The following is a 57671-nucleotide window of genomic DNA, read 5'->3' on the forward strand; positions in this document are numbered from 1 at the left end:
CTTTTTAGAAATGGTTCCCAATCAACAGCCAGAATATTTTTTCAGAAATAAAAAAAATATTTTTTTACATGTTAATGCATATAATTTTAATTTGCTGGATAATCTAAAATTAATAGAGTTTGCAATTCTGAAAAAAGGAAAGATTCCTAATAAAGTAAACTTTAGTGAGATTTTGCATGGTTCAAATTCCAGGCAAATTGAACAAGTTTTACTATTGCCTGTTGAGCGTCCGAATTTTGTAAAAGAATTAAGTACTGAAAACGATTATTCTTACCGATATCAGTATGATAAATATTACATTTACAATACAAAAACTAAAGAAATCTTACTTAGCATTAATTCAATTTATTTATTTTCAACTATAGCTTATTCAAGACCTATAATCTTTATTAATAACCATCAGTTTTACTATAAAAATCTTATTGGAGATTTGAAGCTAGTATCTTTTAGTAAAGAGAATAAGTTGTCTGAAAATCTTCCGATAAAAGAATTTAATAATTTTGTTTTATTCAATATTGTAGAAAAAGGAAATGACAACATTGCTATTTTAAACTTGAAGGAAGATAAATTGCTAGATAATTTAAAATGGTAAACGTAAGTTAAATAACGTAAAATAAGAAAAAATTAGTCTCGTTAGACTGCAGCGGATTTTTTATATTTTATCCTATTTATTCACCATCTCTTTCTCCCAAAGATTCTTTCAGCTTGATTAATTCAGCTTTTACAAATTCCAGACGGTCAATGAGGGTAATGGTTTCGGAGATTTTACTGTTGGTGGTGAGGGCGATACGGGCTCCGTCAAGGGTATATCCTTTCTCTTTTACCAGATGGTAGATCATCTGAAGGTTTTTGATGTCTTCAGGAGTGAAATACCGGTTCCCTTTTCTGTTTTTTTTAGGCTTGATAATAGGGAATTCCTGTTCCCAGTAACGTATTAATGAAGTGTTTACATCGAATGCTTTAGCCACTTCTCCTATAGAATAATACAGTTTATCAGGTAAATTTATTTTCATTTTACGACTCCTAAAGTTCAAAGATAAAAATTTTTTAAAGTTTTATCCAAAATATATGATAAAAAGTGCTGTATGACTTTTGTTGCGTAAGATCAATGTATTTTATTCATAAATAAGTGACAAAAGGTTAAATGAGTCTGATTTTTTTTAATATCTTAGTGAGACTCAAATCATTAATGATATGAAATATTATTTCTTTATTTTCTCACTGATGCTTCCTTTTTTAGGATATTCACAGTGGACAAGAACTGAGCTCAGGTCTCAGAAAGTTAAAAAATCACAGGAAAAACTTGAATTTTCCGGGCTTTATGCTTTGAATACTGATCAGCTAAGACAGACATTGAAGAATGCCCCGGTCCGTTTTTCAAATGAAAAAGGAGTGGTTATTTCACTCCCTGCCGCCAGCGGAAAGCTGGAAAGATTCCAGGTCTGGGAATACTCCAATATGGCCCCTGAATTACAGGCGAAGTTTCCTGATATCAGGTCTTATGTAGGAACAGGACTGGAAGATCCTTCTGCATATGTAAGATTCAGTCTTTCTCCTGTTGGTTTTTCTTCTATGATCACCCGGTCGGGAATTTCTGAGTTTATTGAACCCTATACTGAAGACAGGACGGTATATGCTGTTTTTGATTCCAATGCAAGAAGAGGGCAGGACAAAGAACCTTTTGAGTGCGCTACCCCCAATAAACCAGAAATCAAAAATTCTGAAAAAAAAAGCGGTGCGGTCAATAAAAAGGTAGCAGGTTTTAATATTTTCAGACTTGCTATTACCTGTACAGCAGAATATGCAGAATATCACCTTACAGCAGCAGGAACACCCGCAACTGCAACCGAGGCACAGAAAAAGGCCGTTGTACTGGCAGCAATGAATGCTACTTTAACACGTCTGAACGGTGTTTTTGAAAAAGACCTTTCCCTTCATTTTAATCTGGTTGCCAATAATGATGCTGTCATTTTTGTAGACTCCGCTTCACCTTCTTATCCTTATACAGCATCGGATGAACAAAACCAGGCCGGTCAGACAACAATTACCAATCTCATTGGAGCAGCCAATTATGACATGGGGCATATTTTTGACCGTGAGGACGGTAACGGATATGCACCGGGAGATATCTGTGATGATGCGACTAAGGCAATGGGATGGACAGCCAGTAATTTTCCGGAAGGCGATAATTTTGATATCGATTATGTAGCTCACGAAATGGGACATCAGCTGGGAGCTAACCATACATTCAGCTACAGCACTGCATCGGGGAATCTTGCTTCACTGGTGGAGCCGGGAAGCGGTTCTACCATTATGGCATACACAGGAATTACCAGCAACTATGATGTGCAGTTTAATTCCAATGATTATTTTCATGGATTTAGCGTACAGGAAATTAAAGACAGAATAAACAGTGTCGCCTGTGGTACAAATACACCTTTTGCGGATCCTGCACCATCCATAAATGCAGGTGCGGATTATGTGATCCCAAAATCTACAGCATTTGTACTTAAAGGAACGTCAACAGATCCCAATACAGCATCTTATACCTATACCTGGGAACAGATGGATTCAGGGTCATCTCAGACAGGAAACAATTCTATCCCATATCTTAACAAACCAAGTGGTCCTACATTCAGATCTGTGGTTCCGGTAAGTACACCTGTAAGATATTTCCCTGACTTTAATAAAGTGTTAGCCGGTGTTCTTACCACGAAATGGGAAACAGTTTCAGGAGTGGGCAGGAGTCTTAATTTTGCCCTGACTGTAAGAAATAACAGCATTACGGCACCTCAAATCAGTAAGGATGCAATGATGATTACAGTAAACAATGCTTCCGGTCCTTTTAAAGTCACTGCACCTGCATTCGGACAGTCTGCTGCTTCAGGATCAGCAGTAAATGTAACATGGGATGTGGCCAATACAACACAGGCTCCTGTAAGTACAGCGAATGTAAATATTAAACTGTCTACAGACGGAGGACAGACATTTACTACGATTGCTGCCAATACGCCTAACGACGGAAGTGAGCAGGTTACCATTCCGGCCGGATCTATGGCTACCAATGCCTATATTATGGTGGAAGCTGTAGGAAATATCTACTATGCGGTAAGCCCCAGCTTTGTTATTGATTATACAGTACAGGGAGAAAGCTGTACGACCTATACATACGGAGGTCCTGCAGTTCCTATTACCGATGGTCCCGGAGGAGCAGCTGCTATTGCATCTCCAAAGGTGTCAGCTCCTTTAATGGTAAACAATCCTGGGATTATTACTAAAATTAAAGTGACTCCTTCTGTTACCCATACCTATGTGAGTGATGTTTCACTGGGAATAGAAGGCCCTATGGGAACATCTGCCCTGATCTGGAACAGACAGTGTGGTTCCCAGGATAATATAACGGCTACGTTCAGTGATACCGGAAATACTGTTGTTTGTGCCACTCCAATTCAGGGAGAAGCCAAATCTAATGAATCATTGGGAATTTTTGTAGGACACCCAGCGCAGGGACAGTGGAAATTATTTGCTTCGGATAATTATACGGGAGATACCGGAACAATTAACGGATGGACGCTTCAGGTATGTACCCGCCAGACACAGTCATTAGGAATTAAAGAAACCAATTCTCCACTGGCAGATGACATTAAAATTTACCCTAATCCAAGTGATGGCAATTTCTTTGTCAAATCTCAGAATATTAAAGGAGAGGTGAAAATAAATATGTTTGATTCAAGTGGCAGACTGATCTATACTTCAGCATATAAGAGTGAAGGAAATACAACAAAAGAATTCAATGTAAATGTACCCAAAGGAGTTTATGTGATCAGCATCAATTCTTCGAAAGGAACATATAACAGCAAACTTATTATAAAATAACATACAATAGTTATAACAGATAAAGAGGATCGGTCTTGACCGGTCCTTTTTTTATTTAAATTTGTCATTTGTTATTAAGGCATGATGAATCCAATCTCAGTTCTTCATATTGATCTTTTCCAGGCTGGTAAAAATACTTCAGATTTTTACTTTAATACAATGAAGAATCATCTGGTGGTAGGGCATCGTCACATAGAAAAACCTCACAGGCATGATTTCTATGCAGCGGTTCTTTTTACCAAAGGAACAGGAGTTCATGAAATCGACTTTCAGAGGTATGAGGTTTCTGAAGGAAGCCTTTTTTTTCTGTCCCCGGGGCAGATTCACAGCTGGGAGCTTTCAGAAGATATTGATGGTTATATTGTCTTCTGTTCTCAGGAATTCTATGAAATGCATTATGTGAATCAGAAACTCAGAAATTTTCCCTTTTTCGGCTCTGTATCTTTTCCAAGAAAACTTCAGCTGGATGCTCATGAGCTGAAGAAAAATATTAATCTGTTCCAGGAACTGGGAGAAGAGCATCAGGCTAAAAATGTCATGAAAGAAGGGCTGATTCTGTCTCTGATGTCTCAGATTTTTATCAATGCTACAAGGTTATTTTCAAAAAATTTTGATACACAGGCTTCTGCTGCCGGACTTTCTTACTTTAAACATTATCAGGAATTTGAAAATCTGATTGAGCAGGAATTTGCAAAACAAAAATCAATTACTTATTACGCTTCCTTATTGGGGTTATCCGCCAAACATCTGAACAGGATCGTACAGACGGTTGTTCAGAAAACAGCTACCGAGGTGATTACTGAAAGAGTAGTGCTGGAAGCCAAAAGAATGCTGATGTATCTGGATGAAAGCCTTGTGGAAATAGCCTTCAGGCTGGGATACGAAGAGTATTCTTACTTTGTAAGGGTATTCCGGAAAACTTCCGGAATGACTCCTACTCAGTTTATGAGGAAATATAAGGCTTAATGAGTTTAAAACAAAAGGTTTAAATTTGGGGGAAATTAGGGAAATCTCAACTCCTTTCCCTAATCTCTACAGCCTATTACCTATAAAGCTAACTTAAATGGCCCTTCAAAAGTGGTTTCAAACGAATCGATCAGCTTCCCATTTTCATCAAACACGCCAATCACCATATTTTGTTTGGAGAATTTAATTTCTTTTTCAGGAAAAGAGATGTTAATATTCCCTTTCAGGATCTGGTCTCCTTTTAATATAATTTTTTCAGAACCGAAATAAGTGATCTCTGCATTAGCTGGGGTAATAACTTTAATGGTAAGGATTTTCTTTTCATTAGATTTGTTCAGAAGGGTATAAATAAAGGTATTGGTGATTTTACCATTTTTAACGAAAAAAGTAGAACCTGCCGGTTTGATGAATTTGGCTTCCATAGAACCACGGTCATACATTAAAAAACCAAGGAATCCGATCAGTAAAGCCAGAATTACAGTGGTTGCCTTCATTCTAGGGGTAAATCTGAATTTTTCCTGGTTTTCTATTTCAGCCTCTGTAGCATAACGTACCAGCCCTTTAGGCAGACCTACTTTTTCCATTACTTCATCACAGGCATCGATACAGGCTGTACAGTTTACACATTCGAGCTGCTGTCCGTTTCTGATGTCAATTCCTGTAGGGCATACTACAACACACTGGTTGCAGTCAATACAATCTCCTTTTCCTGCTGCTTTTCTGTCTTCATTGTTTCTCCACTTTGCACGGCCTTCCCCTCTTTTAAAATCATAATATACATTGATGGTCTGTTTATCAATCAGTACACCCTGAAGTCTTCCGTAAGGACAGACCAGTGTACATACCTGCTCACGGAGCCATGCAAAAACAAAATAAAATGTCATTGTAAAGAATATCATGGCTGTAAACTTCAGTGAGTTTTCAGCAGGACCTTCACCCATAATACGGAAAACTTCTTCGTATCCTACAATATACATGAACATGAGGTGGGAAATAACCAGAGAAATCAAAAGGAAAACAGACCATTTCGTCACTCTTTTACGGATTTTTTCTGCATCCCATTCCTGTCTGTCGAGTTTCATCTGTTTATTTCTGTCTCCCTCGATCCAGTATTCAATCTTACGGAAAACCATTTCCATAAAAAGCGTTTGCGGACACAGCCAGCCACAGAATATTCTTCCGAAAACCACGGTAAAGAGCATGACAAAAATGACAGAAGTCACCGCTCCCAGCGCAAGGATAAAAAAGTCCTGCAGGTAGAAGGGCTGGCCGAGAATAAAGAATTTTCTGTCGATGACATTGATGAGCAGAAAAGGATTATTGTTGATCTTTACAAATGGCAACCCGAAGAACAAGGCAAGAAGAATATAACTGGTGTAATTCCTGTAGTTGGTATATTTTCCTTTAGGTTTTCTGGGAAAAATCCACTTTCTTTTTCCGGTTTCATCCATGGTTCCCACTGAATTTCTGAAATCTTCGTTGTCAATTTCCAAAGACTTGATATTGTTGGACTCTGCGCTCATTGTTGTATGCTCTAAAAGTATTTTGGTACAATTTTCATCTGAATTCATCCCTTTTTTCAAAGAACATTCCCATGAAAAAATGATTGATCCATTACTGCAAAGCTCCGTATTATATTCTTTGACTACTAATAGGATCTACTTCCAAAATAGGACAATTAGGACATTTTTCGGTTGCGATTTTTATTGTACCGAGATGAGAAAATATTTTGAAACCTCTGGGGCATATTGTAAATTGCAGATTTAAAAATGAAGAATGAAGAATATCTTTAAAACAGGCATGATTGGTTTGGTTTTGGTATTGATAAACTGTCAATCAGTAAATTATAGTAAAATGTTTTATGAAGGAGTACAGCCGGAAATGGTTTCCGACAAGTTCAGTTTCACAGAAGGACCATCAGCAGACCAGGAAGGAAATGTTTACTTTACCGATCAACCCAACGATAAAATCTACTATTGGGATTGGAAAACCAACCGGATCATCGAATTTTTAGATAAAACAGGAAGGGCAAACGGAACACACTTCGACAAAAACGGATATTTGATCACCTGTTCAGACGATCAGGGAGAAATCTGGAAAATTTCAAAGGATAAAAAAGTAGAAGTTCTGCTTAAAGGCTTTGAAGGAAAAAGACTGAACGGACCCAATGATGTCTGGAATGATGAATTTGGAGGCATGTACTTTACAGATCCCCTGTACGAAAGAGATTATTGGGTAAATTTTAAACAGGAACTGCCGCACAAAAGCCTTTACTACAGAAATAAGGAGGGAAAAGTAATCAAATTAGATACCTTCACGCAGCCCAATGGAATTGTAGGAAGCGAAAAACTGAAGAAATTATATATTTCTGATATTGATGCCGGAAAAACCTATGTGTATGATATTTTGGGTGAAGGAAAACTATCCGGAAAAAAATTGTTCTGTGAGATGGGGTCAGACGGAATGGAACTGGATAAGCATGGAAACCTTTATTTAACAGGCAATGGAGTACATGTTTTTAACCGTTCAGGAAAGAAGATTTACCATATTCCGATCCCTGAAAAATGGACATCCAATGTCACTTTCGGCGGAAAAAATAATGATATTCTTTTCATTACTGCTTCTAAGTCTGTTTATACTTTTCCAACCAGAGTAAGAGGAATAAAATAATAATTAAAATGTCATTGCGAGAAGCGAAGTGACGAAGCAATCCAGCCTTTCGCAATGACTTGTTTTTATCCGAACTGAAATCAGCTTTTTAATAGGCTACCTCCATTTTTACTTTCTTTCCTTTCAGTTTTTCGTTCTGAAGTTTTCTTAAAAGTGCATTGACTTTATTTCTGGAAACCGCAACGTAGGAAGTAGTATCTTTTACTTCAATAATCCCTACATCTTCTTTTTGAAGTTCTCCTTTTTTAAGCAAGTAGCCTACAATATCCACTTTGTTGACTTTATCCTTTTTTCCGGCACTGATGTAAACCGTCTGGAAAGGTGTTTTGTGCGGAACTTTGGTAAATCCGGCAACACTTTCTTCCGGAGTATTGTTTTTAATGAATGGGAAATTTTCCTCTTCAGTCATGATCAGATATACAAAGCCTTTGGCATTCATTCTTGCCGTACGTCCGTTTCGGTGGATAAAGGCATCTTCTTTAGGAGGCAGCTGATAATGAACAATAGATTCTACTTCGGGAATGTCAAGTCCGCGGGCAGCAAGGTCTGTTGTGATAAGGATCCTTGCAGAATCATTTCTGAATTTCAGAAGGGCCCGCTCTCTTTCATCCTGCTCCATCCCTCCATGAAAAGTTTCCCTGTCGATTCCCATCTGATGAAGAAGCTCAGAAATCCTGTCTACGGCATCACGGTGGTTACAGAAGATCAGTGTTCTTTTGTTTCCTATTTTACAAACGAGGTTGAATAAGGTATCCAGCTTTTCTTCCGGAATGGTCATTACTTTTCTCAGCTGAAGATCCGGTTTTACATCATTTTCTTTAAGGAAGCTGATGGTTTTCTCATCTTTTAACCCCGTAAATGCAGGAATCTCATCCATTGCTGTTGCAGAGGTTAAAACTCTTTGTGAAAGTCCTTTTAAAGAATGACAGATAAACTCCATATCATCATGGAATCCCAATTCCAAAGCCTTGTCAAATTCGTCAAGAACTAATGTCTTAACGGTCTTTGGATCAAAATTGTTATTTCTTACATGATAAGTAACCCTTCCCGGAGTTCCGATTAACACAGCCGGGGCTTCAATGAGGTTATTGACTTCAATCTTTTTATCATGTCCACCATAACAAACAGAAACCTTAAAATCAGTTCCCATTGATTTGAAAACCTGCTCAATCTGCAATGCCAGCTCTCTGGCAGGAACCAGTATCAATGCCTGAACGCCCTGAACATTTTTTTTCAGATTTCTGAGAACAGGAAATAAAAAAGCAAGGGTTTTACCTGATCCGGTAGGAGAGAGCAAAACAATATCTGTATTGTTTTCAGATGCCTTATAAGTGGATTTCTGCATCTGATTCATATCCTGAATCTGCAGTTTCTGATAGATTGATTGTAGTTCCATGCTGCAAAGGTAGTGATTTTTGGAGTTTGAGGTGGTTGAGAGTTTGGGGATGGGAGAGTTTTCAGGAATAGGTGGGTACCCATAGAAATTGTGATTTTTGTACCATAGCAACTGATGATTCACTTGCAGGAGCGAAATTCACTATTGACGTTTTACGGGAAACCATAATTTTAAACCAAAGACCGATCGTAGATTTGATCCAATAAAATGAATGCCATGAAACTCTATCAAACTCTTGAAAAACAGATTAAGAAAGAACCTAATTACGTTTCTGACAACGGGGAAATAAAAAAATGGGTGGTCCTGAATAAAGCTCAAAACTTTGATGAAGAACTGATCGGTTTACTGTTGGAAGACTCCGACTTGAAAGAAAAATTCTTTATAAAGGTAAAAGATGTCTGGGTATTTAAACAAAACCTTTTCATTCAGTTCCTTGAGCAGAAAAACTATCTGAATGACAGCTATACTCAATTTAAAAATAAAGTAGGATTAACTATTGACGGAAAACATTTGAAACAGCGCAATGAAGTCTCACTGGTATGGCCGTTTAAAGACTGTGTTCTCGAGGGCGGACAAAGCCGTGAAGAAGATAAAAGAGAAGAAATTTTCTTCAATGAAGTGCTGGCACAGGATGAAATTACTGAGTTATTGGACCCAAAAGTCCTGACGAATGCCAAACGGTTTGATAAAGATGGAGAACATCATTTTGACCAATTCAATAGAGATGAAAATGGTACTATTACCGATAATTTGATCATTAAAGGAAATAATCTACTTGCATTACATTCTCTGAAAAAAGAATTTGCCGGGAAAGTGAAGCTGATTTATATAGATCCGCCGTATAATACAGGAAATGATAGTTTTCAATACAATGATAGGTTTAATCATTCTTCTTGGTTAACTTTTATGAAGAATAGATTGGATATTGCAAAAAGTCTACTTACAGACGATGGGAGTATATTAGTTCAAGCCGATTGGAATGAAATACATTACTTAAAAGTCTTATTAGATTCTGTTTTTAATAGAGAAAATTTTAGGAATGAAATAATTTGGGCATATCACGGACCAGGGTCTCCTAAAATGAAACAATATAACAGAAAACATGATAATATTTTATGGTATTCAAAATCTACCTCTGACTGGATTTTTAATGGAGATGATGTTCGTATGTCATCCGAAGTACATGTTGGTGGTTTTAATAATGAAATGAATGCAAATGTAAGCAGTGAATATACAGATAGAGGAAAAATTCCTGAAGATTGGTGGGAAATGGGAAGAGATAAAGAGGAATTTGTAGAGGAGATGTCTAATCTCTATGATGAATATGAAAGAATTAAAAATAAAAACTGGTGGAAAATGGCTGTTGCAGCAAGGATTAGAATTGATGGTAAAAAACGTTCAGGTTATTTAACTGAAAAACCCTATAAACTTATAGAAAGATTTATTAAAGCTCACACAAATAAAAACGATATCATACTAGACTTTTTTGCAGGTAGTGGAACGACAGGTTTTGTTTCGAATTATTTGGAACGACAATTTATTCTGGTTGAGCAACTTGAAAATACACATGAAATTATTAAAGATAGATTTAAAGGAATAAATTATACTTACCTCGAACTCAAAAAATACAATCAAACCTTTATAGAAAAAATAGAAGGAGCAAAAGATGAAAAAATACTTCTTCAGATTTGGGAAGAGATGAAAGCGAAATCTTTTCTTAATTATAATGTAGATATTCAGAAACAGGAGCAGCATATTGAAGACTTCAAAACATTGAGCCTGCAGGAACAGAAGCAGCATCTTTGCGAGCTTCTCGACAAAAATCAGCTCTATGTTAACCTATCTTCTCTTAAGGATGAGAACTTTGCATGTACACCGGAAGAACAAAAAGTAACACAGGCATTTTATCAACTTAAACCCTAAACAGATGATATTTTTACACGAAATATTCAATAATCCGTTTGCCCGTAAGGCCCTGGCGGAAGTTCCCCTACCCAATGGAATCACTGACAATCTGAAATTTGGAATTCGTCCCTATCAGGAAGAAGCTTTCAGACGTTATTTGTATATGGAACAGGAAGATTTTGACGGTAAGCCCAGAAAACCTGTGCACCTCCTTTATAATATGGCAACAGGAAGCGGGAAGACGATGGTAATGGGAGGCCTGATGCTTCACCTTTATGAAAAAGGATACCGTAACTTTCTGTTTTTTGTCAACAGCAATAATATTATTCAGAAAACGAAGGATAACTTTCTTAATCCTCAGACTTCCAAATATTTATTTCGGGATAAAATAGTCATTGATGGCAGAGAAGTTTTTTTTAAACAAATCGGTAATTTTGATGAATCCGATCATGAAAACATCAATATTAAATTTACCACCATCCAGCAGCTCCATATCGATTTAAACAATACTAAAGAAAACAGTGTCACCTATGAAGATTTTCAGGATAAGAAGATCGTCCTTATGGCAGATGAAGCGCATCATCTGAACAGCGGCACAAAAAACGGGAATCTGTTTGGAAGCTGGGAAGAAACCGTTCTGGAGATTCTGCATCAGAATTTTGAAAATATTCTCCTTGAATTTACAGCAACCTTAGATTATGAAAGCCGGGAAATTGCAGAGAAATATAAAGATAAAGTCATTTATAAATATGATCTCGCCCAGTTCAGAACGGATAAATTTTCCAAAGAGATTAATCTTGTCCGTTCCATGTATGATGAAGAGGAAAGAATCATTCAGGCATTGATTCTTAATCTGTACCGTCAGGAACTCGCCATTATGCATCATATTAATCTGAAACCTGTTATTCTTTTCAAAGCCAAGAAAACGATTAAAGAATCAGAACAGAATAAAGAAAACTTTCATAAGCTGATCAGTGACTTCTCTGAAACAATGGTAGATAAGATCAGGAAGACATCTACAGTTACTATTATTCAAAAGGCTTTTGAATTTTTTGAAGCCAGAAATATTTCAATAACGGATATTGTAAAACGGATACAGACTCATTTCAGAGAAGAAAACTGCCTGAGTGCCAATAATGACCTGGAAGCAGAGAAAAACCAGATCTTACTCAATACACTGGAAGAGGAAAACAACCCGATTCGTGCTGTATTTGCGGTACAGAAGCTTAATGAAGGCTGGGATGTTCTCAACTTATTTGATATTGTGAGATTATATGAAGACCGGGATGGGAAGGATGGTAATCCGGGAAAAACAACACTTTCCGAAGCCCAGCTTATCGGTCGTGGAGCAAGATATTATCCTTTTGCAGTGGAAGAAGGAGAAGATAAGTTTGTGCGGAAATATGATGATGACATTTCAAACGATCTGAAAATTTTAGAAGAGCTGTATTACCACACCAAAGAAGACAGCCGTTACATTTCAGAACTTAAAAAAGCCCTTGTCGACTCCGGAATATACGAAGATGAGGCCAATCTTGAAATCAAACAGTTAAAATTAAAGCCTGTATTTAAAACCACAGAATTATACAAAAATGGAGTTGTGTTTTCCAACAGTAAAATACCCAAAAGTTTTACTCATATAAAGTCTTTTAAAGATCTGGGAATTAGTAAACCTAAGTTCAGTCATCAGCTTTCTTCCGGCGTTGGGAAAACTTCCAATGTATTTTTTGAATTGGAAAAACCGGTTTCTTCTGATGAAGGTATAAAATCTGAAGGCATCAGAATTAAGGATATTCAGAAACATGTAGTAAGATACGCTTTAAGCCGCAATCCTTTTTTTTACTTTGATAATCTTTCGCGTTATTTCCCCAATATAACGTCCATCCGGGAGTTTATAGAAGATGAGAAGTATCTGGGTGGAATGGAAATCATATTCTACGGAATCCAAAGCCGTCTTCAGGAGATTTCACATTTCGATTATCTTCAGGCATTGAACAGGCTGCTGCAAAATATAGAAATGGATATTAAACACAACATTCCGGACTATGAAGGGTCATCATTCCAGGCGCAACCTATCCGACAGGTATTCAGGGATAAAGAAATCAGGGTTAAAAAAGGCAGTATAAAAGCAGATGGGCAGGAGAATGTGGTTTCGGAAGAATCCTGGTATGCTTATAATGCCAATTATGGGACCAATGAGGAAAAAAGGTTTGTTGAATTATTTTCCAGACGCTTCCGGGGATTAAATCAAAAATTTCAGAACATTCATCTGATCCGTAATGAAAGAGAAATTAAGATATTTGATAAGGCAGGACGTGCTTTTGAGCCTGATTTTATCCTGTTTTGCAGCAAAAAAAATGATAAACAGCTGAGTTATCAGGTTTTTATAGAGCCAAAAGGAGCTCATTTAATTGATTATGACAGATGGAAAGATGACTTTTTGAGAGAAATGGGAGATGAAAAGAAAACCATTACCATTCATACAAATGAATATTTAATAACTGCTGTCCCGTTTTATAACCATGAAAATGAAAGAGACTTCGAAATAGCTTTAGAAAAAACGCTTACAGGCTAATCTCCTTATAACCTCCTCTTTCTCTTTAAATTTTTAAATCCTTCCGTCTTTTAATCAATCTTTCTGATATCCAGTTGTTTATAAGGAAAGTCTGAAACGGAAAAACTGTTGTTTATCTTAAATAAAATCCTTATCTTTGCACCCACTTTTTGTGGTAAAGGTCTGAGAAAGTAAAATATTAAATATTAATAACTTCCGTATTTTTCAATCACATTGATTAAGACCGTTGAAAGAGAAGGAATACAAATTTTTTTAGAATTATGTCAAAAGAGACAAATTCAGCTGAATTATTATTAAACCAAAACGTAGCACCTGAACAATTTGACTGGGATTCTTTCGAATCTGGTCTTGATGCTGATGCTAGAAAAGAGAAAAGCGATTTAGAAGAAATCTACAACGGATCATTAAACAATCTGGACGATAATGACGTTCTGGTTGGTAAAGTTGTAAGATTAACAGATAAAGAAGCTATCGTAGACATCAACTTCAAGTCTGAAGGTGTTATTTCTCTTAACGAATTCCGTTACAACCAAGGCCTTAAAGTAGGTGATGAGGTAGAAGTAATGGTTGACAAGAGAGAAGACAAAACTGGTCAGTTACAATTATCTCACAGAAAAGCTAGAACACTTAAAGCTTGGGATAAAGTAAACGAACTTCACGAAACTGGTGAAATCGTTAACGGTTTTGTTAAGTCTAGAACTAAAGGTGGTATGATCGTTGACGTTCACGGAATCGAAGCATTCTTACCTGGTTCTCAAATTGACGTTAAGCCAATTAAAGATTACGATCAGTTCGTAGGAAAAACTATGGAGTTCAAAGTTGTGAAAATCAACCCTGAGTTCAAAAACGTAGTAGTTTCTCACAAAGCATTGATCGAAGCAGATATCGAAGGTCAGAAAAAAGAAATCATCGCTCAGCTTGAAAAAGGTCAGGTTCTTGAAGGTACTGTTAAGAACATCACTTCTTACGGTGTATTCATCGACTTAGGTGGTGTAGATGGATTGATCCACATTACAGACCTTTCTTGGTCTAGAGTGAACCACCCATCTGAAATCCTTGAGGACGGACAGACTGTGAAAGTGGTTATCCTTGATTTCGATGATGAGAAAACAAGAATCCAGTTAGGTATGAAGCAATTAGAAGCTCATCCTTGGGATGCTCTTTCTGCTGACTTGAAAGTTGGAGACAAAGTAAAAGGAAAAGTAGTAGTTCTTGCTGACTATGGTGCATTCGTAGAAATCGCTCCAGGTGTTGAAGGATTAATCCACGTTTCTGAAATGTCTTGGTCTACTCACTTAAGATCTGCCGGAGATTTTGTAAAAGTAGGTGATGAAGTGGAAGCTGAAGTATTAACTTTAGATAGAGAAGAAAGAAAAATTTCTCTTGGTATCAAGCAATTGTCTAAAGATCCATGGGAAAATATCGAAGCTAAGTATCCTGTAGGATCTCAGCATGTAGGAACTGTAAGAAACTTCACTAACTTTGGTGTATTCGTAGAGTTAGAAGAAGGTATCGACGGGTTGATCTACATCTCTGATCTTTCTTGGACTAAGAAAATCAAGCACCCATCTGAGTTCTGCGCAGTAGGTGATAAATTAGACGTTGTAGTTCTTGAATTAGATATTCAGGCTAGAAGATTATCTCTAGGTCACAAGCAATTGACTGAAAACCCATGGGATAAGTTCGAAACTAAATATGCTGAAGGAACGATCCACGCTGGTAAAGCAGTAGAAGTTCATGATAAAGGAGCTTCTGTTCAATTCGAAGATGCTGAGGTTGAAGCTTTCTGTCCTTCAAGATTATTAGAGAAAGAAGATGGATCTAAAATCAAAAAAGGTGAAGAAGCTGAATTCAAAGTAATCGAATTCAACAAAGAATTCAAGAGAGTAGTAGTATCTCACACAGGTATCTTCAGAGATGAAGAGAAGAAAAACGTAAAAGAAGCTTCTTCTAGAAACGTAACTTCTTCTTCTAACAACGAAGAAAGATCTACTCTTGGAGACATCGATGCATTAGCAGAGTTGAAAAGAAAAATGGAAGAAGGTAAATAATCTTTGAACCATTGATCAATATACAGCCGCTCATTTGAGCGGCTTTTTTTATGAGTATTATAATAAAAGAGAAGCAGCGTTTTTAAACATTAAAAATGCATTATTTTTTTTACTGTCATATTCTATAAGACACTTTTTGGAGTCAATTCATTCGATTTAAGAATTATAAATGTTTATTAAATAAGGTTTTATAGATGATTATAATTTTAAAAATCTTCATTATGTGAATTATAAAATTCTCTTTGAAAGATATGTAGTAATAAAAATGTTTTATTGTTAAATTTTGCGTAAAAAAAATAATATTTATTTGTTAAATATTTGTAGATTAGCGCCTTTAATAATGGATATGAAAAACAAAGCTCTACCTCTTTTGTTTGCGGTATTTTCTGCATTTCCTGCAATACTGTTCGGACAAGATAATGAAAAATTGATTAAAGATTATATTTCTCAAAATAAAATAAGGGAATATAAAAAGTCCGGCCTTAATAATATTATTGTCGATAATGTGGATCCTTCAAAATCTCTGAATGGTAATGTTGTGAAATTTTTACAGACCTATAATGGTTTACCGGTATACAGCGCTGTAGGAACAGCATTGATTAAGGACAGTAAAATTGTCTACTATACAGATAACTTTATTAAAGATTATACTGCATCTACATCAGGTACAGCGGCTATTAACAAATCAATGGCTCTTCAAAAAATTGCAGAAGAACTGAAGAATCCTGATATTGCGAATTTTACCATTCTTGCCTATCTTGAGAAAACTCAGAAGAAAGCAACAGCAGCCAATCAAAGACTTGTGTATACGAACGACGATAATGGAAATTTACGTCTGGCGTATGAATTTACTTTAATGGAACCAAAATCTCCTAATTACTGGAATATTTTGGTAGATGCCAATAATGGAAATATCCTGTTAAAAAATAACCTGACGCTGTCTTGTAATTTCCACCATGATGCATATGGATCAGATGCTGATTATAGTCATGCCAATCATTTTGAAAATACATTAATAGGACCTCAGAATAATGTAGCAGAGAATAACGCTCCGTTGCTTTTACCGGATAATGCATCATATAATGTATTTCCATTACCTATTGAAGCGCCTACTTTTGGTTCAAGATCAATCATAAATAATCCTTGGATTCTGAGTGCTTCCCCTGAAGGATGGCATTCTGACGGAATTAATCATTATACCATAACGAGAGGAAATAACGTTTTTGCCTATGAAGATGTAGCAGGAACAGCTTTAACAGCTCCTAACTATCTTACAGGGACTCCCGCAGATGGAGGAGCAACAAGAAACTTTGATTTCCCTTTTAATATCAATGAATCTCCTGTAAACAACAGAAATGCTGCTATTACCAACTTATTTTATCTGAATAACAGAATTCATGATGTTTTCTACAAGTTTGGATTTACAGAAACTGCCAGAAATTTCCAGCAGAACAATTTTGGTAATGGACCTGTAGGGGGAGATGATGATTCTGTATATGCAGAAGCTCAGGATGGAAGCGGATTAAATAATGCAAATTTCTCTTCGCCAATGGACGGTTACAATGGGAAAATGCAGATGTACCTTTGGTCTCCGGTAGGAAGAGTGTTTTATTATAATGCTCCTACTGCTGCTGTTTCCCGTACACCAGGAGCCGGAACTGCACAGTTTGGAAATCCGCTACCTATGAACGGAATAACTGGGGACATAACACTTTCATCAGTGTTGGATGGCTGTACAGCGTTGCCGGCAAGTTCATTGGTTAATAAAATAGGACTGGTTGAGAGAGGAACATGTGCTTTTGCTGTTAAAGTAAAAAATCTTCAGGATGCCGGAGCTAAAGCAGCTATTGTATATAACAATGTAGCGAATGGCTCTACTATAGGAAATATGGCGGGTAACGATCCGACAATTACAATTCCTTCCGTATTGATAACCAATACAGAGGGAGAATATATTAAAACTCAGCTTGCAGCAAGTACAACCGTAAATGTTACCCTAAAAGGAAATATGACTCCGGATGGCAGCTTTGATAACGGAATCGTGACCCATGAATATGGTCACGGAATATCAAACAGGATGACAGGTACCGGATACAACTGTCTGAATTCAAGCGTGAGTAAAGAACAAATGGGAGAAGGCTGGTCTGATTTCTTTGCTCTGATGTTGACCAATAAAGCCGGTGACAATGCTACTGTAGCAAGAGGTACAGGTACTTATGCTTTGGGACAGGCGATAACAGGTGCTGGTATCAGACCAGCAAAATATTCTACAAACCTTTCTGTTAATGGATTTACTTACGGAAATACCAATGGAATGGAATACAATAACGGATCAGCAATAGTGCCGGATGTACACTCTATTGGTTTCGTTTGGGCAACCATGTTATGGGACCTTCACTGGAAATATGTTGAAAAATATGGGTATGCTTCAGATGTATTATCAACAACTCCTAATGGAAGTACAAAAGTTTTACAGCTGGTGACAGATGCATTGAAATTACAGGGATGTAATCCAAGCTTTATTGATGGCAGAAATGCAATATTGGCTGCAGAATTAGCTACCACACAGGGGCAGGATAAATGTATGATCTGGGGCGTTTTTGCAAGAAGAGGTCTTGGAGTGAATGCATCTGCAGGAGTTAAAAATAATATCAATGATCAGGTTCAGGATTTTAATGTTCCGGAAGAATGTTTACTGGCTACCCATGAAGTAAATACCGATAAGAATAAAAATATCTCTATTTATCCAAATCCTGCTAAAGAAGAATTTTACATCAGCTTCCCGAGCAATACCCTGGGCAAAGTAAGTGTAGAGCTTTATGATATGTCTGGTAAGCTGGTTTCTTCAGAAGATAAGATTTCACCGGATGCCAAGAAAGCAATCTCTACAAGCAATCTTGTCAACGGAACTTATATGGTTAAAATAAAAGGACTTGGTTTCGAAGCAGCTTCGAAAGTAATGGTTAAAAAATAATTTACTTTTATATTCATTTCAGAATCGCCACAAGCAAGCTTGTGGCGATTTTATTTATCCGTTACCGCAGCACTTTACTATCATTTAATTTATATATCGTACCTTTGCAGGCTGTTAAAAAAATTATGAAGAAGAAAAATATACTAAAAGGTGTTTTATTTGTAGGGATTGGAGCTAGTATATACGGTATGTTGGCCACTTTTGTGAAAATGGCTTACCATGATGGTTTTACAACCTCAGAAGTAACTACTTCCCAATTCGTATTAGGTTTGACAGGACTTCTGATCCTTAATTTTATTCAGACCCTAACCTCGAAGCAGAAATTATCGGCGCCAAGTTCTAAAGAAATCAGAATGTTGCTGCTTGCGGGAACTTCCCTTGGAGGAACGAGTCTGTTCTATTATATTGCAGTTCAATACATCAATGTTTCCATTGCTATTGTATTGCTGATGCAGTCGGTTTGGTTCAGTGTGGTCGTGGAAAGTATCCTTACCCGGAAACTGCCCAATGCAAGAAAAGTAATTTCTGTGATTATTGTATTGTTGGGAACCGTTCTGGCAACCAATCTTATAAACATGGAGATAAAACTGGACTGGCATGGAGTCTTCTGGGGCTTGATGGCTGCTGCTTCTTATACATTAACGATGTTTACTTCCAATACGCTGGCAACCCATCTTCCGGTTTTCAGAAAGAGTATCATTATGCTGGCAGGAGGTTCTGTAGTGGTTTTTGCATTTTTATTCTTTGCCCAGATAGGACCAATGTATTTCGATGGGTTAAAATCATTATACCTGAATTTTACAGATAATACAGAACATATTCACCCGTTCAACTATTCAATTTTCCTGACATACGGCTTTGTTCTGGCTTTGTTTGGGACGATCATTCCACCGGTTTTATTCAATATCGGTTTCCCGAATGCAGGATTAGGGTTGGGAAGTATTGTTTCATCTCTTGAGCTTCCGGTTTCTGTAACGATGGCTTTTGTTTTATTGGGAGAAAAAGTATTTTTCATCCAATGGGTAGGGATTGCCCTGATTCTTTTTGCTATTGTTTTGATGAATTTACCTTCAAAAAAGGAAAAAGAAGTTTCAATGGCAGAAGTGTCTTAAAAATATTTAACTAAAAATAACAGCTGAAACCGTTCTCGTTGGAGCGGTTTTTTTTAATTTTAATCTTTAAAATAAAGCTTCATGAAATATTTCAGAAATATAATCGCCGTTTTCACAGTAACGATGTCCGGTTTTATGTTTTCGCAGGTAAGACCTCTGGATGCAATGTTATCTGATTATCAATATCCCTATGAAGTACATTTTCTCAATTTCAAGTCTCAGGGAGAAGACCTGAAAATGGCTTATATGGATGTACAGCCACAAAAACCAAATGGAAAAGTAATCATGCTTCTTCATGGAAAAAACTTTAATGGAGCTTATTGGGAAAGAACAGCTAAAGACCTTTCTGCTAAAGGATTCAGAGTAATTATTCCTGATCAGATAGGATTTGGAAAGTCTTCAAAGCCTCATGCATACCAGTTTTCTTTTTCACAATTGGCAGAAAATACGAAGGCTGTTCTGGATGAACTGAAAATTGATAAAACCATAGTACTGGGACATTCAATGGGAGGAATGGTGGCGACCAGATTTACATTGCTGTATCCGGAGAAAGTACAGAAACTGATTCTTGAAAATCCAATCGGGCTCGAAGATTATAAAACTTTCGCAGCGTATCAGACTATTGATCAGGCCTACCAGTCAGAGCTTAAAAACACAGCGGAAACCTATAAGAATTATCAGCTGAAATTCTATTATGATAATAAATGGAAAGAAGAATATCAACCCTGGCTTGACCTGATTGCGGGTTGGACTCTTCATAAAGATTATCCTCAGGTAGCATGGGATGCTGCACTTACTTCGGATATGATTTACAACCAGCCGGTATGCTATGAATTTAAAAATATCAAAGTTCCTACATTGCTTATTATCGGAACTAGGGACAGAACTGCAATAGGAAAGGACAGAGCTCCTAAAGAACTTCAACCTCAAATGGGGCTGTATCAGGAACTGGGAAAGAAAACCCAACGTGAAATTGCAGGCTCAAAACTCGTGGAGATCGATAATGTAGGACATCTTCCTCATATAGAAGTATATCCGAAATTTTTTGAAGTACTGTATAGTTTTATCCAATAAATATTTGAAACATTAAGTTTTTATAAATGATTAAAAACTTGATGTTTCAAAATTAATTTTATTTGTTCTTAAAGAATAATAAGGTACAAACAGCAATTCCTGAAAATAAGACACAGGAAATTCCCAGATTTTGTATAAAACCAATACCTATCAATCCTGCACCTATCATTATATAATAGATCAATCCCAGTAAAGCACCTGCACTTCCTGTTTCACTTTTATAATTCATCAGTGCTGTACTCAGAATATTCGGAATGACGATGCTGAAGGCCATCACAATGAAAAAATAAGGGATTAAAAAACAGATTCCTGTATCCATGAGAACCCATACAGATATTGAAGCTGTAAATGCCGCAAATGTACCCGCTTTCACTAAATATTCAGGCTGTATATTCTTTAATAATAGAAGCCTGTTGAGCTGTGCTCCGGCAAATGTACCTCCAGCCAGAATGATACTGCTGTATCCGAAAGCATAAGAAGAATAATGATATTCTTTAAATATAAACGGAGCGAGTGAATAGTATGAAAACAGCAGGACATTAAAACTCATGATCAGTAGGCAGCGCTTGAGAATTTCCGGATCGTGAAGCATACGTTTCAATAACCGGGTCAAATTCTTTATGTTAACAGCCTTTTTTGAGTGATGGGTTTCAGAAACTTTCTGTTTTGAAAGGATAAAAAAAAGGATGCCTAAAAGACATAATGTAATAAAAATTCCCTGATATCCGTTAGAAGAAGCTAATATTGAACCGGTAATCATTCCTATTACCGGACTGACAGATAAACCAATCCCGATCCAGGAAAATACTTTGCTGATATGATCTTTGTCAAAGGTATCCCTTAAAATGGTCTGGGTTACTATGGAACCCACGGCAATTCCGAATGCGGAAATAATCCTGGCGCTCAGAAAGAGCATAAAGTCAGGAGCAGAAATAGCTGCCAGAGTTCCGATTACATAGGTGATAAGACCGTATTCCAGAGATTTTTTCCTTCCGATTCTGTCGCATTGTACACCCCAAAACGCTACTCCCAAGGCAAATGCTATAAAATATAAACTGATGGTCAGGGTAGCCGATTCTTCACTGACTCCAAACTGTTCCTCTACTTCTGGCAAAACAGGACTGTAAATGGTTTCTACAAACTGTGGAAGCATAACAAGCAAAGTCAGCAGCCAGATAGGATTTGTTTTTTTCATTTTTTTCCTGCAAAGTTTCCAAAAAATCAATGTATATTTATAATGATATAAAAACAAAAAATATCAAAAATAGGACATGGCTGTACTGAAACAAAATGAAGACTTTGATGCAGACTCAATTCATGAACAAATCATCGGCATAGCTTCTGATATGGTAATGCATGATTCCGGATTTCATCTTCATACAACGAAAGCTCAGCTCTTGTATGCACCATCAGGCTGTATGACCGTGACTACTTCTGACAGGCAGCTAATTCTTCCCCCGTTCAGAATGCTTTGGATTCCTGCCAACGAACTTCACCGCGTGAATTTCCGGAATATTGTGGCTTACAGATCAATCTATTTTGATGACAGCTATTCTGGAAAATATATGAAATCCGGACTGAAAGTTCTTCATGTAAACCCCCTGTTAAAAGAAATCATAGAAAGAATCTGTTTTTGGGAATGGTCAGATTTAGGACAGGATCAGACGAATCTTTTAAAAGTATTCTGGGATGAATTGAGTAAAGCTCCGGAGGAAAAGCTGGAGCTTAAAATGCCTGTAGATAGACGTTTTATGAAAATATCTGAAGAATGGACGTTACGGAAATCAATACCGCCAATGCTGAAAGATCTTGCAGAAAGAACCGGAGCAGTAGAGAAAACAATCAGCCGTATTTTTAAAAAAGAAACCGGATTGTCTTATCAGGAATGGAGACAGCAATGGCGGCTTCAGCGGTCGATTGAGCTTTTGGTAGAAGGCAATTCAATAGGGGAGGTGTCACATATTCTGGACTTTTCATCAGACAGCGCTTTTATTGAATTTTTCAAAAAATATACAGGCTCAACACCTTTGCAATATCTGATGAGGCATGAATAGTCTTTTTGGACAGCTGATAATAGTACGATTGTGAACCCTGTCAAGGTTTTAAACCTTGACAGGGTTAGTGTCATACAATATTTCTTGTCCTATGAAAAGCTTGATTCATAGTAAATTTCATAAAATTGTATTACCTAATACAGTAATTTTATGAAAACAATGAATACAGATCACGTTGGTAGCTACATCCATATAATTGAGGCCAATACTACAACAGATAGAGTATATCAGGCTTTGACCCATGAAATTCCTCTTTGGTGGACTGAAGTGTTTGAAGGGGCATCTTCACAGATTGGCAGTGTCTTCACCATAAGATTTGGAGATCAGATTCACAAAACAATGCGGGTAAAGGAATTGATTGCCAATACAGAAGTTGTCTGGTTGGTTGAAGACTCATTGATTGCCCTTCCTGAATTAAAAAATCAGAGAGAATGGATCGGAACAACAATTGTCTGGGAAATTGAGCAAAATAATAATATGACCAAGCTAAAGCTTACCCACATCGGCCTGAATCCGGATATTGAATGCTATGAAATCTGTTCCGGCGGATGGCTTCAATTCCTTGGCAGTTTAAAAAAGTTTCTGGAAACAGGACACGGAACTCCATATAAAAAATAAGGAAATGCCTCAATAAAAAAGAGACTGTTTATAAGTAAACAGCCTCTTTTTGTATTTATTGTTGTCTGAATTATTTCTTCTTGTAAGCAGCGTCTTTGATTCTTGCTTTTTTACCTCTAAGGTCTCTGAAGTAGTAAATTCTAGCTCTTCTAACTCTACCTCTTCTGTCAACTTCGATCTTCTGAAGTGCAGGCATGTTGATAGGGAATACTCTTTCTACCCCTACATCACCACTCATTTTTCTGATAGTGAAAGTTTTTGTAGAACCAGTACCTCTTAATTGGATAACTGTTCCTTTGAAGAACTGAGTTCTTGTTTTTTGTCCTTCTTTAATTTCGTAATACACAGTAATGGTATCACCTGCTTTGAATTCAGGGAATTCTTTTTTCGCAATGTACTTGTCTTGTACGTACTTTAATAAATCCATTATTAATAAAATAAAATGTTAAAGCTAAGCAACTTACACGTTTTTCGTCAGAGGTTGAATAACAGGTTGCAAATGTACAAAATAGTTTTCAAATATGCCAAATAATTTATGTGCTAAAAACTATAATTTTTCCTTCCCGATTTTGTTCAAAATTTAACGGTTTCTTTAAAATACCATCGGTCAGAGTTTATATATGAACTCTACTTTTGCCCGAAATAAAAATCACAACAAAGATTTTTAAATGACTCATTTACCATTCGAAATTCTATATGTTATTTTAAAACGAAAACGATTATGAAACATTATTTCTTCTTTTTTTGTTTCGCGGTCCAGATGGCTTTCGGGCAGGTTTTGTTTCCTTATTTACAAAATCCCACTCCGAATTCTATGATCGTCAACTGGAAAACTTCTTCCAATAATGAAACAACAGTGATCTACGGGGATTCTCCTACAAATCTGAACGTGACGGTAACCGGAACCACCAATATCTTTTCAGATACGGGATACAACAATAACTACTATTATCATACGGCAAAGATTGCCAATCTTCAGCCGAATACGAAGTATTATTATAAGATAAAAACAGGAACCAGCGAGTCTGCTGTTTATAATTTCAGAACACTTCCCATGCCAGGACAGGCTGCAACGTCCAATGGAAAGATTCGTTTTCTTATCATGGGAGACAACCAGATCAAAGCAGAGCCAAGATATGATACGCTTACGCTGAATGCCTATAAAAAATTAAAAGAAAAGTTCGGAGCGACTTCAGATCCGTCAGATAATATTTCCCTTACTTTTATGGTGGGAGACCAGGTGGATGTGGGAACACTGGATCACTATGAGAATGTTCACTTTAAAAAGAATATCAAATTATCTCCTTACCTGCCCATTCAGACAACAGTAGGAAATCATGAAACCTATGGTTCTTTAGGAATGAACTCTTATTATGCCCACTTTTATATTGACGAAATTAAATATAAGAATATAAGTTCCGGAAATGAGAATTACTATGCTCAGCAGGCCGGGAACGTTTTATTTGTAAGTTTAAGTTCCGAGCATACAGGATCAGCACAGCAGACCTGGCTTCAGCAGATCTTAACCGCAGCTAATGATGATCCGACTGTAGACTGGATTATTTCTTTAAGCCACAGACCTTATCAGGCTGAGCAGTATGTAGGAGATATCTCTACATGGGTAAGAGAAAATGCGGTGCCGCTTCTGGTAACTTCTAACAAATATCTGATGCACGTTGGAGCTCACCATCATTTATATCATAGAGGGCAGCTTAAAAATACTCCAAACTATCAGATTATTTCCGGAGGAACAGCGTGGGATCAGTATTGGGGAATGTCCAATGAACAGGATTTTGACGATGTTCAGAAAACGTTGACAGACTGGACATACCAGATCGTGGAAGTAGATGTTCCAACCGGAAAGGTAGATGTTGAATGCTATTCTATCGGTGGGGTGTACAATAAGAAAAACAATGTACTGGTAGATTCTTTCCACAGGTATAAAAATCAGCCTAAGCCGGCGAAACCATCGATTACAAACAATTTTTCAGGTCCGATTACTTTACCTTTAACATTGAATGGAAGTGCGTTTTCTTCTTCCAACGGAGAGCTGTTGAATACAACTCAATTCCTGATCAGTAAAGCTTCAAATTTTTCTGTAATTGAAAAAGAATTTTACCGAGACTTTGAAAACTGGTTCGGAAAAGACGGAAACGGAACTCCGGATAAAACCAAAAATCTGAATGATGGTGTAGACATCACAAAAGCAACATTGGCAGCGAATTCTATTCCGAACGGGATTTATTATGTAAAAACACGTTACAGGGACAGAAACCTGGAGTGGAGTGACTGGAGTGATGTGAAACAGTTCGAAATTACAGGGAGCGTGGTGTCAAACCCAACTTTTACTTTAAATAAAACAGAATATGCCCAGAACGAACCGATTACAGCGACTTTCACAGGAGGGCCGGGAAATCAGCAGGATTGGGTAGGAATTTATAAGAAAGGACAAACTCCGGCAACAACAACTTCACAAGGATATATTTATGCGAACGGACAGACAGCAGGAACCGTAACTTTCAATAATGGTCTTCCGAATAAAGGCCAGTATTTTGCAGGATTCTTCGCCAATGGTGGTTATACAGAAATCACTCCAAGAAAAAACTTCTACGTAGGACCGAAGGTACAGCTGCAGACTACTGCTGATACTTATCCTGTAGGAGGAACTGTTACTATTAATTTTACAAACGGTCCCAACTTACAGAAAGACTGGATTGGAATTTATAAAATGGGACAAACTCCGGGAACTACAGCCTCTATCAAATGGAGTTATGTAACAACAGCATCCGGAACTCTTAATTTTACAGGACTTCCAAAAGGATATTATTATGCCCAGTATTTACTGGAAGACGGATATAACGGAATCGGGGAGAAGGTATTTTTTAAAGTAGGGGATATTGTTACAGATCTTTGGATCAACAAACCAGTTTATACTTTAGGCGAAAATATTACCGCTTCCTGGACGGATTCTCCGGGAATCATTAAAGACTGGTTAGGAATTTATCCTCAAAGTGTTCAGACTCCGGATGATAATTTTGTTTCGTACACCTATTTTGACGGAGTGACTCAGGGAACAAAAACCATCCAGGGAACAGCTGTACCTGCAACGCCAGGGAATTACTATATGGTAATGTTTACCAATGATTCCTATACCGAAGTTTCAAACAGGGTACAGTTCCAGGTAACTTCACCTACTTTGGGAACTGAAGAAACAAGAAGCACAGAGAAAAATGTAGTCTTGTATCCAAACCCAACCAAACCGGGACAGCCTACTTTTATTAAAAGTGATTACCCGATTGAGAAAATCGAATTGGTTTCAGCTTCGGGAGAACTGCTGTATGTATCAAAAAATATCAATAACCAGCGTTTTTCTCTTGTGAACGAAAATCTTCCTGCGGGCGTTTATTTTGTAAAAGTACACGGAAGAAAACTGTTTACTTTAAAGCTGATTATTCAATAAGGTAAACTAAAACACAATCATAGCGAAGAGACTGTCAGAAATGATGGTCTCTTTTTATATCAATAAAAAATATAATTTCCCATAATCATCTTTGAAAATCTGCGTCATCTGTGGGCAAAACAAACCGCAAAAGTCACAAAAGTTTTTAAACACTTAAAGTTAATGAAGAGGAGACTCTTGCATCGATAAGTTCACATAGATTTATAAAAATCTATGTCATTTGTGGACAAATAAAAAAAGCGATTTCAAAAATTGAAATCGCCTTTGATATTATAGTTGTGATAATTAGTCAAACTGATTGTACAGATCATCCTCACTTAACAGCGTCTGGTTTTCAGCAGAGGCATTTTCATCCTGAGCATCGGCCAGCGTCTTCGTTTCCTGAATAAGCTTTCCATCCGTATTATAAAGTCTTAAAAGAACCCATTTTCCGTTACGTTCAAGTTCTTTGGCGCCATCTACTGTTTTCAGTCTGATTTTTCCGGATTGAATAACACCTTCTTTTACAGAAGACTTATTGGCAGGCTTACCTTTTACATATTGTGTAATTTGTGCCGTAAAGGAATAATCTTCTCCGTCTTCACTCACAGGTTGTGAAAAAGTATACAGAACAGTGCCTTTTCTGTCATAAACAGTTGTTTCATAGCTTGTTTGCTTAGCATTCAGCTTTTTCTCATAATTCAGCGTATGATCTTCAAAAAAGTTTTTGATATTCGAAATAATACCGTTCTTATAAACTGTTTCATTAAAGCCTTCATAAGATGAACCACTATAAGGAATACCATCTTTATACGTTAATGTTGATTTCAATGTTCCATCAGGAGCATAATATTTAATTTCCTGGGTGATGTCATCTTTTAAGAACTTTTCATAGGATAATTTCCCGTTTTCATCAAAAAGCTTACTGGTCACAATCGAGCCTTTTTCATAAATATCTATCGACGAAATCTGTGAATAAGAAATCTGGTAATCTTCACCATCTGTTGGGTTGTAAATATCGCTTTCCTTATCATACTGATAGATAAGATGTCCTATTTTTTTACCTGATTCATCATAAGTGGTTTTATAGCCATCTTTCTTATTCATTTTCTGTTCCTGTAAAACCTTTCCGCTTTTGCTATAGGATACACCTTCCTTTACACTGCCGTCCTTTCTGTATTTCTCTATCCTGGAAATCCTCATCGGGTTGGAATAATAATCAACGACCATATTTTCACCCGGACTGGTGGTGCCGCTTCCCAGATATTTCCCCTTATCCCCATAATATTTTGTTTCAGTATTGTAGTCCTTACCGGTAATGGTTTCACTTCTGATACCCTTAATGTCATCATCATAAACCGTTGTTTTGACAGGTATCGAGTTTTCATAATCAACCAGGATATTAAAATCAACTCCTTCTTCAGCATCTTTATAAGTGAACATCTTTCCTGAAAAATTCCCGTCAGCTTTATATATCACATCTTCTGTCAGTCTGCCTGCTTCGTCATAAGACTGTGAAGCACCAATCTGTTTACCGTCAGAATAAGTTACCATACTCATAACTTTTCCTTCAGGGGTATACCATGTCACTTTGCCATCAAAAACTTCACTGCCGGGAGTGGTATCAGAAGCCAGGCCTTCCATCTGAAGTTTTCCGTTTTTATAAAAGTCCCGGATAAGGATAAGTTTTCCTTTAGCAATTGTTTCACGATAATATTCCATTTTATCCTGAGTGGTTTTTTCCCAGTTTTCATCGAAATAAGTTTTCTCCTGTGCGCATACATTGATGCTGAGTACCAGTGCAAGTAATGCTGAGGTAAATAATTTTTTCATGTTTTTATGTAAGCTTAATATTTAATATGATTAATGTAACGATTGATATAAGAAGATCTTTGTATAGATCACAAGAAGTGAAAAGGCAATAGCTGCCTGTCATAAAATAATTTCTACATTAAAATTGTGTTTAAAAATGATATTCCAGAACAACAAATATGCTGTATTTCTGATTTTAAAGCCCCAAAGATAAATCAAATGGATGAAAAATGCTATAAAAAATGAACAGATCTGTTCATTTTTACTGGTAAGAATTTGATTACTATTGTTTTATATGGTGGAAAAACAGTGTGGAACTTCAAAGGCTTTTCCATTCATCAGATATACAGGAAAATTTATTAAATTTAGCCAACAGAAAAATCTAATATTTCATGATAGATAAAAGAGTAAAAAACGCAAAGGAAGCCATCGAAGGAATTAAAGATGGAATGACACTGATGCTTGGCGGATTCGGACTTTGCGGTATCCCGGAAAACTCAATCAATGCTTTGGTAGAAAGCGATGTGAAAGATCTGACCTGTATTTCAAACAATGCGGGAGTAGATGATTTCGGATTAGGATTATTGCTTCACAAAAGACAGATTAAGAAAATGATCTCCTCTTATGTAGGAGAAAATGCTGAATTTGAAAGACAGATGCTTTCCGGGGAACTGGATGTAGAACTTACTCCACAGGGAACTTTAGCTGAGAAGTGCAGAGCTGCTCAGGCGGGGATTCCTGCTTTTTACACCCCTGCAGGTTACGGGACTGAAGTGGCAGAAGGAAAAGAAGTAAAAGAATTCAAAGGAAAACCTCATATCCTTGAGCATGCTTACGATGCAGACTTTTCTATCGTAAAAGCATGGAAAGGAGATCATGCAGGAAACCTTATTTTCAAAGGCTCTGCGAGAAACTTCAACCATCCGATGGCGGGTGCTGCAAAGATTACTATTGCTGAAGTAGAAGAACTGGTAGAACCGGGGCAATTAGACCCCAATGAAATTCATATTCCGGGAATCATGGTTCAGCGAATTTTCCAGGGAGAAAAATTTGAAAAAAGAATCGAGCAGAGAACAGTAAGACCTAAAGAATAAGCTTAAATAATAAAATAAAAAGCGCTGAAAACAGTTTCAGCGCTTTTTTTATGCCTGGGGAGTAAGCGTTTTTCTTTCTCCGATCTGTTGTCTCCACATGGCGTAGTAAAGTCCTTTTTCAGCAATCAGGTGATCATGGGAGCCTGTTTCTACGATCTGTCCGCGTTCCAGAACATAGATTTTGTCTGCATGCATGATGGTACTTAGACGGTGTGCAATAAGGACGGTAATTTGTTCTCTTTCTTTGGAAATGTCTTTTATGGTAGACGTAATTTCCTCTTCAGTGATACTGTCCAGTGCAGATGTGGCTTCGTCAAAGATCAAAAGATGAGGTTTTCTTAAAAGAGCCCTTGCGATAGCAATTCTTTGTTTTTCACCGCCACTCAGCTTCAGACCGCCTTCACCGATAACGGTTTCAATGCCTTTTTCTGCTCTTTCCAGCAACGCCGTACAGCTCGATTTCTGCAAAGCAATTGCCAGTTCTTCTTCAGAAGCTGAAGGATTAACAAAAAGAAGGTTTTCTTTAATGGTTCCTGCAAATAATTGGGTATCCTGGGTTACAAAACCAATCTGGTTTCTCAGTTCATCAAAATCAAATTCTTTTCCATTAATTCCATTATAAAAGATATTTCCTTCCTGAGGTCTGTACAGCCCAACCAGTAATTTGACGAGGGTACTTTTTCCGGAGCCGCTTGGTCCTACAAATGCAATAGTTTCTCCGTTTTTGACATCAAAGGATATATTATTCAGAGCTTTGTACTGGGCTGACTGATGTTTGAAAGAAACATGCTTGAATTCCAGTTCTTCAATGGCACCGATCTGTTTTGGGTGAAGTGGTTTTTCTTCCACTTCCTTTTTCATTAAACGGTCAAAATTCTGAAGAGAAGCCTCTGCCTCACGGTAAGAAATAATGATATTTCCAATCTCCTGCATAGGCCCAAAAATAAAGAAACCATAAAACATGAGAGACAGATACTGACCCGGAGTCACAATGTTTTTGAAAATTAAATACAATAAGGTCAGCGTAATCATCTGTTGAAGAAAATTGACCATTGTTCCCTGGATAAAACTCAAAGAACGGATGCTTTTCACCTTTCTCAGTTCAAGACCAAGGATTTTATAGGTATTGTTATTTAAACGGATTACTTCCTGGCTGGTTAATCCTAAACTTTTAACAATCTCGATGTTTCTTAAACTTTCTGTAGTACTTCCAGCTAAAGCTGTGGTTTCAGTCACAATATTTTTCTGGATGACTTTTATTCTTTTGCTCAGTAAATTCGTAACAATGGCAATAAAGAAAATTCCGCAGATATAAACCGGCATAATAGACCAGTGTAAGCGGATCGCATATACGGAAACAAAAATAATGCTCACCAGAATTCCGAAGAAGATATTGATGAAATTCGTAATGAATTTTACGGTATCTTCTCTTACTTTCGTTAAAATTGAAAGTGTTTCTCCACTTCTCTGATCCTCAAATTCCTGATAAGGCAGGGCCATAGAATGTTTTAAACCATCTGTAAATATTTTTGCTCCGAATTTTTGTGTAATAACGCTTACCACATAATCCTGAAAAGCCTTGGCAATTCTACTTACCATTGCTGTTCCGATCAGAAGCCCCAGGAAATAAAAAGCACCATGATATGCGGAGCTTCCATATAAATATTCATTCAGGTTTCTGGGTAGCAGTTTTTCCTTATCAAAAAAATTAGGGTGCGTAACCAGCTGATCCAGGATGTTTCCTGTAATAGCCGGTGCAAATAAAGAAAAAACCTGATTAATAGTAGCCAGAAACAAAGAAATGATAATCAGCCACTGATAAGGTTTAAGATATCTAAAAAGTATTTTCATTCTGTTAAAATAATGAAGCAAAATTACAGATATTATTTTAACTAACAGTGTTAATTATTGAATACAACAAAGGCCTTTTGTATTCAAGTGAAAATAATTAAATTGCAGTCTAAGTTTTTATTATGCTTACAAAAGAACAAATTGCCAAAAGAATTTCAAAAGAACTGAAAGATCGTTATTATGTAAACCTGGGAATTGGAATTCCTACTTTGGTTGCCAACTATGTTCCGGAAGGTATTTCCGTAGAATTCCAGAGTGAGAACGGAGTGTTGGGGATGGGGCCTTTCCCTTTCGAAGGAGAAGAAGATGCTGATATCATCAATGCCGGAAAACAGACTATCACTATATTAGAAGGAGGTTCTTTTTTTGATTCCGCATTCAGTTTCGGGATGATCCGTGGTCAGAAAGTAGACCTTACCATCCTTGGAGCTATGGAGGTTTCAGAGAACGGAGATATTGCCAACTGGAAAATTCCGGGAAAGATGGTGAAAGGAATGGGAGGTGCCATGGATCTTGTAGCTTCTGCTGAAAATATTATTGTTGCGATGATGCATGTAAATAAAGCAGGAGAAAGCAAAATCCTTAAGAAATGTACACTTCCTTTGACAGGAGTAAACTGTGTGAAAAAAGTGGTCACTGAGTTAGCTGTTCTGGATGTAACCCCGGCAGGGTTCAAACTGGTGGAAAGAGCACCGGGTGTCTCAGTAGAAGATATTGTTAAAGCGACAGAAGCAGATCTGATCATTGAAGGAGAAATTCCTGAAATGCAGTTTTAATCTGTTTAAAAATAAAAAAGTTTCGGCCTCACAAAGTGAGGCCGAAACTTTTTATAAATCTTGAGAAATAAACGACATAGGAGATCGGAGCATTAAAAAAATAAATGCTTTGAGCGTTAAGAAAATTCTTGTGTCCGAAGCGCGAGACCAATTCAGAACCGATAAAGAAATAATGAATTCGCGCAAGTTTAGAATTTTTAGAGAACAGCATTTATTTTTAGCGGAGAGGTCCAGGTCTTGAATTTTTGTTTCTTTTGTTTCAAGACAAAAGAAAGTAGATAACAAAAACATAGCTTTTGTTCATTTATACTCACACCAATAGTGCTATGATAACTTTAAAATGACATAGGAAATCGTAGCGTGAAAAAAATAAATCCTGTGAACGTCAAGAAAATTCTATTGTCCGAAGCGCGAGACCAATTCAGAACCGATAAAGAAATAATGAATTCGCGCAAGTTTAGAATTTTTAGAGAACAGGATTTATTTTTAGCGAAGAGGTCCAGGTCTTGAACTTTTGTTTCTTTTGTTTCAGGACAAAAGAAATTAGATAACAAAAACATTGCTTTTGTTCATTTATACTCAGACCAATAGTTCTATGATAACTTTAAAATGACATAGGAAATCGTAGCGTGAAGAAAATAACTCCTGTGAACGTTAAGAAAATTCTATTGTCCGAAGCGCGAGAGAAATTCAGAACCGATAAAGAAATGATGCTATCGCGCAAGTTTAGAATTTTTAGAGAACAGGATTTATTTTTAGCGGAGAGATCCAAGTCTTGAATTTTTGTTTCTTTTGTTTTAAGACAAAAGAAAGTAGATGACAAAAACATAGCTTTTGTTCATTTATACTCAGACCAATAGTGCTATGATAACTTTAAAATGACATAGGAAATCGTAGCGTGAAAAAAATAAATCCTGTGAACGTCAAGAAAATTCTTCTGTCTGAAGCGCGAGAGAAATTCAGAACCGATAAAGAAATAATGAATTCGCGCAAGTTTAGAATTTTTAGAGAACAGGATTTATTTTTAGCGGAGAGGTCCCAGGTCTTGAATTTTTGTTTCTTTTGTTTCAGGACAAAAGAAATTAAACCCAACAAAAAAGCTGCCTCATCATGCAGCTTCTATATTTAGTCTAATATTATCTTATTTATTTCCCATCCTGTGCCCCAAAAACTTTCTGCAGAATACTTGTCGTTCTCATAGCAGGTGTATTTCTGATTCCGCTTTCCTTATCTGCCACCATTTTGAACACTCCGTTAATGGTTTCTGTAGTAACATACTCGTTAAGATCTGTTGTTACAGACTGTCCTGTAAAGGTATTATATTTTGAAATCAGATTTTTCCAAAGCGTATCGGCCCCTACTTTTCCTAACGAAGCTTTTACTTTAGGCTGAAAAGCATTGAAAAGCTGAGTCTGGGTCTTTCCCTGAAGGTAATTTGTTGCTGCATTATTACTGCCTAACAGAATATTTTTGGCATCTGTAATGGTCATAGAAGTGATCGCATTGGTGAAAATGGGTGCAGCTTCCGTTACGGCATCTTCAGCGGCTCTGTTCAATAACTTTACCCCTTCATCAGCAAGACTTCCCATTCCAATGGAACGTAAGGTTGTATCAATTTTTCTTAACTTTTCAGGCATTAAGATTTTTACTGCTTCGTTTTTGAAAAAACCGTCAGTTACCGCCAGTTTTTTAACTCCATCAGTTACCCCCATGCTTAAAGCCTCTTTCAATCCCGAAGAGATTTGCGTGGAAGTAAGGTTACCAAGATTGGCAGATGAATGATTAGACTGCCCTGTAGTGGTGGGGGAAGTTGCTGTACCATTATTTTTTACAGGAACATTAAGGTCTACACCTGTTTTGTCTTTTACAGCTGATTTTATGATATCTAAAATCTGTGCCTGTGCTGACATTGAAAATAATAATCCGGCTGCCAGAAAAATGTTTTTTTTCATCGTATTTTTTTTACAAATTTAAACCTTTTAATTTTTTAAGTTGTCAAATTTGATCAAAAAACAAACCATAATACACAGAATATAATAGAACAATTTCTATGTACATGGCATAACAACTGTAAGTCGTCCATTTCACAGGGGTCCAAACAATGTAAGATGCTGAATTTTGTTTCTAAAAAGGCTCCGGAGTTTTGAAAAATAATTATCTTAGCTAAAACCTTAATCCCATCCAATGATACGGACGCTTTTAGTATTTTTCATTTTGATTTCGAACCTAATTTTGGCCCAAAATAGATTGAATTTAATTCCTTATCCTCAAAAACTTGAACTTCAGCAGGGAGAATTTGTAATTCCGGAAACACTGCTGTTAAGCAGTAATCTGCCAAAAGAAGAGACTGAATATTTTAAAAACCGTTTAAGCTCTCAGTTTAAATTCAAAGATATGCAGAAAGGGGAAGGGATTCATTTGGTATACGCTACGCTTTCATTGCCCTCAGCAGGAAATGAACAGAAAAAAGAATATTATTCCATAGAAATTTCTCCGAAGCAGATTCATATAAAATCTTACACCAGACAAGGCTATTTCCTTGCGCTGCAGACTTTGATTCAGATTTTCGAACAATACAAAGAAACTAAGAAAATTCCTGCTTTAAAAATTGAGGATCAGCCAAAATTCGCATGGAGAGGAATGCATCTGGATGTGTGCCGTCATTTTTTTACAGTGGATGAGGTGAAGCAGTATATCGACTATCTGGCGATGTATAAACTGAACACTTTCCACTGGCATTTAACGGATGATCAGGGATGGAGGATTGAAATCAAAAAATATCCGAAGCTTACTCAGATTGGTTCAAAACGTAAGGAATCCATGATCGGCGCTTACGTTGACAACATATTTGATGGTACGCCTTACGGGCCTTATTTTTATACTCAGGAACAGATAAAAGAGGTGGTAAAATATGCTCAGGACAGGCATATTACTGTTGTTCCGGAAATAGAAATGCCCGGACATGCCTTGGCAGCCCTGTCCGCATATCCTGAACTGGCATGTACAAAAGGCCCTTTTGAAGTGGCTACAAAATGGGGCGTCTTTGATGATGTTTTCTGCCCGAAAGATGAAACATTTACTTTTCTGGAAAATGTTTTGGACGAGGTCATCAAATTATTTCCATCACAATACATCCATATCGGTGGTGACGAGTGTCCGAAAACACGATGGAAAGAATGTGCACACTGCCAGGAATTGATTAAGAAGAACAATTTGAAAGATGAACATGGCTTACAGAGCTACTTTATTCATCGGATTGAAAAATATGTCAACAGCAAAGGCCGGAAAATCATCGGTTGGGACGAAATCTTAGAAGGCGGATTAGCCCCAAATGCTGCGGTAATGAGCTGGACTGGAGTAAACGGAGGTATTGAAGCTGCAAAATCAAAGCATTTTGCTGTAATGACACCGGGAGCTTACTGCTATTTTGACCACTATCAGGGAGATCCGCAGTCGGAGCCTAATGCGTTTGGAGGTTTTACACCTTTGGAAAAAGTATATTCTTACAATCCTGTTCCTTCCGAACTGAATGCAGAGCAGGCCAAATATATCTTGGGAGTTCAGGCTAACCTATGGACAGAATATATTTTGGATTTTAAACATGTGCAGTACATGATCTTTCCAAGATTAATGGCGCTTTCTGAAGTGGGATGGGGAACATCGGATTCTAAAAACTATAAAGAATTTGAAAACAGAGTGATCAGCCATTTCAAAATTCTGGATGAAATGAAAGTGAACTATGCAAGAAGCATCTATAACATTACCGGAAAAGTAATTCCTTCCAATAACGGAATTGCTTATGAGCTGTCAACTTCACAGAATGCGAATGGCATCAGATATACTTTGGATGGGACAATTCCCTCTATCAATTCTAAAACCTATCAGAATGCAGTTCAGATTCCTAATTCTTTAACCCTTAAGTCTGCTTATTTCGAAGAGGGGCAGCTGAAGAGTGCTGTATCTACGCAGGAATTTACTGTTTCAAAAACAACAGGAAAAAAAATAACTCTTGAGCAGCAACCAAGTGAAAATTATTCTTTTGGAGGCGCTTTTACTCTGGTAGACGGTATTATTGGAAACGTAAAACAGCTGGGGAAAACATGGCTGGGTTTCCAGGGGAAAGATGTAGTGGCAACAATAGATTTTGGTCAGAAAACCGCTTTTTCGGAAGTTTATTTTAATACTCTTGAAAATAAAGGAAGCTGGATTCATTTGGCCAGATCGGCAAAGATTTTTGTTTCTGATGATAACAGGAATTTTAAACTGATCAAAGAAATCGGGGCATCGGAAATTCAGGATGCCCATGGCAAAATCAAAGTAAATGTAGGATCACAGAATGCGAAATATCTGAAGGTTAATATTGAAAATGCAGGAATTATCCCGGCAGGAAATCCCGGAGCAGATTCCAAAGCATGGTTGTTTGTTGATGAAATTGGTGTAAATTAGAATAAAAAATGCAGAACAATACCATACTTTCTTCCGAATTTTCATCATCACCGGATCTGGTAGAAAAGCTGTATCAGTATGGTACAACAAAAAATTACCATGAAGGAGATATTATTTTAGATGAAAATGCCTCCATCCGTTCTATTCCTATTGTGATGAAAGGAATGCTGAAAGTCATCAGAACAGAAGAAGACGGACGTGAAATTTTACTGTATTACATCAAAGCGGGAGAGAGCTGTATTATGTCTTTCCTGGGCGGAATGCATAATGAGAAAAGTATTGTGAAAGCGGAAATTGAAGAAGATGCGGAAATCCTTTTTTTACCGATAGATAAAGTGTCTTTATTCATCAAAGAACATCCGGAATGGCTGGATTATATTTTCAGATTGTATCATAAAAGATTTGAAGAGCTGTTGGATATCATTAATGCCATCGCTTTCAAAAAAGTAGATGAAAGGCTTCTCAGTCTGTTGCAGAAAAAATGTGAACTTACCGGTTCTGAAATCATTCATACAACGCACGAACAGCTTGCCAATGAACTGGGAACCGCAAGAGTAGTAGTGTCAAGACTTCTGAAACAGTTAGAAGAAGACGGAAAACTTAAGCTGGGCAGAAATAAAATCGTTCTCCTGAAATCCCTCAATTTATAAACTCCACTTCAATCTAATCAAAGGGACTCACATTCCCCCGTCTGAAGGAGTGACGAAAATTAAAAGGATTTTTGACGGGTGGTAAAAGTCATTGCGAACCGTAGATGAAGCAATCGGAAGAGCAATTACTCTACTTCTAAAAAACTTCTTTGTGCGCCTATTAGTGCTCATTCGTGTTAAAAAATTTCCTTATGTAACAAAAGTAGCTGTAGCCCTCCTCCCGCTTTCCCATTTTTGCATCATAATTATTTGAATTGTAAAATGGAAATTATAGGATATACAGCAGCTGTTTTTATCGGCATTTCTCTCGGTTTAATAGGAGGTGGAGGAAGTATCCTCACCGTTCCTGTCCTCGTTTATCTTTTTGGTATCGACGCCTTTATAGCAACAGAATATTCTCTTTTTGTAGTAGGGATAAGCAGCCTTGTAGGTTCGGTGTCATATTTTAAAAAAGGATTGATCAACTTTAAAATTGCAATGGTCTTTGGAGTTCCTTCCATAGTTTCTATTTTTCTGACCAGAACATACCTTCTTCCCTTGATTCCTGAGGAAATATTCAGAATACAGAACTTTATCATGACCAGAAATATTTTTTTACTGCTGATTTTTGCTGGTTTAATGATTCTGGCTTCTTATAAAATGATAAGAAAAAATACTTCAGAACATAAAACCGATAAGAATAATGTTTTCCAGGCAGCAGGACAGGGTTCAATAGTAGGTGTTTTAACCGGGTTGGTGGGAGCTGGAGGAGGATTTATGATCATTCCTGCACTGGTCAATCTGCTGAAAATCCCTATGAAAATTGCGATAGGAACTTCTCTGGTCATTATCTCCCTGAATTCTTTGATTGGATTCTTTTCTTCTGTCAATCATATGAAAATAGATTGGAAACTGTTGATTTCGATTACAGTCATTGCCATAGCAGGAATAGTCATAGGTTCTCAATTATCAAAAAAGATTGACGGTAAAAAACTGAAACCGGCATTCGGTTGGTTTATCCTGATTATGGGTATTTATATTATTACGAAAGAAATTTTCCTTTAATGCTCTTATGTAACAAAAGTAGCTGTGGAGGCAAAAAGAAAGCAGGAAATTTGTACCAGATAACAAAATCAAAAAATAAATACAATGAAAATAGAACAGATTTATACAGGTTGCCTGGCACAGGGAGCTTATTACATCACCTCAGCCGGAGAAGCTGCTATTATTGACCCTTTAAGAGAAACTCAGCCTTATATCAACAGACTGAAAGAAGATGAAGTAGAATTGAAATATATTTTTGAAACCCATTTTCACGCAGATTTCGTCAGCGGACATCTTGATTTAAGCCATAAAACAGGTACCCCAATTGTCTATGGACCAACGGCCAATCCTGATTTTGAGGCCATTATTGCAGAGGATGAACAAATATTTGAAATTGGAAACATCAAAATTAAGGTTCTTCATACACCGGGACACACCCTTGAAAGTTCATGCTATCTGCTGATTGATGAAAATGGAGCTGAGAAAGTACTCTTCAGTGGTGATACGTTATTCCTTGGGGATGTAGGACGTCCGGACCTGGCACAGAAAGGAGCGGATATGACTCAGGAGGACTTAGCTGGCCTTTTATACGATAGTCTGTACAATAAGATTTTACCTTTAGATGACGAGATTATTGTCTACCCAGCTCACGGAGCCGGTTCGGCCTGTGGTAAAAATATGCAGAAAGAGACTGTGGATACATTAGGAAACCAAAAAAGAACCAATTATGCTTTAAATCAGAAAGACCGGGAGAGCTTTATTAAAGAAGTTACGGACGGACTTTTACCTCCACCGGCTTATTTCGGGATGAATGTCATGATGAACAAAAAAGGATACAGCAGTTTTGATAAAATTCTTTCACAAGGGTTACATGCCATGGATTCACAACAGTTTGAGGAAATTGCTGAAGCTTCAGGAGCTTTAATCTTAGATGTAAGAAATAACAGAACATTTGCCGGAGGTTTTATCCCGCAATCCATTAACATAGGATTGGATGGTGATTTTGCCCCATGGGTAGGCGCTTTAATTGCTGATGTGAACCAGCCTATTCTGCTGATAACTGAAAAAGGATCTGAAGAAGAGGCTGTAACCCGGTTGAGCAGAGTAGGGTTCGACAATATTTTAGGATTTTTGGAAGGAGGTTTTGAAGCATGGCAAAAGAGTGGAAAAGAAACAGACTTGGTCAATCGTATCTCTGCTGAGCAGTTTGAAGCTGAAATAAAAGAGGGAGAAGTAAAGATCATCGATATAAGAAGAGAAAGCGAGTACAATGCGGAACATATTCATGAAGCTTACAGCAAACCTTTGGCCTATATCAATGAATGGATTCGTAATTTAGATCCTGCGGAACATTTCTACATGCACTGTGGAAGCGGCTACAGAAGTACTATGGCAGCAAGCATCCTTCAGGCAAGAGGATACAGGAATTTTACAGAAATTGAAGGAGGCTTCAAAGCTATTGCAGCAACAGGTGTTCCCAAAAGTGACTTTGTCTGTCAGACTAAAATTTTAAATACATTAAATTAAAAAATAAAAAATGCTGGAAATGATAAAAGAACCGTGGCCGTGGTATATTGCCGGCCCGCTGATCGGACTTACCGTACCTGCCTTACTGATTATGGGTAATAAATCCTTTGGTATAAGCTCTTCACTGAGACATATCTGTGCAGCCTGCATACCTGCCAGTGTGAATTTCTTCAAATATGACTGGAAAAAGGAAGTATGGAATTTATTTTTTGTACTGGGAATCTTCTTCGGAGGGATGATTGCTGCCCATTTTTTGGTTAATCCCAATGAAATAACGGTAAACCCTGAACTGAAAGCAGAATTGGCCGGCTACGGAATTACAGATTACAGTAATATGGTTCCCGAACAGCTTATGAATTTTGAAAATCTGCTGACAATAAGAGGATTTATAACAATGGTTGCAGGAGGATTTTTGGTAGGTTTCGGAACAAGATATGCGGGAGGATGTACCAGCGGACATGCTATTATGGGGCTTTCCAATCTGCAGTGGCCTTCTTTGGTGGCAACAATATGTTTTATGATCGGAGGATTTTTAATGGCGAATATCATCCTGCCTTTCATCCTTTCACTGTAAGTATAATGTAATAAAGAAATTTATATCATGATAAAAGAAAAAGAACAGAACATAAGTCATCAGGAGGCTGTCTGTATAAACGAAAGCATTCCTACACATCCATGGTATCACAACCTGAAGTATCTTGCAGCAGGGATTATTTTTGGGATTATTTTCGTAAAAGCAGAAGTGATCAGCTGGTTCAGAATACAGGAAATGTTCCGTCTGCAGTCTTTCCATATGTACGGAATCATTGGAAGTGCTGTATTGGTAGGAATGATCTCAGTATGGCTGATCAAAAAATTGAATATAAAAACAGTATATGGAGAACCTATCAGAATTGCCCCTAAAAAGTTTAATAAAGGCCAGATTTATGGCGGGCTGATCTTTGGTTTCGGCTGGGCTATTACCGGAGCATGTCCAGGACCACTGTTCGCCCAAATCGGAACAGGAGCTTTAGCAGTATCCGTTACTTTGTTGAGTGCTATTGCCGGAACATGGGTATATGGATATTTCAGAGATAAATTACCTCATTGAAAGAAGAAACTCCAGGTATTCAGAATAAAATAATAGTATCTATCTTAGATTAAAAGAGGATTTAAATTAACAAAAGGCTGCAGATCTTTATTCTGCAGTCTTTTTACTTTTCTACCAGCTGGAAAATTGTTAATTTGTAGGCCTAATAAACCTATATGCAAAGTAGACGAAACTTTATAAAAAAAACCGCAGCTGCTTCCCTTGTGCTGGCTGTAAATCCTTTGGACCTTATTGCAAAAGAGCTCCCGGAAAATACGAAAGCCGTAAACAAACCGATTGTTCTTTCTACCTGGAATTTTGGACTGAAAGCCAACGAAGAAGCATGGACGATACTTGGGAAAGGTGGAAAAGCTTTGGATGCGGTTGAAAAAGGAGTTCGCATCGTAGAATTGGACCCCAAAGAAAGAAGTGTGGGGTATGGCGGCCGGCCGGACAGAGATGGAAGAGTTACCCTGGATGCCTGTATCATGGATGAAAATTATAATATAGGCTCTGTTGCATGTCTTGAACATGTTAAAAATCCTATTTCCGTTGCCAGAGCGGTAATGGAAAAAACACCCCATGTGATGCTGGTAGGTGACGGGGCATTACAGTTTGCCCTTTCGCAGGGTTTTAAAAAAGAAAATCTCCTTACTCCGGAATCTGAAAAAGAATGGAAAGAATGGTTAAAAACCAGTCAGTATAAACCTATTGCTAATATTGAAAACCATGATACTATAGGAATGATCGCTTTGGATGCACAGGGAAACCTTTCCGGAGCCTGTACAACCAGTGGAATGGCTTTTAAAATGCATGGCAGAGTAGGAGATTCTCCGATTATCGGAGCGGGTTTGTTTGTAGACAATGAAGTGGGAGCAGCAACCGCAACCGGTCATGGGGAAGAAGTCATAAGGACGGTAGGAACCCATCTTGTGGTTGAGCTGATGAGACAAGGCAGAAATCCACAGGAAGCCTGTAAAGAAGCAGTAGACAGAATCGTAAAAATCAATCAGAGAAGAAACAAAAATCTGAAAGATATTCAGGTGGGCTTTATTGCCATCAATAAACAGGGAGAATATGGTTCTTACTGTATTCAGGATGGATTCAATTTTGCGGTGTATGATCAGAAAGGCAACCGTCTTGAAAAACCTGAATTTGCTTTGAAATAAATTCATTAGGAATGAGCTTTAGCCCATTTAAACCAATAAAAATACCCATTGGCTTTAGCCAAAACATAAAATAAATATGAAAAGAACGATTATCGCTTCTCTACTTCTGATCATGTCATGCAAAGAAGAAAAGAAGGAGGTTAAAACAGATGCCAGACCCCAGCAAACAGAAGAGAAAGTAGTTTTAAATAATGAAGCCAATGAAGCGGAAGATGCTAAGAAATGGTTGGAAAAGAGTATTGTAGATTACTTTAAAGCTGATATCGGAAGTGAAGAAAAGAATATGCAGCAGATCACTACAAAAGACTATTTTGAGTATAAAACGGATGCCATGAATGTAGATCTCGATGTTGAGGGTAGTCTCACTGATAAAGAATTTCAGGATAAATGGAAATCCAAATTTGATATAAGTAAAGCAGGTGTTGGAGCAGGCTTCCTGATTACAGCACAGGATTGGGATAAAATTGAAGTTGAAAGCTGTGATTTAAAACGCTCCTCAAAAGATGAATATCTCTTCAATGTGGTACTGACGGATAAGAATTTTAAGGCAGAATACCCGTCAGTAATAAAAGTAGTAAAAGAAAACGGTTCCTTTCTGATTGCAGATGTATGGCAGGACGAACCGAAATAAAATTAAACCTATACAATAATGTCAAAAATAGAAATAGCGTGTTTTAATCCTGAATCAGCAATGATTGCTTTTGAGAACGGAGCAGACAGAATAGAATTTTGTGACGGACTCAGTGAAGGGGGAACCACTCCGGATTTCGAAACCATGAAAAAGCTTCGTGAAAGAATTACTATCCCGATTTTTGTGATGATCCGTCCCAGAGGAGGAGACTTTACTTATTCTGATTCAGAGTTTGAACAGATGAAAAATGATTTGGTTCATTTGAAATCTTTACAGGCAGACGGTTTTGTATTCGGTATTCTGGATGAAAATGATGAGGTGAATATTGAACAGAATAAAGCTTTAGTAGAATTAGCGGCACCGCTTCCATGTACTTTCCACCGTGCTTTTGACCGTGCTGCAAACCTGGAAGAGTCGTTAGAAAAAGTAATTGAATGTGGTTTTACAACCATTCTTACCTCCGGCCAGAAACCCAATGTGGGAGAAGGAAAAGAGAATCTCAAAAAACTGGTTGAGCTTTCCAACGGAAGAATAGAAATCCTTGTAGGAGGAGGACTTCGTTCGTCTAATATTGAAGAAATAAGAGCGATTACCAAAGCAGGTTATTTCCATTCTTCAGCGATTACTGATGGCGGTGCTTTTGCGAACCCGGCTGAAGTGGTTGCGTTGAAGAGTAAGTAATGCGGGTTATATACACTTATTTTGTCATTCCAGACGCAGCAGGAATCTAAATTCTTATGGTAGAGATTCCTTCGTACCTCGGAATGACAAAATCACTGGTATGGTAACAATACAAAACAAATTTATTGATGAATAGAACGATTCTTTTTGCTTTCCTTTTTATGCAGAATATCCTTTCAGCACAGTTTTTACAAAGAAATTTATCTTCTGAAGACTGGCAGTTCAAAAATGCAAAAGATCAAAACTGGCTTCCTGCGAAAGTTCCGGGAACAGTTCACCTGGATTTGATGGATAATAAGATTATTCCGGATCCTTATAAAGATGAAAACGAAAAGAAAGTACAGTGGATAGAAAATGAAAACTGGGATTATCAGACCGTATTTACTGTTTCTTCCCAGGAATTAAAACATGATAATATTGATCTGGTTTTTAATGGACTGGATACCTTTTCTGAAATCTATCTTAACGGTAACCTGTTAAAGAAAACAGACAATATGTTCAGGAAATGGAGTATTCCGGTGAAAGAGTATCTGAAATCAGATAAGAATATATTACAGGTCAGGTTTACATCTGCGGTAAATGCCGGAAAAGAACTGGCAAAGCAAGTTCCTTTTACCATGCCCGAATCACCAAGAAGTTTTGTAAGAAAAGCACAATATCAGTTTGGCTGGGATTGGGGACCAAGATTGGTTACGGCAGGAATCTGGAAGGATGTTCAGTTGGAATTCTGGAATAATGCTAAAATTATCACTGTTAAGGATATTCAGAACAGATCGGCTAAAACTGCTGATCATTTACATTTTGACGTAGAGATTTATGCTCAAAATGCTGGTGACTATACATTGGATCTTAATTCCATTCATCAGAAAATAACATTAAAAAAAGGAATCAATACAATTACAATTCCTTATGATACGAGTGGGATGAGGCTTTGGCAGCCTAATGGACGCGGTGATGCCAATCTTTATGATTTTGAAGTGAAGCTTTCAAAAGGTCAGAAAAATATTGATCGTAAAAATGTAAGAATAGGATTAAGAACTGTAGAATTAGTACAGGAAAAAGACGAAAAAGGAAAATCTTTCTATTTTAAAGTGAACGGACAGCCGTTGTATATCAAAGGAACGAACTGGATTCCGGGAGACAGTTTTTCACCCAGAATGACCAAAGAAAAATACCGGAAACTGATCAAAGATACCAAAGACGCGAATATGAATATGATCCGTGTCTGGGGAGGAGGTATTTATGAAGACGATGAATTTTACAAAGCCTGTGATGAAAATGGTATCCTGGTCTGGCAGGATTTTATGTTTGCAGGAAGTTTTTATCCGGCAGATGAAGCATTTTTAAACAATGTAAAGGAAGAAGTAAAAGATCAGGTCACCAGACTGCAAAATCACCCATCCATTGCTTTGTGGTGTGGAAATAACGAAATTGATGAAGCGATTGTCAATTGGGGATATCAGAAGCAGTTCAACTATTCAAAAAATGACTCTCTTCAGGTTTGGAAAGACTATAAAAAGTTGTTTCACGAAGTCATTCCCAAGGCACTGGCAGAAAACCTGAAGTCAGATAAGAATATATATTGGCCAAGTTCGCCATCTATCGGTTGGGGACATAAGGAAAGCCTTGCCGAAGGAGATTCTCACTATTGGGGCGTTTGGTGGGGAGAGCAGCCATTTGAAATTTATAACGAAAAAGTAGGACGTTTTATGTCTGAATATGGTTTTCAGGGGACTCCTACTATACAGACAACAAAAACAATGTTTTCAGGTACTCCGGATTTAAATCTGCAAAATTCAACCATCAAAGCACATGAAAAACACGCCAGAGGTTGGGATATCATTAATGAATATCTGAAACGAGATTATAAAATTCCAACAGATTTTGTACAGTATAATTATGTATCACAATTGCTGCAGGCAAGAGGAATGCAGATTGCCATTGAAGCTCACCGCCGTGCAAAACCTTACAATATGGGAACGTTATACTGGCAGCTCAACGACTGTTGGCCGGTTGTTTCATGGTCTTCCATTGATTATTCAGGAAACTGGAAAGCTTTCCATTATCAGGCAAAAAGAAGTTTTGAGCCAGTGTTGGTATCAGTAGCTGAAACAGAAAAAAATTATGACATCTATCTTATAAGTGATCTGCTGAAACAACTGAAAACAGATATACAATTTGAACTGATGGATTTCACAGGTAGAATACTTTGGAAAGCCAGTCAGTCAGGTCTTGTCAATGCTGATGTAAGTGAAAAAATTCGTAGCATCAGTAAGACAGAATGGGCTCAGTTTGATTTATCTAAAGCTGTTTTAAAGATCAGCTCTGAAAAAGATACAAAATTTGAAAAGCTGTTCTTTTTTAACAAACCTAAAGATATAAAACTTTCAAAGCCCGAGATCAAAATCAGAAAAATATCACCTGCTGAAATTGAAATTTCAACAGATGTCCTGGCAAAAGATATTTATCTGATAGGTGATGCTCATTTTAGTGATAATTTTTTTGACCTGCTTTCCGGAACTTCAAAAAGGATTACCCTTTCAAAGCCTTTGGAAAATGTTGAGGTAATGAGCCTTTGGGATGTGATGAAGAATTAAAATCTATATTGAAAAATTATTTCAAGCAGTTAAACCCATGTCAAGGTTCAAAACCTTGACACGGGTTATTAATTTCCGGCAGGTAGATCTCCAAACCTATAAGGTTTAAAGCAGCAAAGGTTCATTAGAAATTCTACTCAAAAAAATATAAATTTTACCTTTCCAACTCAAAAATCAGCCGTAAATTTGCCTCATATTTTATTACAGTTATGGTAAATTTTGTTCTGATTGCAGTGTGCATCATTGCAGGAATGGTATTCAAAGCAACAAAATCTATCCACCCCGATGCTCACAAGGGTATCAATACCTGGATTCTTTATCTTGCTCTTCCGGCAGTGTCGTTTAAATACCTGCCAAAAGTAAAATGGACAACAGAGATGCTGTTTCCAATTGCAGCCACATTTTTAATTGCAGTGTTCTGCTTTTTCTTTATGATGTTTTACAGTAAGAGCAGGGGGTATTCAAGGCGCTCCAGAAGCACTTTAGAATTGGCAAGCGGTTACAGCAATACATCATTTATAGGATTTCCGTTGATCAGTGCCTTTTATGGAGAAGGGCTTCTGAGTATTGCGATTATCTGTGACCAGACGATGTTCTTTGCCCTTTCTACATTGGGAATTATTGCAGCAGTAAAAGGAGGAAGTAAATCAGGAAAGGTAAGTGCTGTTTTTATTTTAAAGAGACTCATTACATTCCCACCGCTAATTGGCTGCATTTCTGCTTTGGTTCTGTCTCAATTTATTGATTTTACTTTTGCAGAACCGTTCTTTGATAAACTGGCAGCTACAGTAAGTCCATTAGCTTTGTTTTCAGTCGGGTTGCAGTTGAAATTCAACGGATGGAAAAAACTGGTCCCGCAGATGTCCATGTCTATGCTTTACAAGCTTATTGTGGCCCCTGCTATTGTTTTAGGAATGGCTTTATTACTGGGAATAAAAGGGAATGTGGCAAAAATTACCGTATTTGAAGCTGCCATGCCGACACTTGTAACCTCAAGCATTATCGCAGAACAGTTCAGGCTGAATACCAAACTCACCAACCTGATTATTGGATTCAGTATTATTGTAGGTTTTTTTACTTCTGCATTCTGGTATCAGATCACGGAGCTGCTTTTTTAGTCATTCATGAATCCTTTCTTCGATCCTTTCTGAATTTGTGTTGTTCTTTTATCAGCACACTTTGTCATTCCGTAGGAATACATTTGCTGAGTAAAACGCCCTTGCGAACGAATTGAAAACTATTCATAGTATCTTTGTGAGCATTGCGTTATAATATAAGTTTTGGCTAAAGCCAATTGAAATTTTAATTTTTATCAAACGGACTAAAGTCCGTTCCTATTGAATTATTATTGATTTTTTTTCGCAAATTTCTGTGGAATGACAGAATGATACCTGAGAATGAGGGTTTAAATGTCTATTAAACGAAGACGAAAGAATCTCCACAAACTTGCAGTTCTCTCAGGAAAAATCTAATTTTACATTTTAAATATTTCCCTTGCAGTACGCTCAAATTGTTTTACCACTGAATTTAAAAGGATCTTTTACCTACAAGGTTCCTGAAGAACTGATATCTGAAATCCAGCCTGGAATGCGTGTTCTGGTACCGTTTGGCGGGAAGAAAATCTATACGGGAATTGTATTTGAACTTCACGATAATGCACCGGAAAACTTTGTTGCGAAGGAGATGATCAGTATGCTGGACGATAAGCCAATTCTTCCTCAGGAGCAGATTGATTTCTGGAACTGGCTTTCAGAATACTATTTGTGCAATCTCGGAGAAATTTACAGGTTTTCATTTCCCTCTTCATTAAAGCTCGAAAGTGAAACGTATTTAAAATTGAAACCGGGAGCGGTCATTGATTTTGAAAATCTGGATGTCAATGAAATGTACCTGGTCCAGGCACTCGAAGTCCGACAGCTGATCAATCTGACAGATATTGAAGCTTTCATTCCTAAAAAGGATATCATCAGAACGATCAATTCACTTATTGATCTTCAGTATATTGAAATTGATGAGAAAATTGCTGAAAAATATAAAGCGAAAGAAGTTGCTTATGTAAGAATTAATGATGAGGTTCTGGTCAATCAGAATCTTACAGAAATCCTTTTAAAACTGAACAGAGCACAGAAGCAGAAAGATCTTTTTCTGCTTATTCTGGAAAAGCAGACTGAAAAGCCGGATGTTCCAATAAAAAAATCTGAACTCTTTGAAGACGGGTATTTTGGAAGTTCTCACTTTAAACCTTTAGCAGATAAAGGCCTGGTGGAGGAGTACTATATGCAGAAAGACAGAATTGAGAGTTATGAAGGGGAAATAGAAGAGCTTGAAGAACTTTCAGAACAGCAGAAAACAGCCAAATCTGAGATCGATGAAGCTTTCGAGGAAGGAAAGAATGTCCTGCTTCACGGTATTACTTCATCAGGAAAAACTCATATTTATTTAGAGAAAATTGAAGAATGTATCCGTGACGGAAAAAATGTTCTGTTTTTGCTTCCTGAAATTTCTCTGACCAAACAGATTACCCAGAGATTAGAGAAAAAGTATGGTAAACAGCTCGGTTTCTATCATCAGAAACTTACTGATTTTGAAAGAGTGGAAGTTTGGAGAAGAATCAGGCAGAATGATATCCGTATTTTGGTAGGAACCCGTAATGCTTTGTTTTTACCTTATCAGAATCTTGGACTTATTGTCGTAGATGAAGAACATGATTCGGCATACAGGCCAAGGGAAGTGTCTCCTTATTTTAATGCTAAAGACGCCTCTCTGGTGTTAGGCAGACTGTGTAAAGCGGGAGTTATTCTGGGATCTGCCACCCCTTCTGTTGAAAGCTACTACAGTGCCAGAAAAGATAAAATGAAATATGTTTTCCTGAATGAAAGATTCGGGAACGTGAATCTGCCGGAATATGAACTGATCAATTTCAAGGAAGCTCAGGAATCTAAAAAGGTTTCAGGAAATTTCTCTCTGAAGCTTATTGATGAGATTAAAAAAACAGTAGATGAAAAAAAACAGGCCATTGTTCTGCACAACCGGCGTGGTTATTCCAATGTAATAGAATGTGAGAGCTGTGGCTATGTAAATTACTGTTCCAACTGTGATGTGGTCATGACCTATCACAAAGCGGCTAATGAAATGAAGTGCCACTATTGTGGGCAAAGAGCTTCAAAACCCAAAAGCTGCCCGAAGTGCAATTCTGAAAAGCTGAATGAAAGGGGAGTTGGAGTAGAGCAGATTCATGAGGAAGTTTCCAAGCTGTTCCCTGAGAATGAGGTTGACAGAATGGATGTAGATTCTATGCGTAAGAAATTTGCCTACGAAAAGCTGTATGAAAAGATTGAAGAGGGAGAAACGGACATCATCGTAGGAACTCAGATGATTTCCAAAGGACTGGATTTTGATCATATTGAACTTGTTGCAATTCCCAAAGCGGACTCCCTGTTGTATGTTCAGGATTTCAGGGCAGAGGAAAGAGCTTATCAGCTGATCACACAGGTTTCGGGAAGAGCCGGAAGAGTTTCCGGTAGAGGGAAAATCTTTATTCAGACCTTTAACCCTGATCATTCTGTATTTCAGCTGATCAAAATGAATAACCCTGCGAAGATCTATAAATATATACTTACAGAGCGTCAGAAATTCCACTATCCGCCATTTACCAAACTGATTATGATTGAAATGAAACACAGAAGAGAGGATAAAGCAGACCGTGCTTCTCAGTTTCTGGGTTCTATTCTTAGAAAATATCTTCCGGAAGATTGTGTTTTAGGTCCTGAAAGAGCTCAGATTGCAAAGCTGAATAATTTGTATCAGTTCCAGATTATGCTTAAGCTTCCCAGAGGGAAAAACTATGAGAGATTCAAAAGTATGGTTTTGATAAGTTTGAAAGAATTTGATGAAATCACTGCATATCAAAGCATTAAAAAAGATGTTTTTGTAGATTTTTAACAATTTTTAACAAACTTTACACTCTTTTATAAGACACTGGTGGTCCGTTATATAACAATAATTTCTACTTTTGGACGTTGATTAAGTGTTTGGCTTTTTTATTGAATGATTTAACCTGTCATTTTTTATAGAGTCAAAACCTATAGAACAAAAAGAAGATAGATGGTAAATTTCAGAAAATATATTTCAAGTGCGGCGGTGTTGGCTTCTGGTCTTTTCCTGGCTCAATCTACCGTTTCTACCGTTCTTTATTCTCAGAATTATGACAACCAGAAAAGCAGCTTAAATCTGCCTTCACCCGTTAGTTCGGTAGTGGAGAAGACTGTTTTGTCAGCAAAAGAACTTGTAGACATTAACGTAAACACAATGATGGCGGATCCTGTGCTGAAAAATGCAACTTGGGGATTCGTTGTGTACGATCCGAAAACGAAGAAAATTATCTCTTCGTATAATGAAAATACTCCTTTAGTACCTGCTTCTACTACCAAATTACTGACAACGGAAACAGCTTTAAACCTGTTAGGTGAAAACTACCGTTGGATGACTCAGCTGGAATATTCAGGCACTATAGATGAAAACGGAGTTTTAAATGGAAATCTTTATGTCATAGGCAGTGGTGACCCTTCTTTAGGAACAAACAAAGCGGGTGCATCCTCTTACAGAGACATTATTTCCGATTTCGTAGCAGGAGTTTCAAGAGAGGGAATCAAAAAGGTAAATGGTGATATTATCATTCAGACAGCGCTTTTCAAAGGCAATATTTCAATGCTTCCGGAAAATGTTGTATGGCTTGAGAACAATAATTATTATCTGCCTGCAGGAACAACTCAGGGAATTAATCCGGCGAACGAAAAACTGATCGTTAAAAAAGGAGGTTTCTCTGCAGAAAAGAAATTTTTCTATGTTTCCCCTTACGCTCATCAGATGGTATATGCAGAAAAGTATGACGGAAACGGTGTGCTGACAACCAAACTTCCTGACGCTCCTGCTTATCTTGCCAATTCTTTCAGAACAACACTGGTAAAAAGCGGAATTCCTGTTACCGGAAAAGTAACTCCAAAAATGACAGATGCAGCACCGGAAAACAGAAAAATGCTTTCAGCTTATAAGTCCCCTACATTAAACGATATTATTTATTACACCAATCAGCACAGTGATAATTCATTAGCCGAGGCCCTGTTGAGAACAGTAGGATATCAGAAAATGGGTGATCAGACTTCGGAATCAGGAAGAATTGTTGTGACAAACCACTTAAGAGAGGCAGGTTTTGATATGAATGGTCTTAGTTATATTGATGGAAGCGGACTTTCAAGAAGCAATAATGTAACGCCAATTTCCCAGGTAAAATTTCTGACGTCTCTGATGGATCAGAAATATTATAGTGCTTATCTGACATCTTTACCAGTCGGCGGACAATCAGGAACCTTGAAAAGAATGTTTAATTTGGGAGGTAACGGACAGGTTTTTGCAAAAACCGGAACGTTGAATAAAGTAAAAACACTGGCTGGATATCTTAAGACAAATTCCGGAAGAACTCTGGTTTTCTCTTTAATGGTAAACAATTATGCCGGGTCAGTAGATATGGTGAAGAAAAGAATGGAAAAAATTCTTGAACCCGCATTAGATCTTTAAAAATATTTTATTTTATATATTATAACAGCCTTTTAATCATTGATTAAAAGGTTTTTTTTATATTTGATTAAATATTTCTAAGCATGACAAAATTGTACCTTTTGGTGTTGGGATTTTTATTTTCTCAGCAGTTCTATAGCCAGAAGCATGAGCAAAATACTGATATGAAAGGATTGATCGAAAAAGAGAAAAAATCTTTCACTCAGAAAATGAATATCGGGAACACCAATCCCAATACTCTGAATTACGATTTACAATACCAGAGAATGGATGTCAGCCTGGATCCTGCAGTGTATAATATTTCCGGTTCGGTAACTTCACATTTCAAACCTACGCAGAGTATGGGAAGTATTTATTTTGATCTTTCCAATTCATTAACGGTTTCTCAGGTGAAATACCATGGCACCAATATCACAAGTTTTCAACAGCTTCCTTCACAAGAACTGAAGATTGATTTTCCAGCGTCTATTCCTGCCAATACACTGGATTCCCTTACTATTTATTATGCAGGAGCTCCTTCTACAGGTAATGATGCTTTCAAAACAGCTTTTCAGAGCGGAACTCCTGTGCTTTCTACTTTAAATGAGCCTTACGGTGCGCAGGATTGGTTTCCTACCAAGCAGAGTTTGAATGATAAAATTGAAAGATTTGATTTTAAAATTACCACTCCATCCAATTACAGTGTAGCAGCCAATGGAAAGCTGATGTCTGAAACTTTTCCCACGGGAAATACCAAACTTACTTTCTGGAGAACAATGTATCCTACACCGGCCTACCTGATCGCCCTTTCGATCACCAATTTTGTGAAACTTACTGATACTATTGGAAATCCTCCTTTCCCTTTTATCAATTATATTTATCCGTCCACGAACTCAAATGCTACCAGTGTAGCCAATATTAACTGGACAAAGCAGGTGATGAATGCTTTTGAAACCTATTTTGGAACTTATCCTTTCCGTAATGAAAAGTATGGGCATATGGAATTTATGTATGGGGGAGGAATGGAGCATCAGACCATGTCTTCCATGGGAGGCTGGAGCAAGCAGCTTATTGCCCACGAGCTTACCCATCAGTGGTTTGGTGACAAAGTAACCTGTGGTGCATGGAATGATATCTGGCTGAATGAAGGCTTTGCAACATTTGGAGAACATGTTGCCAATGAAAAACTATTGATGAGCAATACAGAATTTCTAAATTACTTACAGGGGCAGTCCAATTATATAACATCAAGCACAACCGGAAGCGTTTATGTAACGGATAATGGGCTTTCCAGCATCAACAGAATATTTGACAGCAGATTGTCCTATTCAAAAGGAGGTTATGTGTTGAGAATGCTGAAATGGATTTTGGGAGATGCAACTTTTTATCAGGCACTCAAGGATTATCATGCCAGACCGAATCTTGCTTATAGCTATGCACGTACAGCAGATTTCAATACTTCTTTACAGCAGTCAACGGGAACAGACTTTACAGAGTTTTTCAATGACTGGATATATGGAGAGGGATATCCTACTTATACTATAAAATGGATGCAGAGCGGTAATCAGGCTTTATTTAAAGTTTCACAGACACAAAGCAGTCCTACAGTAAGCTTTTTCGAAATGCCTTTACCGGTTAAAGTGACAGGAACTTCAGGGCAGACAGCTTATCTGGTTCTTAATAATACCTCCAATAATCAATACTTTCTTCAATCGGTAACATTCCCGATCGCCAGTGTTCAGTTTAATTACGAATACCAGATTATTGAAAAAAACTCAACCGTCACTCAGGATAATACGCTAAGTGTTTCATCGGTTGAGAAGGAAAGCTTTGGTTTATATCCGAATCCTGCAAAAAATGAAATTTATCTGAAAGGAATTAACAGAACTGTAGATTTCACAATCCATGCTATAGACGGTAAACTGGTAGGAAAAGGAACGTATCAGCCAGGTAAATCGATTGGAATTGCAGAATTGGTTCCGGGAGCCTATTTCATTACGGTTGATGAAAAGAACATTAAATTTATCAAACATTAAATAACATACGATAAAGTATACACTATTATTTTTGATCAAATTATGATATAATAAAAGAAGCTTTCAGATTTGAAAGCTTCTTTGTTTTCTGGCAGCTCTGGCACCTCTCTGTCTGGCCAGCCTGACTTTATAGGAAAACCACCTTTCTTTGAATATTTTACGCATCAGATTGTCAAAATGTCTGGTGATCACAAGATTTTTAAAACCACGCCATTTTTCGAGAGAACTTGAAGGAAGTGCTCTCACTGATATTGAATATCCTTCTGTATCATATTGAATATAATGCCACCATCCGGAAGGAATATAAAGCGTTTCACCGGGATGAATAATAGCTTCATAGCCATTTAAGTAGAGCAGAGCCGGATACTTTCTGTAATCTGGATTTTTAATTTGAGCCAGACTATGGAAATTGTAGGGCAGTTTATACATGAAATCAGACTGCTCCCAAGGAAAGAGCCAAATTCTTTTGACTCCCTTGAATTGTGTGATAAAAACGTGCGACATGTCAATGTCAATATGATTTCTGGTTACAGAGCCCTCTCCTCCGAAAAACATAAAAGGAAGCCATTTCAGTATTTTACCATTTGTCACATCATTGTAGATAATATCGTTTTTAAGCTCAGGCTTTATTTTTAACAGATTAAATAAAAAAAGTCTGTGTTCGGTTGGAGCTGACTGGATCAGGTCAAGATACTCTGAAAATGTAGATTGTGCTATAGGATCACTTGCCACTCTGTCCAGGGAATCCAACTCGCTGCCATAAATATTGACCATATGATCACCGGCAATTTTTTTAAAATAGCTGTAATTCCATTTTTTAAAGGCTGGGCTTTCCGGATGTACAAAATCTTCAATAATAATTGGAATTCTCGGCTTCATGTGGTTATTAATAAAGGTCTCTGAACTTATTTTCTTTATTTTTTGTACCGGCTTTAATCTCATATATTCAAATTTTAAGCAAATATAAATATTATCCTACTAAATTAGTAGACTAATAATGTTAAAACTGAAAGTCAAATTGTTTTTTTAGAATTAAACGCATAAAAGGTTTTATTTTACTGCCTTTTTAGTAAATTAGCACATCTAAAAAATTACTAAAATGATCTCTGAAAAATACCTTCAACATTTACAGAATGAACTTCAGAATATTGAGAATGACGGACTTTACAAAAGGGAAAGAATCATCACTTCTCAACAAAGTGCAGAAATAGAGGCTAACGGAAAAAAGCTGTTAAACTTCTGTGCGAATAATTATCTGGGATTATCCAATCATCCGGAAGTGATGAAAGCTTCTCAGGATATGATTCAGTCTCATGGATATGGAATGTCATCTGTACGTTTTATTTGTGGAACACAGGATATTCACAAAGAACTGGAGAAGAAAATAGCAGATTTCTTGGGTCTCGAAGATACAATCCTTTATGCGGCAGCATTTGATGCCAACGGAGGTGTTTTTGAACCTTTATTTACAGAAGAGGATGCTATTATTTCAGATGAATTGAATCATGCATCAATCATTGATGGTGTTCGTCTTTGTAAGGCTGCGAGATACAGATATAAAAACAATAACATGGAGGATCTGGAAGCTCAGCTAATAGCTGCTTCTGAAAAGAACCACCGTTTTAAAATCATCGTAACAGATGGAGTATTCTCAATGGACGGAATTGTTGCAGATCTGAAAGGAGTTTGTGACCTTGCCGATAAATATGATGCATTGGTCATGGTAGATGATTCTCATGCAACAGGTTTCATTGGAAAAACCGGCCGCGGAACTCATGAAGCCAATGAAGTAATGGGTAGAGTAGATATCATCACTTCTACCTTAGGAAAAGCTCTGGGAGGAGCTTTGGGCGGATTTACATCTGGTAAGAAAGAGATCATCGATATGCTGAGACAACGCTCAAGACCATATTTGTTCTCAAACTCTTTAGCACCTGGAATCGTAGGAGCTGCTTTGAAAGTATTAGATATGATTACTGATGATACTTCCCTTCGCGATAAAGTAATGGAAAATGCAGAGTACTTCAGAACAGAAATGAAAGCAAAAGGCTTTGATATTCCTGAAGGAGATGCTGCTATTGTTCCGGTAATGCTTTATGATGCACCGCTTTCTCAGAAAATGGCTGAAAAGCTTATGGATGAGGGAATCTATGTGATCGGTTTCTTCTATCCTGTGGTACCGAAAGGAAAAGCGAGAATCAGAGTACAACTGTCTGCTGCCCATACCAAAGAACACCTGGATAAAGCGATTGCTGCTTTTGAAAAAGTGGGAAGAGAATTAGGAGTCATCTCTTAATCATTGAATGGGTCACAACAATGAAAATATAGTGTTCGGCTCGGGGCAGCTTTGCTGCCCGAGCCGAACTGTTTTTTTATATAAATCCGTTTTTGATTGGATTTTCCTGATCAAAAGAAATTTATTTTTAACAATTATATAATAAGCTTATCTTTGCTGTTAATTTTTTCTGAATGCTTTATACAATAATCAAAGCGCTGCACATTATCTTCATGGTAAGCTATTTTGCGGGGATTTTTTATCTCGTAAGGATTTTCGTTTACTACAAAGACACTGATGAATTTCCTGAAGAAAAAAAGAAAATTCTGAGAGAGCAGTATACCTTTATGGCCAGAAGACTGTGGAATATTATCACTGTTCCTGCAGGGGTAATCATGGCGGTATGTGGGCTGGTTATGATCTTTTTAAATCCGGGACTGATGAAAATGGGGTGGTTTCATTTGAAACTTACCTTCCTTATCGGACTGGCGGTCTACCATTACTGGTGCTGGAAAAAAGTCCTTCAGCTAAAGCTATTATACGGAAATACCCTGCCTATTGCCAATATCAAATTGAGACAGGCAAATGAAATTGCAACCTTCATTCTGTTTCTGGTGGTATTTACAGTTATTCTAAAATCTATGGTGATCGAATACTGGTGGCAATTAATTACAGGATTTTTCGTTCTTGTATTGCTGATCATGATGACGGTAAAACTGGTTAATAAAAATAAAAAAAACAAATAATTGTGGAGTAGGACGTATATCTGAATACATCATCCTTTCTATATCTTACAAAAAACTATGATTGCAATTTTAAAGAAAGAACTTTGGAGTTACTTTGGAAACTGGAGTGCATGGGTGATCATTGCTGCTTTCAGTTTGATCGCAACCCTTTTCCTGTTCTTTTTCGACAACGATTCTAATATTTTTGAGATCGGAATGGCCTCACTGCAGAGCTATTTTGTACTGGTTCCATGGCTGTTGATGTTTATCATCCCGGCTCTTTCCATGAAAACATTTGCAGAAGAACAGCAGACCGGAACATTAAACTGGCTTTTTTCACAGCCTTTAAAGGTTTCAGAACTGGTCACTGGAAAATTCCTTTCCGTATGGATTGTCGGAATTTTATGCCTTATCCCTTCATTAATTTACCTCTATACAGTATATGTGCTGGGAGTTCCTGCAGGAAACATTGACCTTGGAATGACCTTCGGAAGCTATCTTGGGCTTATCATGTTAATTGCAGCTTTTTCAGCAGTGGGAATCTTAGCTTCTTCATTATCTCAGAACCAGATTATGGCTTATTTATTGGGCGTTTTCATGTGCTTTATCATGTATTTTGGAATCGAACAGCTGGCAAGTTATAAACTATTGGGAGGAGCAGATTTTATCCTTCAGAATATTGGCTTTTATCAGCATTTTTTAGGTTTCACAAGAGGTCTTATTGATTGTAAAGATGTAGCTTATTTTATCCTTATCATTGGAGCTTCATTAGTATTGTCCAATCATTTTATTAACAAAAAGAAGTAGAATCATGAAGAAGATCAATGCTAAATCCCCCCTTGGAATTTTCTTAATTGCAATTGTTCCTTTGGTTATTATCCTGACCTATTCGGGAATAAGGTTAGACTTAACGAAAGAAAAAAGATATACACTTTCTGATAACACCATCAAAGTGCTGGAGTCTGTAAAAAAGCCCCTGACTGTTGAAGTGTATCTAGAAGGAGATTTTCCGGCAAGTTTCAAGCAGCTTCAGAGTGAAACGAAAT

The 57671-nt window shown here is 37.3% G+C and carries 42 protein-coding genes (1 of these 42 running past the window's edge); 33 read left to right on the plus strand and 9 right to left on the minus strand.

What is annotated here, in order from left to right:
* A partial coding sequence (locus tag CRS_RS24520) for a hypothetical protein (protein ID WP_172617111.1) occupies positions 1–592 on the plus strand: 592 nt, incomplete at its 5' end.
* A 76-nt stretch (positions 593–668) separates the two neighbouring features.
* On the opposite strand, the gene CRS_RS19040 is transcribed toward CRS_RS24520, so the two are convergent.
* Positions 669–1013 (minus strand): MerR family transcriptional regulator, encoded by a 345-nt coding sequence (locus CRS_RS19040; protein ID WP_105683719.1) that lies wholly within the window; start codon positions 1011–1013, stop codon positions 669–671.
* A gap of 181 nt (positions 1014–1194) precedes the next feature.
* Between CRS_RS19040 and CRS_RS19045 the strand changes: the two genes are divergently transcribed.
* Both CRS_RS19045 and CRS_RS19050 read left to right on the plus strand, forming a co-directional pair.
* Positions 1195–3876: a reprolysin-like metallopeptidase gene (locus CRS_RS19045; protein ID WP_142725546.1), complete on the plus strand. Its 2682-nt coding sequence runs from the start codon at positions 1195–1197 to the stop codon at positions 3874–3876.
* An 84-nt stretch (positions 3877–3960) separates the two neighbouring features.
* Positions 3961–4842 (plus strand): helix-turn-helix transcriptional regulator, encoded by an 882-nt coding sequence (locus CRS_RS19050; RefSeq protein WP_142725684.1) that lies wholly within the window; start codon positions 3961–3963, stop codon positions 4840–4842.
* An 80-nt stretch (positions 4843–4922) separates the two neighbouring features.
* Here CRS_RS19050 and ccoG read toward each other — a convergent pair whose 3' ends face one another.
* On the minus strand, positions 4923–6365 hold the full coding sequence (gene ccoG, locus CRS_RS19055) for a cytochrome c oxidase accessory protein CcoG (protein ID WP_142725685.1): 1443 nt from the start codon (positions 6363–6365) through the stop codon (positions 4923–4925).
* Between the two features lie 253 nt (positions 6366–6618).
* Here ccoG and CRS_RS19060 point away from each other — a divergent pair, with 253 nt between their 5' ends.
* Entirely contained in the window at positions 6619–7512 is an 894-nt protein-coding gene (locus tag CRS_RS19060) for an SMP-30/gluconolactonase/LRE family protein (protein WP_142725547.1), read from the plus strand.
* An 88-nt stretch (positions 7513–7600) separates the two neighbouring features.
* Here the strand turns inward: CRS_RS19060 and CRS_RS19065 are convergent, their stop codons facing one another.
* A complete protein-coding gene (locus tag CRS_RS19065; RefSeq protein WP_142725548.1) occupies positions 7601–8908 on the minus strand; it encodes a DEAD/DEAH box helicase in 1308 nt (435 codons plus the stop codon).
* Positions 8909–9124: 216 nt separating this feature from the next.
* On the opposite strand from CRS_RS19065, the gene CRS_RS19070 reads away from it, so the two are divergent.
* The 6 genes from CRS_RS19070 (at position 9125) to CRS_RS19095 (ending at position 20599) form a co-directional block, all read left to right on the plus strand.
* Positions 9125–10831: a DNA methyltransferase gene (locus CRS_RS19070; RefSeq protein ID WP_228451298.1), complete on the plus strand. Its 1707-nt coding sequence runs from the start codon at positions 9125–9127 to the stop codon at positions 10829–10831.
* A 4-nt stretch (positions 10832–10835) separates the two neighbouring features.
* Positions 10836–13388: a DEAD/DEAH box helicase family protein gene (locus tag CRS_RS19075; RefSeq protein WP_142725550.1), complete on the plus strand. Its 2553-nt coding sequence runs from the start codon at positions 10836–10838 to the stop codon at positions 13386–13388.
* 260 nt (positions 13389–13648) lie between these two features.
* Positions 13649–15439 carry a 30S ribosomal protein S1 gene (rpsA, locus tag CRS_RS19080; RefSeq protein ID WP_142725551.1) on the plus strand — a complete coding sequence of 597 codons (1791 nt, stop codon included), beginning with the start codon at positions 13649–13651 and terminating at the stop codon, positions 15437–15439.
* A 346-nt stretch (positions 15440–15785) separates the two neighbouring features.
* On the plus strand, positions 15786–18413 hold the full coding sequence (locus tag CRS_RS19085) for a T9SS-dependent M36 family metallopeptidase (protein ID WP_228451299.1): 2628 nt from the start codon (positions 15786–15788) through the stop codon (positions 18411–18413).
* 125 nt (positions 18414–18538) lie between these two features.
* On the plus strand, positions 18539–19525 hold the full coding sequence (locus CRS_RS19090) for a DMT family transporter (protein ID WP_142725553.1): 987 nt from the start codon (positions 18539–18541) through the stop codon (positions 19523–19525).
* Positions 19526–19606: 81 nt separating this feature from the next.
* The gene (locus CRS_RS19095; RefSeq protein ID WP_142725554.1) at positions 19607–20599 is read left to right on the plus strand and encodes an alpha/beta fold hydrolase; all 993 of its coding nucleotides are present in this window, start codon (positions 19607–19609) and stop codon (positions 20597–20599) included.
* A 58-nt stretch (positions 20600–20657) separates the two neighbouring features.
* Here the strand turns inward: CRS_RS19095 and CRS_RS19100 are convergent, their stop codons facing one another.
* A complete protein-coding gene (locus tag CRS_RS19100) occupies positions 20658–21794 on the minus strand; it encodes a multidrug effflux MFS transporter (protein WP_142725555.1) in 1137 nt (378 codons plus the stop codon).
* Positions 21795–21870: 76 nt separating this feature from the next.
* Here CRS_RS19100 and CRS_RS19105 point away from each other — a divergent pair, with 76 nt between their 5' ends.
* Entirely contained in the window at positions 21871–22653 is a 783-nt protein-coding gene (locus CRS_RS19105) for a helix-turn-helix domain-containing protein (RefSeq protein ID WP_142725556.1), read from the plus strand.
* A 150-nt stretch (positions 22654–22803) separates the two neighbouring features.
* The gene (locus CRS_RS19110; protein ID WP_142725557.1) at positions 22804–23271 is read left to right on the plus strand and encodes an SRPBCC domain-containing protein; all 468 of its coding nucleotides are present in this window, start codon (positions 22804–22806) and stop codon (positions 23269–23271) included.
* A gap of 70 nt (positions 23272–23341) precedes the next feature.
* On the opposite strand, the gene rplS is transcribed toward CRS_RS19110, so the two are convergent.
* A complete protein-coding gene (gene rplS / locus CRS_RS19115; RefSeq protein WP_002980648.1) occupies positions 23342–23698 on the minus strand; it encodes a 50S ribosomal protein L19 in 357 nt (118 codons plus the stop codon).
* A gap of 294 nt (positions 23699–23992) precedes the next feature.
* Between rplS and CRS_RS19120 the strand changes: the two genes are divergently transcribed.
* Complete coding sequence (locus tag CRS_RS19120) at positions 23993–26731, plus strand: fibronectin type III domain-containing protein (protein ID WP_142725558.1); 2739 nt, start codon at positions 23993–23995, stop codon at positions 26729–26731.
* A gap of 285 nt (positions 26732–27016) precedes the next feature.
* Here CRS_RS19120 and CRS_RS19125 read toward each other — a convergent pair whose 3' ends face one another.
* Positions 27017–28543, minus strand: a complete 1527-nt coding sequence (locus CRS_RS19125) for a membrane-binding protein (protein WP_142725559.1) — start codon at positions 28541–28543, stop codon at positions 27017–27019.
* 371 nt (positions 28544–28914) lie between these two features.
* Here CRS_RS19125 and CRS_RS19130 point away from each other — a divergent pair, with 371 nt between their 5' ends.
* Positions 28915–29616 (plus strand): CoA transferase subunit A, encoded by a 702-nt coding sequence (locus CRS_RS19130; protein ID WP_002980643.1) that lies wholly within the window; start codon positions 28915–28917, stop codon positions 29614–29616.
* Between the two features lie 48 nt (positions 29617–29664).
* Here CRS_RS19130 and CRS_RS19135 read toward each other — a convergent pair whose 3' ends face one another.
* A complete protein-coding gene (locus tag CRS_RS19135) occupies positions 29665–31467 on the minus strand; it encodes an ABC transporter ATP-binding protein (RefSeq protein ID WP_142725560.1) in 1803 nt (600 codons plus the stop codon).
* A 122-nt stretch (positions 31468–31589) separates the two neighbouring features.
* Between CRS_RS19135 and CRS_RS19140 the strand changes: the two genes are divergently transcribed.
* The gene (locus CRS_RS19140; protein ID WP_089696085.1) at positions 31590–32243 is read left to right on the plus strand and encodes a CoA transferase subunit B; all 654 of its coding nucleotides are present in this window, start codon (positions 31590–31592) and stop codon (positions 32241–32243) included.
* 1145 nt (positions 32244–33388) lie between these two features.
* On the opposite strand, the gene CRS_RS19145 is transcribed toward CRS_RS19140, so the two are convergent.
* Positions 33389–34195 carry a DUF4197 domain-containing protein gene (locus CRS_RS19145; protein ID WP_142725561.1) on the minus strand — a complete coding sequence of 269 codons (807 nt, stop codon included), beginning with the start codon at positions 34193–34195 and terminating at the stop codon, positions 33389–33391.
* A gap of 295 nt (positions 34196–34490) precedes the next feature.
* Between CRS_RS19145 and CRS_RS19150 the strand changes: the two genes are divergently transcribed.
* The 14 genes from CRS_RS19150 (at position 34491) to CRS_RS19215 (ending at position 53625) form a co-directional block, all read left to right on the plus strand.
* Complete coding sequence (locus tag CRS_RS19150) at positions 34491–36689, plus strand: family 20 glycosylhydrolase (protein ID WP_228451300.1); 2199 nt, start codon at positions 34491–34493, stop codon at positions 36687–36689.
* Between the two features lie 8 nt (positions 36690–36697).
* A complete protein-coding gene (locus CRS_RS19155; RefSeq protein WP_142725563.1) occupies positions 36698–37339 on the plus strand; it encodes a Crp/Fnr family transcriptional regulator in 642 nt (213 codons plus the stop codon).
* Between the two features lie 261 nt (positions 37340–37600).
* Complete coding sequence (locus tag CRS_RS19160) at positions 37601–38383, plus strand: sulfite exporter TauE/SafE family protein (RefSeq protein WP_142725564.1); 783 nt, start codon at positions 37601–37603, stop codon at positions 38381–38383.
* 84 nt (positions 38384–38467) lie between these two features.
* The gene (locus CRS_RS19165; protein WP_142725565.1) at positions 38468–39889 is read left to right on the plus strand and encodes a rhodanese-like domain-containing protein; all 1422 of its coding nucleotides are present in this window, start codon (positions 38468–38470) and stop codon (positions 39887–39889) included.
* 10 nt (positions 39890–39899) lie between these two features.
* Positions 39900–40463: a YeeE/YedE family protein gene (locus CRS_RS19170; protein WP_142725566.1), complete on the plus strand. Its 564-nt coding sequence runs from the start codon at positions 39900–39902 to the stop codon at positions 40461–40463.
* A 27-nt stretch (positions 40464–40490) separates the two neighbouring features.
* The gene (locus CRS_RS19175; RefSeq protein WP_142725567.1) at positions 40491–40979 is read left to right on the plus strand and encodes a DUF6691 family protein; all 489 of its coding nucleotides are present in this window, start codon (positions 40491–40493) and stop codon (positions 40977–40979) included.
* Positions 40980–41134: 155 nt separating this feature from the next.
* Positions 41135–42127 (plus strand): isoaspartyl peptidase/L-asparaginase family protein, encoded by a 993-nt coding sequence (locus tag CRS_RS19180; protein ID WP_142725568.1) that lies wholly within the window; start codon positions 41135–41137, stop codon positions 42125–42127.
* A gap of 76 nt (positions 42128–42203) precedes the next feature.
* Positions 42204–42758 carry a hypothetical protein gene (locus tag CRS_RS19185; RefSeq protein ID WP_142725569.1) on the plus strand — a complete coding sequence of 185 codons (555 nt, stop codon included), beginning with the start codon at positions 42204–42206 and terminating at the stop codon, positions 42756–42758.
* Between the two features lie 18 nt (positions 42759–42776).
* Positions 42777–43439 carry a copper homeostasis protein CutC gene (locus tag CRS_RS19190; protein ID WP_142725570.1) on the plus strand — a complete coding sequence of 221 codons (663 nt, stop codon included), beginning with the start codon at positions 42777–42779 and terminating at the stop codon, positions 43437–43439.
* 128 nt (positions 43440–43567) lie between these two features.
* A complete protein-coding gene (locus CRS_RS19195) occupies positions 43568–46036 on the plus strand; it encodes a glycoside hydrolase family 2 protein (protein WP_142725571.1) in 2469 nt (822 codons plus the stop codon).
* Between the two features lie 209 nt (positions 46037–46245).
* Positions 46246–47154, plus strand: coding sequence for an AEC family transporter (locus CRS_RS19200; protein WP_142725572.1), 909 nt, complete (start codon positions 46246–46248; stop codon positions 47152–47154).
* Between the two features lie 376 nt (positions 47155–47530).
* Positions 47531–49978: a primosomal protein N' gene (priA, locus tag CRS_RS19205; protein ID WP_142725573.1), complete on the plus strand. Its 2448-nt coding sequence runs from the start codon at positions 47531–47533 to the stop codon at positions 49976–49978.
* Positions 49979–50140: 162 nt separating this feature from the next.
* The gene (gene dacB / locus CRS_RS19210) at positions 50141–51610 is read left to right on the plus strand and encodes a D-alanyl-D-alanine carboxypeptidase/D-alanyl-D-alanine-endopeptidase (RefSeq protein ID WP_142725574.1); all 1470 of its coding nucleotides are present in this window, start codon (positions 50141–50143) and stop codon (positions 51608–51610) included.
* An 83-nt stretch (positions 51611–51693) separates the two neighbouring features.
* Positions 51694–53625 carry a M1 family aminopeptidase gene (locus tag CRS_RS19215; RefSeq protein WP_142725575.1) on the plus strand — a complete coding sequence of 644 codons (1932 nt, stop codon included), beginning with the start codon at positions 51694–51696 and terminating at the stop codon, positions 53623–53625.
* A 63-nt stretch (positions 53626–53688) separates the two neighbouring features.
* Here the strand turns inward: CRS_RS19215 and CRS_RS19220 are convergent, their stop codons facing one another.
* Positions 53689–54567: a cupin-like domain-containing protein gene (locus CRS_RS19220; protein WP_142725576.1), complete on the minus strand. Its 879-nt coding sequence runs from the start codon at positions 54565–54567 to the stop codon at positions 53689–53691.
* A gap of 157 nt (positions 54568–54724) precedes the next feature.
* On the opposite strand from CRS_RS19220, the gene kbl reads away from it, so the two are divergent.
* The 4 genes from kbl to gldG all read left to right on the plus strand — a co-directional run.
* Positions 54725–55921, plus strand: a complete 1197-nt coding sequence (gene kbl, locus CRS_RS19225; RefSeq protein ID WP_142725577.1) for a glycine C-acetyltransferase — start codon at positions 54725–54727, stop codon at positions 55919–55921.
* 173 nt (positions 55922–56094) lie between these two features.
* On the plus strand, positions 56095–56646 hold the full coding sequence (locus CRS_RS19230) for a CopD family protein (protein ID WP_142725578.1): 552 nt from the start codon (positions 56095–56097) through the stop codon (positions 56644–56646).
* Between the two features lie 57 nt (positions 56647–56703).
* The gene (locus tag CRS_RS19235; protein WP_142725579.1) at positions 56704–57432 is read left to right on the plus strand and encodes an ABC transporter permease; all 729 of its coding nucleotides are present in this window, start codon (positions 56704–56706) and stop codon (positions 57430–57432) included.
* A 4-nt stretch (positions 57433–57436) separates the two neighbouring features.
* A protein-coding gene (gene gldG, locus CRS_RS19240) for a gliding motility-associated ABC transporter substrate-binding protein GldG (RefSeq protein WP_142725580.1) crosses the window boundary here: on the plus strand, positions 57437–57671 show its beginning. 1436 nt of this gene lie beyond the right edge of the window; the window shows 235 of its 1671 coding nt (coding positions 1–235); its start codon is at positions 57437–57439; its stop codon lies beyond the right edge, outside the window.

The organism is Chryseobacterium sp. ON_d1 (assembly GCF_006829085.1).
Lineage (GTDB): Bacteria > Bacteroidota > Bacteroidia > Flavobacteriales > Weeksellaceae > Chryseobacterium.

Bases quoted from the DNA above. Each gene is read 5' to 3' on its own strand.
- CRS_RS19040 (WP_105683719.1), bottom strand. From the start codon at position 1,013: ATGAAAATAAATTTACCTGATAAACTGTATTATTCTATAGGAGAAGTG.
- CRS_RS19045 (WP_142725546.1), top strand. From the start codon at position 1,195: ATGAAATATTATTTCTTTATTTTCTCACTGATGCTTCCTTTTTTAGGA.
- CRS_RS19050 (WP_142725684.1), top strand. From the start codon at position 3,961: ATGAATCCAATCTCAGTTCTTCATATTGATCTTTTCCAGGCTGGTAAA.
- ccoG (WP_142725685.1), bottom strand. From the start codon at position 6,365: ATGAGCGCAGAGTCCAACAATATCAAGTCTTTGGAAATTGACAACGAA.
- CRS_RS19060 (WP_142725547.1), top strand. From the start codon at position 6,619: ATGAAGAATATCTTTAAAACAGGCATGATTGGTTTGGTTTTGGTATTG.
- CRS_RS19065 (WP_142725548.1), bottom strand. From the start codon at position 8,908: ATGGAACTACAATCAATCTATCAGAAACTGCAGATTCAGGATATGAAT.
- CRS_RS19070 (WP_228451298.1), top strand. From the start codon at position 9,125: ATGAAACTCTATCAAACTCTTGAAAAACAGATTAAGAAAGAACCTAAT.
- CRS_RS19075 (WP_142725550.1), top strand. From the start codon at position 10,836: ATGATATTTTTACACGAAATATTCAATAATCCGTTTGCCCGTAAGGCC.
- rpsA (WP_142725551.1), top strand. From the start codon at position 13,649: ATGTCAAAAGAGACAAATTCAGCTGAATTATTATTAAACCAAAACGTA.
- CRS_RS19085 (WP_228451299.1), top strand. From the start codon at position 15,786: ATGAAAAACAAAGCTCTACCTCTTTTGTTTGCGGTATTTTCTGCATTT.
- CRS_RS19090 (WP_142725553.1), top strand. From the start codon at position 18,539: ATGAAGAAGAAAAATATACTAAAAGGTGTTTTATTTGTAGGGATTGGA.
- CRS_RS19095 (WP_142725554.1), top strand. From the start codon at position 19,607: ATGAAATATTTCAGAAATATAATCGCCGTTTTCACAGTAACGATGTCC.
- CRS_RS19100 (WP_142725555.1), bottom strand. From the start codon at position 21,794: ATGAAAAAAACAAATCCTATCTGGCTGCTGACTTTGCTTGTTATGCTT.
- CRS_RS19105 (WP_142725556.1), top strand. From the start codon at position 21,871: ATGGCTGTACTGAAACAAAATGAAGACTTTGATGCAGACTCAATTCAT.
- CRS_RS19110 (WP_142725557.1), top strand. From the start codon at position 22,804: ATGAAAACAATGAATACAGATCACGTTGGTAGCTACATCCATATAATT.
- rplS (WP_002980648.1), bottom strand. From the start codon at position 23,698: ATGGATTTATTAAAGTACGTACAAGACAAGTACATTGCGAAAAAAGAA.
- CRS_RS19120 (WP_142725558.1), top strand. From the start codon at position 23,993: ATGAAACATTATTTCTTCTTTTTTTGTTTCGCGGTCCAGATGGCTTTC.
- CRS_RS19125 (WP_142725559.1), bottom strand. From the start codon at position 28,543: ATGAAAAAATTATTTACCTCAGCATTACTTGCACTGGTACTCAGCATC.
- CRS_RS19130 (WP_002980643.1), top strand. From the start codon at position 28,915: ATGATAGATAAAAGAGTAAAAAACGCAAAGGAAGCCATCGAAGGAATT.
- CRS_RS19135 (WP_142725560.1), bottom strand. From the start codon at position 31,467: ATGAAAATACTTTTTAGATATCTTAAACCTTATCAGTGGCTGATTATC.
- CRS_RS19140 (WP_089696085.1), top strand. From the start codon at position 31,590: ATGCTTACAAAAGAACAAATTGCCAAAAGAATTTCAAAAGAACTGAAA.
- CRS_RS19145 (WP_142725561.1), bottom strand. From the start codon at position 34,195: ATGAAAAAAAACATTTTTCTGGCAGCCGGATTATTATTTTCAATGTCA.
- CRS_RS19155 (WP_142725563.1), top strand. From the start codon at position 36,698: ATGCAGAACAATACCATACTTTCTTCCGAATTTTCATCATCACCGGAT.
- CRS_RS19160 (WP_142725564.1), top strand. From the start codon at position 37,601: ATGGAAATTATAGGATATACAGCAGCTGTTTTTATCGGCATTTCTCTC.
- CRS_RS19165 (WP_142725565.1), top strand. From the start codon at position 38,468: ATGAAAATAGAACAGATTTATACAGGTTGCCTGGCACAGGGAGCTTAT.
- CRS_RS19170 (WP_142725566.1), top strand. From the start codon at position 39,900: ATGCTGGAAATGATAAAAGAACCGTGGCCGTGGTATATTGCCGGCCCG.
- CRS_RS19175 (WP_142725567.1), top strand. From the start codon at position 40,491: ATGATAAAAGAAAAAGAACAGAACATAAGTCATCAGGAGGCTGTCTGT.
- CRS_RS19180 (WP_142725568.1), top strand. From the start codon at position 41,135: ATGCAAAGTAGACGAAACTTTATAAAAAAAACCGCAGCTGCTTCCCTT.
- CRS_RS19185 (WP_142725569.1), top strand. From the start codon at position 42,204: ATGAAAAGAACGATTATCGCTTCTCTACTTCTGATCATGTCATGCAAA.
- CRS_RS19190 (WP_142725570.1), top strand. From the start codon at position 42,777: ATGTCAAAAATAGAAATAGCGTGTTTTAATCCTGAATCAGCAATGATT.
- CRS_RS19195 (WP_142725571.1), top strand. From the start codon at position 43,568: ATGAATAGAACGATTCTTTTTGCTTTCCTTTTTATGCAGAATATCCTT.
- CRS_RS19200 (WP_142725572.1), top strand. From the start codon at position 46,246: ATGGTAAATTTTGTTCTGATTGCAGTGTGCATCATTGCAGGAATGGTA.
- dacB (WP_142725574.1), top strand. From the start codon at position 50,141: ATGGTAAATTTCAGAAAATATATTTCAAGTGCGGCGGTGTTGGCTTCT.
- CRS_RS19215 (WP_142725575.1), top strand. From the start codon at position 51,694: ATGACAAAATTGTACCTTTTGGTGTTGGGATTTTTATTTTCTCAGCAG.
- CRS_RS19220 (WP_142725576.1), bottom strand. From the start codon at position 54,567: ATGAGATTAAAGCCGGTACAAAAAATAAAGAAAATAAGTTCAGAGACC.
- kbl (WP_142725577.1), top strand. From the start codon at position 54,725: ATGATCTCTGAAAAATACCTTCAACATTTACAGAATGAACTTCAGAAT.
- CRS_RS19230 (WP_142725578.1), top strand. From the start codon at position 56,095: ATGCTTTATACAATAATCAAAGCGCTGCACATTATCTTCATGGTAAGC.
- CRS_RS19235 (WP_142725579.1), top strand. From the start codon at position 56,704: ATGATTGCAATTTTAAAGAAAGAACTTTGGAGTTACTTTGGAAACTGG.